The sequence below is a fragment of the Nonomuraea longicatena genome, assembly GCF_039525605.1.
Lineage (GTDB): Bacteria > Actinomycetota > Actinomycetes > Streptosporangiales > Streptosporangiaceae > Nonomuraea > Nonomuraea longicatena.
The window spans coordinates 261021-312576 of record NZ_BAAAHQ010000001.1 but is presented as its reverse complement, the minus strand read 5'-3'; the positions used below and the strand labels follow the sequence as shown (position 1 = coordinate 312576).

The following is a 51556-nucleotide window of genomic DNA, read 5'->3' as shown; positions in this document are numbered from 1 at the left end:
CCCCCCCCCCTCCTCGGCGATCGGCCCGGCGGCGGCGAGGTCCCAGACGTGGACGCCGCGCTCGTAGTAGGCGTCCACCCGCCCGGCCGCGACCGAGCACAGGTCGCTCGCGCACGCGCCGCCCCGGCGGATGTCGCGCACGCGCGGCAACAGCTCCGCCACCACCCGCCCCTGTACGGCCCGGCGCTCCGGCGCGTAGCCGAACCCGGTGGCGACCAGCGCCTGCGCGAGCGGCACCCCGGTGTTGCAGCGCAGCCGTTCGCCGCCCAGCCAGGCGCCCTCGCCGAGGGCGGCGGTGAAGACCTCGCCGCGCGGGACCACGTTGACGACCCCGGCGACCACCTGGCCCGCCGACTCGACGGCGATGGAGACGGCCCAGTCGGGCAGGCCGTACAGGAAGTTGACGGTGCCGTCTACGGGGTCGACGATCCAGCGCACGCCGCTGGTGCCGGGGGTGTCGCCGCCCTCCTCGCCGAGGATGCGGTCGTCGGGGCGGGCGGCGAGGATGCGGGAGCGGATCAGCTCCTCCGAGGCCCGGTCGAGGGCGGTGACGACATCGGTCGGACTGGACTTGGTCTCGACGCCGGAGGGCGTCAGGCTGGGGCGTTTGGCCAGCAGCATCTCACCGGCCTCGCGGGCGATGTCCTCGGCCAGGCTCAGGAGCGCGTTCATGCGACGGAGTCCGGGCGCTTCCACTCCCGGCCGAGCACGTGGTGGCCGAGGAAGGCGAGGACGGTCTCGTACCAGGCGACGATGTTGCCCGGTTTGAGGATCCAGTGGTTCTCGTCGGGGAAGTAGAGGAACTTCGACTCGACGTCGGTGCGCCGCAGGTCCCACCACAGGCGCAGGGCCTCGCCGATGGGCACGCGGTAGTCCTTGTCGCCGTGGATGACCAGCATCGGGGTGTCGATCCGCTCCAGCGACAGGTGCGGCGACAGGCGCGTGTAGCTCTCGGAGCCGGGGGCGCCGAACTCGCGCTGCCAGTACGCCGCCGCGTCGGTGGTGCCGGCGAACTGGTCGAGGTGCCACAGCGAGGCGTGGGTGACGATGGCCAGGTAGCGGTCGCTGTGCCCGGCCAGCCAGTTGGCCATGTAGCCGCCGAAGGAACCGCCCATGGCGGCGATCCGCTCACGGTCGACGTCGGGCCGGTCGAGGGTGGCGTCGACGATCGCGTCGAGGTCGGCCTGCGTGCGGGGACCCCAGTCGCCCCAGCCTCTGTCGATCATCGCCTGGCCGTAGCCGGTGGACATGGCCGGGTCCGGCAGCAGGACCGCGTAGCCCGCCTGGGTCATGATCCACGGGTTCCACCGCCACTGCCAGTCGTTCCACGAGCCGAGGGGCCCGCCGTGGATCCACAGCAGGAGCGGGGCCGGGTCGTCGGCGCTCGCGCCCTCGGGCAGCGCCAGCCAGCCGCGTACGGTGACCCCGTCGTCGGCGGTGGCCGACACCTCGGTGAGCGTGCCGGGCAGTTCGGGCCGGGCGGCGGGCGAGGGCAGGCCGGTGACGGCGCCCGTGGCGGCGTCGACGCGGGCCGGGCCCATCGGGTGGGTGAGCGAGCTGTGCAGCACGTAGAGGCCGTCGGCACCGGCGTTGAGGCCGAGGTAGGCGGCGTCGTCGTGGGTGAGGCGGGTGCTCTCGCCGTCGAGGGGGACGTGGAAGATCGGCCTTCTGCCCTGGTGGTCGGCGGCGATGTAGACGGCGGCCGAGTCCGGCGCCCAGGCCAGGTCGAGGGGGAACAGGTCGGGCGCGTACGTGCGGCCCGCACCGGTGGCCAGGTCGCCGATCCACAGCTCGGTACGGGCCGAGACCTCCTGCGAGGTGTGGCGCTGCCGGGTGGCGGCGATCCTCGTGCCGTCGGGGGAGATCCGCAGCGGCCCGGCGTGGTCGGCGCCGTCGTCGGTGAGGAGGGTGCGGCGCTCGCCGGTGGCGACGTCGACGGCGACCAGGTCGTACCGTTCCTGCCCGCCGGGCAGGGCGGTGCGCCAGGTGGTGACGACGGTGGCGGCGTCGGGGGTGAGCGCGAAGTCGAGGTTGCGCAGTGCGTCGCCCGCGTCCGGTGTCAGGTCGCGCACGTCCGCCAGGCGGTCGCCGGTGAGCCGCCCGGCGAACAGGCGGGTACGGCCGGGGCCGAGGTCGTGGTCCCAGTAGCGCACGGGGTAGCCCTCGTGCAGGATCGCGCTGGTCCCGGCGTCCTTTCTGGCCTTTCGGCGCTCGGCCTCCGCGGACTCCTCGCCGTCGAGGACGTCGGCGGCGAAGACGACGGTGTCGCCGGCGGTCCTGAAGGCGGCGACACCGCCCGGCCGCTCGGCGATCCTGCGGGCCTCGCCGCCGGCGCGCGGCAGCAGCCACAGGGCGGCGCCGTTCTCGCCGTCGTCCCCGGCGGTCGGGTCGGGGCGGGCGGAGGTGAACAGCACGTCGCCGGCGGAGGTGAAGTCCGCGGCGCTCTCGCCCTTGGCCGACCTGGTCAGCCGGTACGGCTCACCGCCCTCGGTGACGGCCCACAGGGCGGTGCCGTAGGACTTGCCGTCGGGATTCAACGACTGGACGACGCAGACGAGGCGGGAGCCGTCAGGAGCGAGCTTGAGGGACAGGATCCGGGGAATGGCCACATAGTCGCGGATGTCGTTGAATGCGCTCACCCGATCGAACCTACCGCAGGTGCCCGGAAGCCGACCTCCCCCTGACACCCCTACGCTTGCGGGTGTGGGACACTACGACGCTCTGCTGATCCTGTCGTTCGGCGGCCCCGAAGGGCCCGACGACGTGATGCCCTTCCTCGAGAACGTGGTGCGCGGCCGGGGCGTGCCGCGCAAGCGTCTTGAGGAGGTCGCCGAGCACTACCTGGGCTTCGGCGGGATCAGCCCGATCAATCAGCAGAACCGCGACCTCGTCGAGGCGCTCGCGCCGACGCTGGACGTGCCGGTCTACTGGGGCAACCGCAACTGGCACCCGTACGGCGAGGACACCGTGCGGCGGATGCGCGAGGACGGCGTGCGCAGGGCGGCGGTCTTCGCCACCTCCGCCTTCGCCGGATACTCCTCCTGCCGCCAGTATTACGAGGACATCGCCCGCATCTCCCTGCCCGACGGGCCCGAACTGGTCAAACTCCCCCATTACGGCGACCGGCCCGGCTTCGTCGAGGCGATGGCCGACCGGGTGCGCGAGGCGCTGGCGCGGCTCGGCCGCGACGACGCGCGGCTGGTCTTCACCGCCCACAGCATCCCGCTCGCCCACGCGCGCGGCGCGTACGAGAGCGAGCTGCTGCGCAGCGCCGAGCTGGTCAACAGGGCGCTGGGGCGCGGTGGGGAATGGGATCTCGTGTGGCAGTCGCGCAGCGGGCCGCCGCAGGTGCCGTGGCTGGAGCCGGACGTCTGCGACCATCTGCGCGAGGTGAAGGCCGACTCGGTGGTGCTGGTGCCGATCGGGTTCGTCTCCGACCACATGGAGGTCGTCTACGACCTCGACACCGAGGCCAGGCAGGTCGCGGCGGACATCGGGCTGCCGATGGAGCGGGCGGGCACGGTGGGCACGCATCCGGCGTTCGTCCGCATGGTGGGCGAGCTGATGGCGGGGCCGGAGCCGGTGCCGTGCTCGGTCGAGACCTGCCCTCAGGTGTAGTCGCGGGCGTACGCCTGCGCGTACCCCATCACCTTGTCCACGTACGACCAGGAGTGGTTGTAGAACCAGATCGCCTTGCGTAGCTTCTGGCCGCCCTTGCCCGCGCCGTTGGCACACAGGTAGTTGGCGGCGCCGGGCACCGCGTCGTACGGGCTCCAGATGTCCTTCTTGCCGTCGGCGTCGCCGTCCACGCCGTAGGCCCGCCAGGTGGCGGGCATGAACTGCATCGGGCCGAGCGCGCCCGCGCTGGAGGGCCCGTTGTTGCGGCCGTGTCTGCTCTCCACGAAGCCGATCGCGGCGAGAACGGTCCACGACAGGCCCGGACAGCGGGTCGCGGCCTGCTTGTAGAGGTCGAGGTAGTTGCCCGGCCTGCCGGGCGTCCCGGCGGCGGGCGGCCCGGGTGTGTCGGGCGTGTCGGGCGTGTCGGGTGTCACGGCGGCGGGCGGCTCCGGCGCTTTGCCGCCGTCGAGGGCGATGACCTGGGCGCCCTCGCCGAGCAGGCCGGCGACGCCGCCGGTGCCGACGCGGCCCTCCTTGCCGTGCAGGAGCACGGCGACCTCGGGGGCGAGTCCGAGTTCGCGGCCGCGCGCGACGCTGACGAGGCCGTCGATGCCCTTCAGCCCGAGTGCCGCCGAGGCGGCCAGGCGCAACCGGGGGCCGCCGTCGACCTGGTACTCCGCGCCCAGGACCATGCCCAGCCTGCTCGCCGCCGAGGTCTCGGCGACGAGTTCGCCGCGTTCGAGCGCGCTCCACACGGCGGGCTCGCCCGCCACGGCCTCCGGCGTCCAGGAACGGAACTCGGCCGGGTCGACGGCCAGCAGGTTGAGGCCGGTTCCCGCGATCTTGACGACGCCCGCGTCGGCGACGGCGACCTTCTGCACGTGCTGGAGCCTGCCGAGGGCGAATCGGGTCTGCTTGGGCACGGCGTCGCGCGCGATGGCCAGCACCCTGGGCGGGGTGGGCGTGATGCCCGGCCCGCCCTTGCCGAACTGCTGCACCTGCTGGGGCTGTTGGGCCTGCTGGGGCGTGAGTTGCTCCAGCCGTTCGGGCTCCCCTGACGGCTGAGCGGACGGCTGGGCGTCGGTGACCCGCTGGGGCGTGTCCTGGCCGGCGGGCAGGTCGTCGCGCGAGAGGACGAGCACGACCGCGGTGGTCGCCGCGACGACGCCGACGGCGCTCAGCAGCGACAGCACCGGACGGCGCGCGGGAAGAGCGGACACCCGGGACACGTTACCGAAAACCGGTTGCTGTTCCATGGTTCCTTACAAGAAGGTTTAACAGCGATAAAGGGGGAAATCGTGGTCGGGTCCTATCGAGGTCTGTTCAGCCAACCAGGTGTGAAGGGCTTCGTCCTCGCAGGATTCATCGCCCGTTTCCCCATCTCGATGCTCGGTATCGGCATCGTTCTGCTGATCTCCGAGCTCACCGACTCCTATGCCACGGCCGGCGCCGTCGCCGCCCTGGTCAACGCCAGTTACGCGCTCGCCGCGCCGTTCTCCGGGCGGCTGGCCGACCGGTTGGGGCAGGCCCGGGTGATCGTCCCCGTGGTGCTGTTCAACGCGCTGGCGATGGTGGCGCTGATGCTGAGCGTGGGTTTCCGGCTGCCCCAGTGGACCTTGTACGTCACCGCCTTGCTCGTGGGCATGACGATGCTGTCGATCGGGTCGATGGTGCGCGCCCGCTGGTCCACCCTGCACGGCGGGTCACCCCGGCTGCACACCGCCTTCGCCTTCGAGTCCGTCGCCGACGAGGTCATCTTCGTGACCGGCCCGGCCGCCGTGACACTGCTGGCCACCTATGTCAATCCGTTCGCGGGACTGATCGTCGCCATGGTGGCGATGGTCGGCGGGTCGCTGGCGCTGGCCGGCCAGCGGCGCACGCAGCCGCCGATCGTGGCGACCCGGGCCGGCGGCCGCAGCCCCATCCTCATCCCCGGCGTCGCACTGCTGGCCGTGGTCTACCTGGGGGTGGGCGCGGTGTTCGGCTCGGTGGACCTGATCACGGTGGCCTTCGCCGAGGAGAACGACGCCAAGAGCGCGGCGGGCTTCCTGCTGGCGGCCTTCGCGGGCGGCTCGATGGTGTCCGGGCTGTGGTTCGGCTCGCGCACCTGGCGGATCTCGCTGCGCGGCCGGTTCGTGCGCGCGCTCGGCATCTTCGCGGTCGGCCTGCTGCCGATCGCGTTCGTCCAGGAGACGTGGGTGATGGCGATCGCGCTGTTCGTCGCGGGCCTGGCCATCTCGCCGACGCTCATCACGGGGTTCTCGCTCACCGAGCGCATGGTGCCGCAGGCGCTGCTCACCGAGGGCATGGCGTGGATCTCGACCTCGATCGGGTTCGGCGTGGCCCTCGGCGCGTGGGCGGGCGGCAGGCTGGCGGAGTCGTTCGGCGCCTCCAACGCCTACGGCTTCTCCCTCGGCGCCGCGCTGCTGGCGGTCGTGCTCGGCGTCGTGGGCTCGGGTCTGCTGCGGACCTCCGAGGTCTCCTCCCCCGCTCAGAGCTGATCCCTCCAGGTTTGCTGAGGATTGCCGGGGCTTCTTCTCCCGTCCGGAATGATCCGCTACGGTCGAAAGATCCCTCAAGCAACTCCCTCAACAATGGAAGCTTCGTTATGTCCCGACAATTTTTCTCACTCCTGGCCATCGCGGCTGTCACCGTCACCCTGGCGCAGTCACCCGCAGCGGCGGCGCCGGCCGAGGTCGACTGCGCCGAGGCCAAGTGCATCGCGCTGACCTTCGACGACGGACCGGGCCAGCACGCCGGCAAGCTCCTCGACACGCTGAAGCGGCACAACGCCAAGGCGACGTTCTTCCTCCAGGGGCAGTACGTCAAGAGCCGCCCGGCCTTCGCCAAGCGCATGGCCAAGGAGGGCCACGAGCTCGGCAACCACAGCTACACCCACAAGGACTTCACCAAGATCAGTGCGTCGGCCATGCGCACCGAGATCCAGAAGACCCAGGACATCGTCGCCAAGACGACGGGGGTGACGCCCAAGCTGCTGCGTCCGCCGTACGGGATGACCGACCTGCAGACCTCGGACGTGGCGGGCGAGCTCGGCATGCCGCAGATCCTGTGGACGGGCGGCTCGCGTGACTGGGAGAGCAAGAACGAGGAGGCGATCAAGAAGCAGGTCCTCTCGGTGGCCCAGCCCGACGGCATCATCCTCATGCACGACTGGGTCGAGCAGACCGTGACCTCGATGTCGGCGATCGTCAAGACGCTCCAGAACAAGGGGTACACGCTGGTGACGGTGTCCACCCTGATCAAGGACAAGGGCGTGAAGGCGGGCGACGCGTACCCGCTTCCTGCGGGCTGGCAGAACTGAGTATCGTTCACGTTTGACGGAACGCCGCTCCAGCTCCCCCAGGGGGTGCGCATGGTCTTCACGAACTGGGCCCGCAACCAGGCAGGCACCCCCGCCGAAGTGCGAGCGCCCGCGTCGGCCGCCGACGTGGTGCGCGCCGTCGAGGACGCCGCCGCCTCCGGGCGGCGGGTCCGCATGATCGGGACGGGCCACTCCTTCACCGGGGTGGCCCTCACCGACGGCATCATGCTCACCCCCGCTGCGCTGACCGGCGTGCGCTCCTGGGGCGCGGACCGGGTCACCGTCCTCGCCGGGACCCCGCTCAACGAGCTCAACGCGCTCCTGCACGCGCGCGGGCTGGCCCTGGCCAACATGGGCGACATCACCGAGCAGACCGTCGCCGGAGCCATCCAGACCGGTACCCACGGCACCGGCCGCGACTCCGGCGGCCTCGCCGACCAGGTGCTCGAACTTGAGATGGTGCTCGCGGACGGCACCCTCGCCACCGTCACGCCCGGCGAGGACCTGTTCGACGCCGCCCGCGTCGCGCTCGGCGCGCTCGGCGTGATCACCGCCGTCACCCTCGCCGTGGAGCCCGCCTTCCTCCTGCGCAACCGGCGCCGCCGCATGGGCCTCAGCCGGATCCTCGACTCGCTCGACGCGCTCACCTCGGAGAACGAGCACCTCGACTTCTTCTGGCTGCCGCACACCGACACCTGCCTGGTCAAGACCAACAACCGCGATCAGGGCCCGGCGCGGCCACCCGGCGCCGCCAGGCAGTGGCTCGACACGGTCTTCCTGGAGAACACCCTGTTCGGGGCGGCGTGCGCGCTCGGCGCCCGCGCGCCGGGGCTGATCCCGCGCATCAACGCGGTCAGCGCGGCGGCGCTCGGCGAGTCCGAGTCCGTGGACGCCTCCTACCGGGTGTTCACGGCGCGGCGGGACGTGCGGTTCCTGGAGATGGAGTACGCGGTGCCGCGCGAGCACCTGGCGCAGGCGCTGCGGGAGACGCGGGACCTGGTGGAGCGGATGGACTGGCGGATCACGTTCCCGGTGGAGGTGCGGGTGACGCCGCCGTCGTCGGCGTGGCTGTCGACGGCCTACGGGCGGGCGACCGCGTACATCGCCTGCCATGTGTACCGGCGGACGCCGAATCCCGAGTACTTCGCGGGGGTGGAGGACATCATGACCCGGCTGTCGGGACGGCCGCACTGGGGCAAACTCCACACGATGCGGGCGGAGTACCTGGCGGGGGTGTATCCACGCTTCACCGACTTCACCGCCCTGCGCGCGGCCCTCGACCCGCACCGCCTGTTCACCAACCCATACCTGGATACCGTCCTGGGCTGATCCCGCCCGAGTGTGCGGCGGGCCACGGGTAAGAGCGGAGTCGTCGCGGCGGGACGGAGCGCGGGGAGGAGCGTGTTCCTGGAGGCCGCCGGGCGGAGTGCGGTGGGTGGCGTGAGGGTGGCGGGAGCCGTGACGGATGCGTCTGTCTGTTGCCCCAAGGGAGAGATGACCGCTCAGGGGGCGGTCGTCGGCGTCTCGTCCGGAGGGACGGAGTCAGCCGGAGGCTCCGGCCCTGTCGGCTCCGACGACGGCTCCGACGACGGCTCGGGGGGCGCCGACGGCGTCACCGGAGGTTCGGGAGTCTTCGTGGGCGGGTTCGTGGGGGCCTTCGTGGGGGTCCGGGATGGAGTCGGGGTGGGAGTTGGCGTCGGCGTCCGGGCGGGCGGCTCCGAGGACGGCGGTGCGGGCGGGTGCGGGTCCTCGGTGGGTTTGCCGGGCTTCTCCTGCACCGGCGCGCGCTGCGGCTCGGACGCCGGCGGCCTGCGTCCCGGCAACTGGTCGGCCACCAGCGCCCCGCTGGCCATCTGGTACGCCACGATCGTCCCCATGCTGATCGCGAACACCAGCGCCGCCGCCACCCCCAGCTTCAGCCACGGCAGCGGGCGCCGCCGTACCGGCGCCGGCTCCTCCCCGTCGTCATGCCGGTGGACGTGCTCCTTGACCTTCTCCCCTGTCCGCTTCAGGTAGTGCGTGTAGATCGCGCCCCCGACGGTGGTGCCGACGCTGGCGACCGCGGCGCCGATCACCGTGCCCGCCACGCCCAGATACGACGCGGCCACCGCGGCCGTCACCGCCGCCAGGGCGCCACCGAGGACCTGCGGCACGCTCAGCTCGAACTTCCGCCGCGGCTCGCCGCTCATCCCCCTGATCAGTCCCCTCTTGTCATACGCTCGGTAAAGAGCTGTCTCGTGAATAGACGCGGTCGCGTGTCCCGTTGTTCCTGTGACGTGTACGACAGGAAGGCTCGACGGCCGTGCCCCGCCGATACGCCTTGACCTCTGTCTATGCCGCCGCGGCCGTGGCCACGGCCGTCACGACCGTCGCCCCGCTCGCCGCCACGCCTCCCGCTTCGGGCCTCGCGGCGCGGCCGGACGCCAGAGAGCCCACGCACGCCTACATCGTCACCGCGCGTGATCGCCCCGCCGCCCGTGAACTGGTCCGTGAGGCCCGCTGGCGGGTGCGCCGCTACTACACGGCCGTGCTGCCGGGCTTCGCCGCGCTCCTCACGGACGCCCAGGCCGCCGAACTGCGCTCCGACGCCCGCGTCCGCTCGCTCGAACCCGACGGCCGCGTCCTGCCCATGACCGGCTGGGGGCTCGACCGCCTCGACGAGCGCCTGCTGCCGCTCGACGGCCGCTTCCGCAGGAGCGCCACCGGGCGCGGCGTCACCGTGTACGTCCTCGACGGCGGCGTCGACGTCTCCCACCGCGAGTTCGGCGACCGGGCCTGGCGGGCCTTCGACGCCACCGGCGGGCGCGGCGAGGACTGCGGCGGGCACGGCACCCACGTCGCGGGCCTGGCCGCCGGACGCACCCACGGCGTCGCGCCCCAGGCGAAGGTCGCGTCGGTGAAGGTGCTGGGCTGCGAGTCCGGCTCGGTCTCCGACGTCATCGCCGGCATCGACTGGGTACGGCGCCACGCCAGAGGACCCGCCGTCGCCAGCCTCGCCTTCGCCGGGGCGCCGTCCGCCGCGCTCGACACCGCTGTGACCAGACTCACCCGCTCCGGCGTCCTCGCCGTCGCCGCTGCCGGCAACGGCGACGCCTCGGCCTGCGGCTTCTCGCCCGCGCGCAAGGCGTTCGCGGTGGCCGCCTCCGGCGCGGACGACACGCGCGCGCCGTTCTCCAACCACGGCTCCTGCGTCGACCTGTACGCCCCCGGCGTCGGAGTCCGCTCCGCCTGGCCCGGCGACGACGCGAGGACCCTCAGCGGTACCTCCGCCTCGGCGGCTCACGTGGCGGGCGCCGCCGCTCTCTACCTGGAGTCCCATCGCGGTTCCGGCGCCGCCGCGCTCGCGTCCTGGCTGAAGTTCTCGGCGACTCGGGACGCGATTCACGACAATCCCTCACAGACGCCCAACCTCCTGTTGCACTCGGGTGGACTGTAGAGAGGATGGAAACCCTAAATGTGACCGGCGTCACATCGTTTGGGGAGGATCCCAGGAAGGCGATGTTCGGACATGCCGGGTACGGTGCTGGCAGGCAACCGGCACACGCGAGAGACTCAAGGGTCCGGGGGAAGAATGAGCACGCTGACGAAGGGACTCGCATGCAGGAGCTCCGACTCGTCGCGGTGAGTGAGGACGGCACCTATCTCGTCCTGGCGACAGCCGGGCGGGGTACGCGGTTCACACTTCCCGTGGACGACCGGCTCCGCGCTGCCGTCCGCGGAAACTTCTCCCGTCTCGGCCAGTACGAGATCGAAGTGGAGAGTCCGTTGCGCCCCAAGGAGATCCAGGCCCGTATCCGGGCCGGAGAGACCGCGGAGGAGATCGCCGCGACCGCCGGTATCCCGGTCGAGCGCGTCCGCTGGTTCGAGGGCCCCGTGCTCCAGGAGCGGGAGTACGTCGCCCAGCAGGCGCAACGCGTCGCCGTCCGCATGCCGGGAGAGTCCTCTCCGGGCCCGACGCTCGGCGAACTCGTCGCCGAGCGGCTCACCAGGCGCGGCGTCCCCACCGACGAGATCGACTGGGACTCCGCCAAGCGCGACGACGGCCTGTGGCGCGTCAAGCTCGGCTACGTCTGGAACGGTCACACCCGCCACGCCGAATGGCTCTTCGACCCGCGCAAGCGGCACGTGACCCCGCACGACGACGAGTCCATGCGGCTGTCGTCGGCCGACTTCGACCCGAACCCGCCCGCCGAGGACACCACCGTCACCCCGTTCGCGCCGCGCCCCGGGAAGCTGCAGCCGGTCCCGCCGCTGCCGTCGTTCCCGTCCGTCGTGCGCCACGACCCGTCCGGACCTCGGCAGGAGCCGCCGTCCGTCATCCGCCACGAGCCGCCCGCGGTGGCCCGTCCCACCGCATCGCACGACTCCATGGGACGGCACGACGAGCCGTACTCGCCGGGCGCGAGGGCATACCCGTCCGACGCGCGGGACTTCTCTCGCCATGAGGGCGGGTACGGCGAGCCTCGGGCGTTCACCCGCGAAGGGGACTACTCGCGTGGGAACGCGATGCCGGGGCACGAGGCGCCCGCCGGTCCGGCCCGGCACCCGTCCCAGAACCCGATCATGACAGGGGAGCTCCGCCCGGGGGACGTTCGCTCCGGGAACGCGCGTTCCGCCGAGTTCCGCCCCGGCGGCCCGCGCGTGGGCGACGCCCGCCTGGGTGACGCCCGGCCCGGTGACCTTCTGCCCGGTGACGCCCGCGATCCCCGGCCCGGTGACCTTCTGCCCGGCGACCTGGGCCAGGACTCCCGTGCCGACGGTGTGTGGGGTGACGACGTCCGCGCCGGGGAGGCTCGGCGGTCGGCGCCGTCCGCCTGGCACCCGGACTTGTCCTCGGACGGCAGGCCCGGGCGGGCGGCGCCGCAGGAGCCTGAGTCCATCTACGCTCCCGCCCCGCCGCAGCAGGAGACCTCGCCGTCCCCGGCGCCTTCACAGCCGCCCCTGCCCACCGCACCCGTCCAACCTGCGGCGTCCGTCCAGCCGGTGGGACCCGTTTCGCCGGTGGCACCGCTCCAGGTTGCGCCCGCCCAGCCAGCGCCCGTCCAGGTTGCGCCCGTCCAGCCGGCGCCGGTCCAGGTTGCGGCACCGGCCCAGCAGGAGGCACCTGAGCGGCAGGTGAGCGAGGCCGCCGAGAGCACGCACGTCGGAGCGCCTGTGGCCGCCGAGCAGTCGCCCGCCGAGGTGGCGGCCGAGGCGCCTGTTTCCGCGCCCGCCGAAACCAAGGCCGAGGCAGAGACACCCACGGCCGCACCGGTGCAGGACAAGCCGGCGACCGTGACGACCGAGTCCAAGGCAACCGAGGCCGGGGCTGTCGAGGCCGGGGCTGTCGAGGCTGAGGCAGCGCGGCCCGAGGTCGTCAGTGGAGCGCCCGTTGAGGCTGCGGCTGAGACGCCCGCCTCTGCACCGGCGGAGGCACCTGCCTCCGCCGAGGTCGCCGCTGAGACACCCGCCTCCGCCGAGGTCGCGGTCGCGGTCGCCACCTCCGCTGAGGTCGCGGTCGAGGAGCCCACCTCCGCTGAAGGTGGGGCGCAGGCCCCCGACTCCGTGCACACCGAGGTCACGGCCCAGGCACCGGCTTCCGTCAACGCTGAGGTCCCCGCCGAGACCTCAGCCTCCGTACACATCGAGGTCGCGGCTGAGGCACCTGCCTCCACGCCCGCCGACACCGAAGCCGAGGCAGGGACACACACGGCCGCGCCTGCGGAGGACGCGGCTGCGGCTCGGAAGCCCGAGACCGAGCCTGCCGAAACGGCCAAGCCTGCCGTCGCAGAGCAGGCCCCTGCCGGAGCGCGGCCCGAGGCCGAGGCTGCTGTGACGGCCGAGCGGCCTGGGGCAGTCACCGATGGACAGCCTGGCGCCGAGCCTGGTGACAGTACTGCGGAACAGACTGTGGTGGCCGAGGCCGCAAAGGTCGAGACTGCGACGGTCGAGACTGCGATGGTCGAGGCCCCGACGGTCGAGGCCCCGACGGTCCATGCGGCCGAGGCCGAGGCCGCCGAGGTTGGGGCCGCCGAGGTTGGGGCCGCCGAGGTTGGGACCTCGACGGTCAAGGCGCCGGTTGAGGCGCCGGTTGAGCAGGGCACGGAGACCGTGGCGGCAGCGGCCGCAGCCGTACCGCAGGAGGCATCGCCCGAGGCGTCCGTCGAGGCGGTCGCCGAGGAGAAGCCTGCGGTTCCCGCAGCGCGGGCCGCCGAAGAGGACGTGAAGAGCGAGCCCACGTCCAAGGACAAGCGCGACGGCAAAGACGCCAAGCAGGGGGCCAGGGAAGACATGGAAAAGCGTCCGAAGCCCAAGGACACGCCTCCGGTTCCGGTGCCGTCACCGCCTCCCGCGCCCGCCGCGCGCCAGACGCGCAAGGGTTCGAGGGGTCGCCGCGCCTCGGTCCCCACGTGGGACGAGATCATGTTCGGCGCCCGCAAGCAGGACTGACCGCACCGCCCGGCATGACCGGGAACCCGGCCATGATGCCGAGACTGGACGCCCCTGGCCGGTCCTGACCGGGATCCCCGGACGGCACCCGGCCGGGACTCGCCCCTCATGGTGCCGGACCGGAGTCTCCACGCGGCGCCCGGCTCGGAGTCACGGGCACGGCACCGGGCTCGGAGTCACGGACCCGGGTCATCGCACGAGGCCGGACCGGGGCCACCGGAGGAGGCCGGATCTGGAGTCCTCCGGAGGTCGCGGGGTCAGGGGTTCTGTCGGGGTTCGGGGTGAACCACGAACGGGGCCAGCCAGTCCGGGGTGACCTCGGACGGGAACGACACCGCCTGGTCCCAGGAGACGTCGATGGCCGAGTAGCCGCCCTGGCCCGCGCCGACCCCGGCCGTCAGTGTGAGTACTCCGGCGCGGCGCTGGAACCAGGTCTGCCGCATCCGCCAGCCGACGACCGCACGCCGTTCCACCACCGCCTGGGCCCGGCGCAGCGAGCCTGAGCGGACGCTCAGCCGTACCCCGTCGTAGCCGTGTCCGAGGGAGTGATACCTGTCCAGCCCCAGCGGGACGCCGACGGCGGCGAGGAGCAGGGCGAGGGCCACCAGCGCCCACCAGCCGCCGACCTGGGTGAGGACGGCGACGAGTGCGGCCGAGGCGGCCAGCGCCAGCCACGGGGCGACCGCCCGGAACAGGCGCCGGTCGCGGGCCACCGGCGGGTGCGGGCGCAGCGGGGCCGTGTATGGGCCGATGGCGGTAGAGGTGACCTGCTCGGCGACCGCACGCGGTACGTCGGGCAGAAGCTGGCCCCTGGCCCGGGAGTCGCCGAGGCCGGTGACGATGGCCCAGGCACGGACGACTCCGGCCCAGCGTTCGGCGAGCCCGTCGGCGAGTTCGTAACCGCGCACTCTGCGCGATTCCAGAGAGACGCTGCGCCGGTTGACCAGGCCGCGCTCGGCGACGAGGTAGCCGTCTCTGTGCTTGAGGGTGAAGTCCCAGTTGAACACGGCGTACATGACGCCGCCGACGAACGGCATCGCGACGACGAGCAGGACGACGGCTGCCAGCAGCAGGTACGGCCGCTGCCACAGCCACTCTCCCAGGCTCCAGGCGGCGTCTCGGCCGAATCCCAGTTCGTCCCCCCACTGGAAGGCCAGGCCGATGGCGCCGCCTGCCAGGGCGAAGGGGGTGAGCAGGTACGCACCGGACAGCGGGCCGTACACGAGCCAGGCGCGCGGAACCCGAATGATCACGCGCTCGCCCTGTTCACGACTGTGCTCGGGATATCCGGGGCGCCCAGAGTGTCCTGCGCGTTCAGAATGCGCAGGGTGCCCGGGATGCGCAAGATATCCGGAGTGTCCGGGGAACACGGCGCCCCCGGGATGCTCGGGGTTTCCGGGATGATGCCCGGGATGCTCGGGGTATCCGGCGTGCGCGGGGTTCGCGGGCGTCTCGGCGGGCGCGACCGCCGGGGAGGGCGCGCGGCGGAGCAGGACGGACTTCAGTCGTTCGGCCTCTTCGACGGTGAGGCCGTCCAGTTCGCCTTCCTCCTCGCCGCCGCCCGCTCCGGTGTCCAGCTTGAGTACGGCGAGGCCGAGCAGCCGGTGCATCGGCGGAGTGGAGACGTCGACGCCCCTGATCCGCTCGATCGGGATCGTCCGGACAGACCTGCTGATCAGCGACCGTTTGATCTCCAGGCGGTCACCGATGATCCGATAACTGAAGGTGGCCCAGCGGACGACGGCGTACACAACGGTGCCGAGGACGCCCAGCGCCGCCCATACGAACGACCGCGTCGAGAATCCGCCGACGAACAGCACACCCACCAGCGGCAGGAGCAGCGAGGGCAGCATCCGCACCGGATCGATGAGCAGCACCTTGGGACTGAGCCGCATCGGCCCGCCCGTCGCGGGCGCCACGCCCGCCCCGCCCTCATGACCCGGCGCCCCTTCAGGCCCCTGCCCACCCTCAGACCCGGACCCGGACCCGGAGTCTGACGCCGCCCCAGGATCGGCCGCACTCTCGGGACCACGCGACGCATCAGCGCCCGGCGTGGGGGTGGGGCCGGGTGCGGGGTTCGGTGGGGAGGGTGGGGTGTGCGGAGGGTCCGAGGCAGGGTCTGGGGTGTTCATGTGGCGTCGTCCCTGAGCTGCTCCGCGCGGTGGGCGAGTCGGTCGGCCAGTCCGGCGGCGACCCGGTAGTCGAGGCCCTTGATGCTCGACGACCCTGCGTGCGAGGCGGTCCTGATCTCCAGTGTGGCGAGCCCCAGCAGCCGCTCCAGCCAGCCCTGCGCCTTGTCCACGGTCTGGATTCGGCTGACCGGCACGAACACCCACTCCCTGGTGAGGAATCCGGAACGCGCGTACACGACGTCGTCCGACAGCTCCCACCGGTGCACCGCGTACCGGACGAACGGCTCGGCCACCAGGAACGGCGCCATCACGACCGCCACCCCCGCGGGCAGCAGCCACGACTGACCGGACAGCCAGTCGGGCACCCATGCCCACCCGCTGCCACCGACCCACCGTGACACCAGCACCGCACCGCCGACGAACAGCACGAAGCCGATCAGCGACTCCAGCAGCCAAAGCTGCCTGGCCTTGGGCGAGACCCGGTGCTCAGGATCGCGCAGCGCCCCTGGCGAGGGCTCGATTTCACTCACAGTGCCCAGCTTAGGTGGGTGTCGCACCGTCCTGTCGCCGTCCGTGCCGCAGTCGGAACAGGTCGTCGCACAGGACCCCGGGTCGGCACCCTCTCGCGCAACCGTCCGATCCGCCACTCGAAACCCGTTCGGCCACCCGCTCTGGGGCGCCGGGCGAAGACCGCTTCGAAGATCGACGCGTTCTTTCTGAGCACGGCTCATAACCGGCACCACGGGATTCGGCGTGCGGTCTCCTTCCCAGGCGAGGCCACCGTCAGGCGTCCAGTCACCGGACGGGGGCCGGGAATGCCGAGATGAGAGAACGGGCAGATCAGAGAAGGTGCGCGGGGCGGGTGCGCCCGATCATCAGGGCCGGGACACCGCCGTCGACCAGGGGGTGGCACTGGCCGGGCGTGTGGCCAAGCTCACTCCCTTGTTGCCCTGATTCTCATTGGTTTACAACTGTTTCTCCCCCACCGACCCGCGTGAAACGGTCGGCGCACCGCCGAGACCCGCGTAGCATCATCCGGCATGGGGCTGCGTTACACGGCATCGCGTGCGCGACGGGCCGCCGCCATGACGGCGGTCGCCGGTCTCGCGGTAGCGATGTCCGGGTGCGCGCTGCTTCCCAGCCGGTCCCACGCCGACATCGGCCAGCTCAACGTCACGAGCCCGGAGCTGCGCGAAGGCGAGCCGTTGCCCGCCGAGTACTCCTGCGAGGGCGACCAGGGCAGTCCGCCGCTGCGCTGGTCGGGCGAGCCGCTGCCCGGCGCCAAGTCGATCGCGATCGTGGTCGACTCGCACACCGAGCCGAAACCCTCCGTACAGTGGGTGATCTACAACATCCCGCCCGACTGGACCGAGCTGGGCACGGGCGCCGCCGAGGACCTGCCTGACGCCAACACCGCGCAGGCGGCCGCCAGTAGTGGCAAGGTGGGTTACGAACCGCCGTGCGACAGAGGCGGCACCTACCGGTTCAGCGTCTACGCGCTGAACGCGCGGATCGACGCCGACGGGAGCAAGGAGCTTCCGGTCATTCTGAAGAAGATCGCGGATCGGACCATCGCCAGAGGCCGCCTCACGGCGGTCAACATCGAGTGAGAGCCCGAACACCGCAGGTAGTAGTGGTTACCAATTCTTCACTTTGGGTGTGACAACGCTCATAGTGGTCCGACAGAATCAGATCCAATTGTTAGACGTCGGTGATCAAAGGGGGCAGATCGTGTCGATGGCCGCGCGATCTCACCGGCGCCGCTGGGAGGCCATGGCTTTGAGGGTGGTGCAATGGGCGCAGTCATAGCGAGTCTTGTCGCCGTCGTGCTCCTCGTGCTCGTCGTCGTGGCACTGGGCAAGCGTTCGATGAGCCGTCGAGAGAGTTTCCTTCCTCCGGAACGGCTGAAGGAGATGGCCGAGCGGGAGGAGATGACACAAACCCGTTCCACCGACGAGTTCGCCGCACACGAACCCCGGATGTCCAACTTCAGCCCGGACTTCAGCCCCATAGACGAGGTCAAGCAGCCCCGGCCGGTACGCACCGGCCAGCGCGGCAAGCGCGGCGTCGACGAGTGGGGCAACCCGTCCAGCGACGTCGAGGACGAGGAGTTCTGGGCCAACATCCGCAGCGACGCCGACGAGGGCGGATTCGGTGCCGACGGCACGGTCGCGGCCCGCAAGGGAGCCGCACGTCCCGTCGAGGGGGCGCCGCAGGCCCAGTCCCAGCCGCAGGCCCAGCAGGCACGGCAACCGGCCCGTCGGCAGGCCGAGGCCGCCGACCCCAACGCCAAGACCGTCCAGGCGCCGCTGCCGCCGCGACCGGTGCCCGCCGCCAAGTCCGGCCTGGCCGACCTGGTGGGCGAGTCCACGCAGGCGATGGACGCGGTCGAGCTGGAGCCCGAGCCCAAGCGCTCGTCGCGGCGGGCGAAACCCGCCGCCGCCTCCGCTCCCGTTCCCCCTCGCGCCCCGTCCGCCTCCGATCTCGCGGACCAGCGGACGGTGACCTTCTCGACCATGACCGGTTCGAGCACGGCCGGCGCCGCCGACCAGACACAGCCCACCGGGCAGGACACCGCGCAGGTGCGGAACTCCGGCCGGAGCGGCAGGCGTGGCTCGCGCAGCGCGGCCCGCCAGTCCGCCGCCCAGCCCGCCCCCGCCGTCTTCCCCGCCTCGCCCCCTCTCGGCAGCGACCCCGCATCGGCCCCTCTGGGCGGCGGCCCCTCGGCTCCTCTGGGCAACCCCGTGTCGGCTCCCTTCGGCGGTTCCCCGTCCGCGCCGCTCGGCGGTTCCCCGTCCGCGCCGCTCGGCGGCAACGCGCCCGCGCCCTTCGGCGGCCCCTCCGCGCCACTCGGTGGCGGCGCCGGTTCGACGTCCCTGGGCACCGGTGCTTTCCCCGCCGTCCCGAATGGGTCCATGCACGGGGCGCCGACGAGCGACCCGTTCCCCGCCACCCCCAACGCCGCCGACCCGCTCGACCCGAAGTGGCCCGCCCCCGCCTCCTCCGGCTCGTGGCCCGCCACCCCGCAGCGCGACGTCCTCGACGAGTCCGCCACCGCCGGCTCCTCCTGGCCCGCCTTCGAGGGCGCCTACGGCCGCGACACCGACTATCCCGCCTCGTACGAGGTGCGCTCCGGCTGGGCCGTGGCCGACGACTCGGACCCGCTCACCACCGCACCCACTCCCGCCTCCGGCACCCCGACGGTGCCCGCGCGGACGGTGTCCTACGACGACGTGCTCGCGGCCCCGGTGCCGCCCTCGGCCGCACCGGTCGCCGTACCCGCCTCCGCAGCCCCCGTCACCGGGCCGGTCGCGCCGCTGCCCTCCGGTCCGGTGCCGGTGCCGCCGGCGCCTGGGGTCTACCCGGCGTACGAGACCGGAGATTACGCCGCCCCTGCGGGCGGCGCGTGGCCGGAGACGCCCGCGAGCAACGCGAGCTGGCCGGCTTATGGGGAGATGTCCGGTGATGACCAGCAGCAGACCCCTCGTCGCGGCGGTCGCCGCCGGGCTCCCGAGCAGCAGGACTACCCCGACTACTACCGGTGATCCTGAAATCGCACCGCTAACCCGTTAACCCCTGTCGTTAGCGGGCTATAGAGTCTGCGGTATGATCAGGGACACACAGAGTAACGCGCTGCGTACGCTCCGATACGACGTGCCCGCCTCGCTGGTGGTCTTCCTCGTCGCGGTGCCCCTGTCACTGGGCATCGCGATGGCCTCGGGAGCACCGCTGGCCGCAGGACTGATCGCCGCCGTGGTCGGCGGCATCGTGGCCGGGGCGCTGGGCGGCTCGGCCGTACAGGTGAGCGGTCCCGCCGCCGGACTGGCGCTGATCGTCGCGGACCTGGTGCAGACCTACGGCTGGCGCGCGACCTGCATGATCACCTTGTTCGCGGGTGCCGTGCAGCTGCTGCTCGGGATCTTCCGGGTGGCCAGGGCGGCGCTGGCCGTCTCCCCCGCCGTCGTCCACGGCATGCTCGCCGGGGTCGGTGTGGTGATCGCGCTGTCGCAGCTGCACGTCGTCCTCGGCGGCAAGCCCCAGCACGGCGCGATCGCCAACCTCATCGAACTGCCCGCGCAGATCGCCGACAAGCACAGCCACGGCGTCGCCGTCGGCATGATCACGATCGCCGTGCTGGCGGTCTGGTCGCGGATGCCGCGCCACGTCAAAGCCGTCCCCGCGCCGCTCGCGGCGCTGGTGGCCGCCGCGCTCGCCGCCTGGGTCTTCGACTGGGACGTCACCCGCGTCGATCTGTCCGGCAGCTTCACCGAACTCACCTTCCCCGTGCTGCCGCAGGGCGACTGGCACATGGTCGTCGGCGCGGTGCTGCTGGTGGCGCTGCTCGCGGGCGTGGAGTCGCTGCTGTGCTGCGTCGCCATCGACAGCCTGCACAAGGGCCCGCGCTGCGACCTCGACACCGAGCTGACCGGCCAGGGCGTCGCCAACATGGTGAGCGGTGCGCTGTGCGGGCTGCCGGTCGCGGGCGTGATCGTGCGCAGCACCGCCAACGTCAAGGCGGGCGGACGCTCGCGGGCCTCGACGATCCTGCACGGCGTGTGGGTGCTGCTGTTCGCGGTGGGGCTCGGCTGGTCGATCAAGCTGATCCCGATGGAGGCGCTGGCGGCGCTGCTGGTCTTCATCGGCGTGCAGATGGTCAACCTGGGGCACGTCAGGAAGGTCCACGGGCACGGCGAGGTGCCCGTGTACATCCTGACGATGCTGGGCGTGATCGTCCTCGGCCTGGCCGAGGGGGTGCTCGCCGGACTGGCGCTGGCCGCCGTCCTGGCGCTGCGCCGCCTCACCTGGGTCACGGTCAACGTACGTCCCGAGGACGACGGCCACTACCACGCGACGATCTCCGGCTCGCTGACGTTCCTCGGCGTTCCCCGGCTGACGCACGAACTGCGCGCGATCCCCGCCGGTGCCAGCGTCGACCTCGACCTCAACATCGACTTCATGGACAACGCCGCGTTCGAGGCCATCCACAACTGGCGGGTCGACCACGAGCGGCTCGGCGGCACCGTCGACATCGACGACGTCCACGACGAGTGGTATGCGATGGCGGCCAGCGGCGCGCGCATGTTCCCGGCCAAGACGCCGCCGCGTGCGCCCGACCGGTGGTGGCTGCCGTGGGCGCACCGCAGGCGCCGCTCGCAGCCGCCGTCCGCGCTGGTGCCGGAGCAGAGCGGGCCGACCGAGGAGGAGTGCAGGCTGACGGCGGGCGCGCGCGAGTTCCACCGGCGTACGGCGCCGCTGGTGCGGCCCATCTTCGAGGGACTGGCGCGCAGGCAGCAGCCGTCACACCTGTTCATCACCTGCGCCGACTCCCGCATCGTGCCGAGCCTGATCACCGCGAGCGGCCCCGGCGACCTGTTCACCGTGCGCAACATCGGCAACCTGGTGCCCAGGCGGGGGGCCGAGCCGCACGACGACTCGGTGGTGGCGGCGATCGAGTACGCGACGCAGGTACTGGGCGTCCGGACGATCACGGTGTGCGGCCACTCCGGCTGCGGCGCCATGGCCGGGCTGCTCAGCGGCGGGGTGCAGGCGGGCAGCATGCCGGGGCTGCGGCGCTGGCTGCGGCACGGCAACCACAGCCTGGCGCGCTTCATCGACAACGAGGGAGACGGCCAGGACACCGGGCCGCTCGACCGGCTGTGCCGGTTGAACGTGCAGCAGCAACTCGCCAACCTGCGCACGTACCGGCGGGTGGACGAGCAGGTGCGGGCCGGGGAGCTGGAGCTGGTCGGGCTGTACTTCGACATCGGCACGGCGCGGGTGCACATGCTGCCGCCGCTGCCGGCCTCGTACTCGGTGAAGACCTGACCGACAATCACAGTCATGAGAATTCTGGTGATCGGAGGGTCGGCGTTCGTCGGCCGGGCCCTCGTGGAGGAGTCGCTCGGCCGTGGGCACCGGGTGACCACGTTCAACCGGGGCAGGAGCGGCGGCGACGTGCCCGGGGTCGAGGCGGTGCGCGGCGACCGGGAGGTCCGCGCCGACCTCGAACGGCTGGTCGCGGGCCGTACCTGGGACCTCGTGCTCGACAGCTCCGGCTATGTGCCGGGGGTCGTGGGCGAATCGGCGCGGCTGCTGTCCGGGCACGCGGGCGCGTACGCGTTCGTGTCGACGATCTCGGCGGTGGACGGCTTCCCCGGCGCTCCGGCGTGCGACGAGTCCGGGACGTGGGCGTGCGCGCCGGACGCGGGGCCCGGCGACGGCGACTACGGGGTGCTGAAGGCCGGGTGCGAGCGGGCGGTCGAGGCGGGTTTCGACGGCAGCGTGCTGATCGTGCGGCCCGGACTGATCCTCGGGCCGCACGAGAACGTGGCCAGGCTGCCGTGGTGGCTGACCCGGGTCTCCCACGGCGGCGCCGTGCTCGCGCCGGGCGAGCCGGAGCAGCCGCTCCAGCTGATCGACGTCCGCGACCTCGCGGTCTTCACCCTCGACCAGGCCGAGCGGCGGGTCGCCGACCGGTTCCTCGTGACCGGGCCGGCGGGCAACGCCACGTTCGGCGGGTTGCTCGGCATGTGCAAGGAGGTCACCGGCTCCGACGCCGAGTTCGTGTGGGCGCCGGACGAGGTGCTCCAGCGGCATGAGGTCGGGGTCTTCGTCGAGCTGCCGCTGTGGGCGCCGCTCACGCCCGAACTGTCGTACTTCTGGCGGGCGGAGACGGCCAAGGCGGAGGCCGCCGGGCTGCGGTGCCGCGCGGTGGCGGAGACCGTACGGGACACCTGGGCCTGGCTGCGCGAGATCCCCGAGGATCAGCGGGTGTACGGCACCGGGCGGCCGCACGGCATCTCGCCCGCGCGCGAGCGCGAGATCCTGGCCGCCTGGCGAGGCTGAGCGGTCAGCTTCCGCCGAGGCGGGCGAGCGGTTCGTCGGTGAGCCTGAAGTTCGTCCACTCATCCAGCGACACCGCGCCGAGCGAGCGGTAGAAGCCGATGGACGGCTCGTTCCAGTCGAGCACCGACCACTCCAGGCGGTGGTAGCCGCGTTCGACGCAGATCGCGGCCAGCGCCGCCAGGAGCGCCCGGCCATGGCCGCCGCCCCGGCGGTCCGGGCGGACGTAGAGGTCCTCCAGCCAGATGCCGTGGACGCCGCGCCAGGTCGAGAAGTTCACGAACCAGGCGGCGAAGCCCGCCAGACCGCTCTCGTCCTCCGCCACGTGCACGAAGACGGCCGGGTGCGGGCCGAACAGGGCGGCGTGGAACTGCTCCTCGGTGGCGCGCGCCTCCTGGGGCTCCTTCTCGTATTCGGCCAGCTCACGCACCATGGCCACGATCTCGGGGACATCTTCGGGGACGGCGGGACGAATCATACGAATCAGGCTAGACCATCCCGGAATCCGGCTTCACGATGGACTCGGCCGCGAACGCCTCCTGTCCGAGCGCGATCCGGAGCGCCGACGCGATACGGTCCACGTCGCCGCGTTCGGCGAGCGGCAGCGGGGCGCCCACCGACTCGCGGGCGGCTGCGGCCGTACCGAGGAGACGGGCCGCGCGCCGGTGCTCGCCCGCCAGCGCGTGCGCGCCGGCGAGCCCTTCGAGGGCGAGCGCCACCGCCCTCGGATCGCCCGTGGCCGCTGCCGCCGCGTGCCCCTCCTGGTGCAGGGCCAGCGCGGCATCGGCGTCCCCGCGTAGTTCGGCGATGAAGCCCAGCTCGGCCAGGATCAGCGCGGTGCCCGTGTCGGGCGCGATCCGGCGGTTCCAGTCGAGCCAGTGCCGCAGGAACGCCTCGGCCGCGTCCAGGTCGCCCCGGCGGCGGGCGGCGAGCGCGAGACCGAGTTCGGCGAGCTCGTGAGCGAGGGTGTTCGACTGCTCCAGCGCCCGTTCGCGGGCACGCCGGTGGAAATCGTCGGCCGCGTCGTGGTCGCCCATGAGCAGCGCGGTACGACCCAGCGCCGACAGCCGGTAGGCGACCTCGTTCCACAGCCCGAGCTCTTCGGCCATCCGGAGGCCGTCGCCGCGCAACCGCATGGCCTGCTCGTAGTCGCCCCTGATCTCGGCCAGCGTCCCGAGGAGGTTGGCCGCCTGGATCTGTCCCCACCGTTCGCCCAGTTCCTGGAAACGGGCCAGGCTGCTGGTGCCGTCACGTTCCAGGGCGGCCAGGTCGCCGCGTACCAGGGCCTGCTTCGCACGGGTCATCAGCGCGGCGGCGACGCCCCAGTCGTCGCCCGAGGACAGGAAGCGGTCGAGCACCTGCCCGGTCAGCCGCTCGCTGGCCGTCAGGTCGCCGAAGTCGACCGCGGCGAAGGCCGCGAACCAGGTGGCCAGGTCGTCCGCCCCGGCCTCCGGCGGCACGGGGTGGTCGGCTCCGGCGAACATCGTCAGGCCCGCCAGCCAGCCTCGCGCTGTGGCGTGCGGATCCACCTCCAGGACGGCCGCCAGCGCCCGGCAGCCCTCGCCGAGCCGTCCGCGCAGGACCCAGTACCAGGCCAGCGCCCCGACCAGCCGGGCCGCATCGCCGCTCGGCGGGGTGTCGTCTTTGATCGCGCAGTCGAGGGCCGCCCGCAGATTGGGGCCTTCGCCGTCCAGGCGCCGCAGCCACCGACGCTGGTCGTGGCCGCGCAGGTGCCGGTCGCCGCGCTCGGCCAGGGCGGTGTAGTGCGCGCGGTGGCGCCGTTTGAACACCTCGTGCTCGCCCGCCTCGCGCAGGCGTTCCAGGCTGTAGGCGGCGATGGACTCCAGGAGCCGGTAGCGTGGCCGGCCGCCGTCGTTCGCCATGACGACGAGCGAGCGGTCCACCAGGCGGCCCAGGACGTCTGCCACGTCGGCCGCCGCCATGGCCTCCCCCGCGCAGACCTGCTCGGCGGACTCCAGCGTGCACCCTCCGTGGTGGACGGCCAGGCGGCGCAGCAGTACGCGTTCGGGTTCGGTGAGCAGGCTCCAGCTCCAGTCGATGACCGCGCGCAGGGTCTGCTGCCTGGCGGGCGCGTCGCGCCGCCGTCCGACGAGCAGCCGGAAGCGGTCGTCCAACCGGCGGGACACCTCGTGGACGCCGAGCGTGTGGACCTTCGCGGCGGCCAGTTCCAGCGCGAGCGGGATGCCGTCGAGCCGTCTGCAGACCTCCCGCACCGCCTCGGCGTTGCCCGCGTCCAGCGCGAACCCCGGAGCGGCGGCGGCGGCCCGCGCGACGAACAGCCGCACCGCCCCCGAGGCGGTGAGCGCGGCGAGATCCACGGAGGCCGGGGCGGCGGACACCGCAGGTGCGGTGGGCGCAGGGTGGGCTCTGGGTGGTGCGGGGGCAGCGGGGTCCGGCAGGTCCAGCGGGGGTACATGCAGGACCACCTCGCCCGACAGGTCGAGCGGCTCGCGGCCGGTGGCAAGGACGAGCAGGCCGGGCGCGGCCTTGAGGAGCCGGTCGGTCAGTGCCGCGACCGGTTCGACGACGTGCTCGACGTTGTCCAGGACGATCAGCGCCCGCTGGGTGCGCAGCGCGGCGAGGAGCCGGGTGGCCGGGTCCCCCGGGCTGTCGGCGTCGTCGCGCAGGCCGACGGCGTCCGAGATCGCCTCCGCCGCCTCGCGCTCGTGCGCGGAGTGTTCCAGCAGCCCCAGTTCGACCAGCCACACGCCGTCGAGTCCCGCGTCGGTGAGCAGCCGGGTGGCGATCTCCAGCGCCAGCCGGGTCTTGCCCACGCCACCCGGCCCGGTCAGCGTGACCAGGCGGCTCGGGATGGCCGGGGTGTCACTCGGCGCGGCTGGGCGGTTCAGGGGGGAAGGGGCGGTCTGTGCCGTCAGCAGGGCGCTGGCGTGGGCGAGGGCCCACTCGCGGCCGACGAGGTCCGTACGGGCCGCCGGCAGGTTCGTGCGCGGCCGGTGGCCGGGCGCCGCCTCCAGCGACGGGTCCTGGCGGAGGACCGCCTGGTGCAGGGCCGCGAGTTCCGGGCCCGGGGTCACGCCGAGTTCCTCGTCCAGCCGCTCGCGCAGCCGCTCGTAGCCGGCCAGCGCCTCGGCCTGGCGGCCCGCGCCGTACAGGGCCCGGATGTGGGCCGCCCGCAGCCGCTCCCGCAGCGGATGGCGCTCGACCAGATCGCCGAGTTCGGCCACCAGCAGGCGGTGCTCGCCGAGGTCCAGCCGGGCCTCGGCCAGGCGCTCGGTGGCGGCCAGCCGCTCCTCCTCCAGGCGTACGGCGAAGGCTCGGGCGAAGTCACGGTCGGCGAGGTCGCCGAACGCGGGCCCGCGCCACAGGGCGAGGGCGTCGGCCAGCGACGCCGCCACACCCGCACTGTCGCCGGCCGCGTAGGCGCGGGCGACCAGTGCGGAGAACCGGTCGGCGTCGACGGACCCCGGCTCGGCGCGCAGCGCGAACCCCGCAGGCTCGGACACCACCAGGGCACGTCCGCCGGGCTCGGCGTCCTGGAGGGCCTTGCGCAGCTGCGACACCTTGGTCTGCAGCACGGCGGCGGGCCGGGCGGGCAGCCGCTCGCCCCACAGGTCGTCGATCAGCCGGTCGGCGGGCACCGGCCGGCCGCCGTGGGCGAGCAGGACGGCGAGCACGGTCCTGACCTTGGCCTCCGGGACGTGGACCGGCCTGCCGTCGGCCGTCCAGACCGCGAGCGGACCGAGGATCCCGAAGCGCATGCCGCCACAGTAGCCGAGCGAAACACCGCCGGAATTCCGCCGAAAGTCCGCTCCCGCACAGTGGAAGCGCGAACACCACTGACAAGGGACATTGATCATGACTCGATACGCAGGGAAGAAGGCCGTCGTCACGGGCGGGTCGCACGGCATGGGGCTGGCCATCGCCAAGGCCCTCGTGGACGGCGGCGCCGAGGTGCTGGTGACCGGCCGCAAGGAGGAGGCACTGGCCTCGGCGCGCGCCGAGCTGGGCGCGCGGGGCCTGGCCGTACGCTCTGACGCGGCCAGCCTGGCCGACATCGACGCCCTGGCCGCGCAGGTGAAGGACAGGCTCGGCCGGATCGACGCGTTGTTCGTCAACCACGGCATCGCCGAGTTGGAGCCGCTGGAGCAGGTGACGGAAGCGTCCTATGACCGACATTTCAACATCAACGCCAAGGGCGCGTTCTTCACCGTGCAGCGGCTGGCGCCGTTCATCGAGGACGGCGGCGCGATCGTGCTCACGACGGTGGCCAACGACCGCGTCTTCGGCGGGATGAGCACCTATTCGGGCTCCAAGGAGGCGTTGCGGGCCTTCGGCCAGGTGTGGGCGGCCGAGTTCCTGCCGAGGCGGATCCGCGTCAACGCCGTGGCGCCGGGGTTCATCAAGACGCCGACCATGGGTGTCGCGGGGCTGAACGACGAGGAGCGGGCCGCCTTCGAGAAGCAGGGCGACTCGATGACGCCGCTGCGCCGCAACGGCACCGTGTCGGAGATCGCCGCCGCCGCCCTGTTCATGGCCTTCGAGGCGACGTTCACCACGAACGTCGAACTGGCCGTGGACGGCGGATTCGCCCAGGGGATCTCCGGCGATGAACACTGACGCGAGCGTGTGGGACGAGGCCGAGGACAGCCCGGACCCGTCGGTGGCCGAGCACGTGCGCCGCTATCTCGCCACGGACGGGCGCGACGGCTACCGGGAGGGCGGGGCGACGAACCTGGTGCTGGTCGTCAAGGGCAGGAAGTCGGGCCGGTGGCGGCGCACCGGGCTGTTCTTCGGCGAGGACGACGGTCGCTATGTCCTGGTGGCGTCGGGTTCGGCCATCACGCACACCCATCCCGCGTGGTATCTCAACGTGGTGGCCCATCCCGACGTGCTCGTGCAGGTACGGGGCGAGCGGTTCACCGCGCGGGCGCGTACCGCCGTGGGAGCCGAGCGGGAGCGGCTGTGGCGGAAGATGACCGAGATGGCGCCCGTCTACCACAGCTACGAGGCCAGGACCCGGCGGGAGATCCCCGTGGTGGTCCTGGAACCGAGTGACGGACGAGCCGGCCTGTAGGCCGGGTTCTGTCCCTCCGGAGAGGGGGCGGCCATCCATCTAGGGTCGCCGTTGCCGGCGACCTCAAGCGGTCTACCCGCGCGACTCGGGCGGGCAGCCCTCGAACGTCGCGCGCGAGGAGCGATGCCGGAGCACCGCACCCCAATCTTGACCTTGCTCCGGGTGGGGTTTACCTAGCCGCCCACGTCACCGTGGGCGCTGGTGGTCTCTTACACCACCCTTTCACCCTTACCTCCCGGTGAGGGGAGGCGGTCTGCTCTCTGTGGCACTGTCCCGCGGGTCACCCCGGGTCGGTGTTGCCGACCACCCTGCCCTGTGGAGCCCGGACCTTCCTCGGCGGGCCCGTGAGGGCCCGACGCGGCCGCCCGGCCGGCTCGTCCACCGCCGACATTACCAAACCCTCACCCCAGGTGCGCCGTGTCGTTGAACGACTTCACGACCGCGTTGCCGTCGGCGTAGTACTCGATCAGGGACAGGCAGGCCAGGTCGAGGTGCATGCGGTAGAGGGCGGCGGGCGGGGCCGTGAGGGCGAGACGCAGGAGCGTCTTGATGGGCGTCACGTGGGTGACGGCGAGGACGGTCCTGCCGAGATGCCGCTCGGTCAGCCGGTCGCGGGCGCGCTGGACGCGGCGGGCCGCCTCGGCGAAGCTCTCGCCGCCGGGCGGGGCGACGGCCGGGTCGGCCAGCCACGCGGTCAGCTCGTCGGGCCAGCGGCGCTGGATCTCGGTGAACGTGTGGCCCTCCCAGTCACCGAAATCGGTCTCTCTGAGGTCTGCGTCCACCTCGACACCGAGCCCGGTGCGGCGGGCCACCGCCTCGGCCGTCTGCCTGGCCCGCTTGAGGGGCGAGGAGACGATCAGGTCGATCCGGTACGGCGGCCGCGCCAGCCGCGTGGCCGCCGCCTCGGCCTGGGCCAGGCCGGTGGCGGTGAGGTCGGGGTCGCCGAGTCCGGAGAAGCGGCGTTCCGCCGACAGGGGCGTCTCGCCGTGCCGGAGCAGCAGCAGCGAGGTCGCCACCCGGGTGGGGGCCGCCCACCCGGTGCCCGCCTGCCGCAACTGGTCCGAGGCCACTGAGGCGGACGGCGCGGAGGCGCGCGTCGCCGCGGGTTCTGAAGGCGCCGCAGTGGGTCTTGCGGTGCCCTCGTCGAACAACGACTGCTGGGGGCGCCAGGGCTCGCCGCTCGCGGCGGCGTCCATGGCCTCGTTGGCCAGGCGGTCGGCGCGGGTGTTGCGCGCTCTCGGGATCCACGTCCACTCGGTCACCCGCAGCCGCCTGGCGAGTTGGGCGGCTTCGAGGGCGAGCGGGCGCAGACCCTCGTTCTTGATCTTCCAGCGGCCCGCCATCTGCTCGATGACCAGCTTGGAGTCCATCCGGACGGCCACGGCCGACCCGTCGCCGCCCAGCCGCAGCACCTCGCGCAGCCCGGCGATGAGCCCTTGGTACTCGGCCACGTTGTTGGTGGCGATCCCGATGGCCTCGGCGGTCTCGGCGAGCACGGAGCCGTCCTCGGACAGCACGACCGCGCCGTAGCCCGCCGGGCCGGGGTTGCCGCGCGAGCCGCCGTCGGCCTCGATGGTGTAGACGGTCACAGGCCCGACTCTGGGGTACGCACCAGGATCCGGCGGCACTCCTCGCAACGCAGCACCTCGTCGTGGGGCGCCGCCTTGAGCCGGTTCATCTCGGCGATGGACAGCGACACCTTGCAGCCCTGGCACTGGCCCCGGTAGAGCTTGGCGGCGGCGACGCCGTACTGCTGCCTGAGCTTGTCGTAGAGGGCGCCCAGGTCGGCGGGCAGGTCGGCGGCGACGCCGGTGCGGCGGCCGGCGACGTCGGCGGCCTCCTTGTCGAGTTCGGCGAGGGCGGTGTCGCGGCGCTCCTCGGCGGCCGAGCGGCTGGCGGCGATCTCGTCGCGGCGGGCGACGAGGTCGCGGACCTTGGTGTCGGCGGCCTCGCGGCGCTCCATGATCTCCAGGACGACCTCCTCCAGGTCGCCCTGCCGCCGCTGGAGGGAGACGATCTCGGACTGGAGGCTGGCGAGGTCCTTGGGCGAGGTGACGGCGCCGGAGTCGAGCCGCTTCTGGTCGCGGTCGGCACGGGTGCGGACGGTGTCGACGTCGGACTCGGCCTTGCCCTGCTCGCGGGCCAGGTCACTGGCCTCGGTCTCGGCCTCGATCGCCTCGGTCGCGAACCGGGCGAACTGCTTGGTCTGCTCGTCGATCTCGGCGAGTTCCGGCAGGGTGCGGCGGCGGTGGGCCAGCCGGTCGGCGATGGAGTCGAGCTCAGCCAGGTCGAGCAGGCGCTTTTGGGCCTCAGGGGCTGCTTTCATGATCAGTATCCTCTTGTCCAAGCATCGGTGACCGTGGCGGAGACGCGCGTCTCAACGGTAACGCCACTGGCGGCCAGGATGGACGCCGCGCTGTCGAGCCAGGGCCATTCGGTGGCCCAGTGGGCGGCGTCGATGAGCGCGGGCCCGCCCGCCTCCATGAACTCGCTGGCCGGGTGGTGGCGCAGGTCGGCCGTGAGGAAGACGTCGACGCCGGCCGCGCGGGCCGCGGAGAGCAGGGAGTCTCCGGAGCCGCCGCTGACGGCGACGCGGCGGACCGGGCGCGACAGCTCGCCCGCGACGCGGATGCCCCAGGCGGTCGCGGGCAGTCCGGCGGCGGCCTGCTCGGCGAACTCGCCGAGGGTCGGCGACCGGTCGAATTCGCCGATACGGCCGAGGCCGCGCCACGGGTCGTCGGGCAGCGGCCGGAGCGGCACGAGGTCGCCGGTGAGCCCGACGGCCCTGGCGAGGGCGTCGGAGACGCCGGGGTTGGCGACGTCGGCGTTGGTGTGGGCGGTGTAGAGCGCGATGCCGTGCCGGATCAGGGTGTGGATCAGGCGGCCCTTGGGGGTGGTGGCCGCCACGCTGGTGGTGCCGCGCAGGTAGAGGGGGTGGTGGGTGACGATCAGGTCGGCGCCCCACTCGATCGCCTCCTCGGCCACGACGGCGACCGGATCGACGGCGAACAGCACCTTGCGCACCCGCTGGTCCGGGTCTCCGGCGACCAGGCCGACGGCGTCCCAGGATTCGGCGCGTTCCGTGGGGTAGGCCGCCTCAAGCTTCTCGATCACATCTGCCAGCGTCACGCTGCGCAGACTATCGGGCGGGCCCTCACACACGAGAACGGATCTGGCGCGCGCTCCGATGTACGGCGACGCTGGAGGAAAGCGGGCAACCACGGGAGGCCGTACATGACACCCAGGGTCGCGATCATCGGTTCCGGATTCGGCGGGCTGTGCATGGCGATTCAGCTCGAACGCGCGGGGATCACGTCGTACACCGTCTTCGAGAAGGCGTCCGGGCTGGGCGGCACGTGGCGCGACAACGCCTATCCGGGGGCGGGCTGCGACATACCATCGCACCTGTACTCGTACTCGTTCGAGAAGTACGCCTCGTGGTCGCGCCGCTACCCCGGCCAACCCGAAATTCTCAGCTATCTAGACCGTTGCGCCGATAAATACGGTGTCAGGCGAAAAATCAGGTTCGGGGTGGAGGTGGTCGCGGCCGACTTCACCGGCCGGAGCTGGACCCTCACCACCGCCTCCGGCGAGGAGGCGGACTTCGACGCGGTGGTGTGCGCCGTCGGCCAGCTCAGCCTCCCCCGCCTGCCCGACATCCCCGGCAGGGACGACTTCGCCGGGGTCTCCTTCCACTCCGCCCGCTGGGACCACGGCCACGATCTCACCGGCCGCCACGTCGCGGTCGTCGGCAACGGCTCGTCGGCCGCGCAGCTCATCCCCGACGTCGCCGCCCGCGCCGCCCGCCTCGACCTCTACCAGCGCACCCCGAGCTGGGTGATCGGCAAGGCCGACGCGGCCTTCGGCCCGCTCACCCGGATGGCGCTGCACCACGTGCCCGGCCTCCAGAGCGCCTACCGCTCCTGGATCTACCAGTACTTCGAGGCCGCCCTCTGGCCCGCGTTCGCCCAGGGCTGGAGCGCCGGGATCCTCCGGGCGCGGGCCCGCCACCACCTGCGCGGCAGCGTCGCCGACCCCGTCCTGCGGCGCAAGCTCACCCCCGAATACCCTCCGGGCTGCAAGCGGATCCTCGTGGACAGCGGCTTCTACCCCGCCCTCACCCGGCCGAACGTGGAGGTCGTGACCGACCCGATCGTCCGCATCACCCCGGACGGCCTGCAGACCACGGCGGGTACCCGCCGGGCGGACACCATCGTCTACGCCACCGGTTTCCGGACCACCGAGTTCCTGGCACCGATCGCGGTGACCGGCCGCGACGGGAGCGACCTGCGGGAGCGCTGGCGCGAGGGCGCCGAAGCCTACCTGGGGATCTCGGTGCCGCGCTTCCCCAACCTGTTCCTGCTGTACGGGCCCAACACCAACCTGGGCCACAACTCGATCGTCTTCATGATCGAGTGCCAGGTGCGGCACATCCTGAACTGCCTGCCGCTCCTCGGCTCGCACGGCCCCATGGAGGTGCGCGAGGAGGTGATGGCCGCCTACAGGCGGCGGCTCGAACGGGCGATGGCCGGCATGGTGTGGGGCCGGGAGTGCGGGAGCTGGTACAAGAACGCCCAGGGCCGGATCACCAACAACTGGCCCGCCCGCACCGCCCTCTACCGGCGGCTCACCGCGAGCCCGCCGCTGCCCGCCTACCGCTTCGTGGCCCGTTCGTCGCACTGACCCAGAAAGCGGGCGGGATTCGTGCGCGCGGACAAATGATCACTGTCCGTGCATTGGGTAACGTCGGCGGTATGACGACACCCCTCCACCAGCGTGCTGTCGTGGCCGACACCCACAACGACCTGCTGATGGCGGTCTCCGCCCGCCCGCCGGGCCAGTGGGCCGGGTTCTTCCGCGCCCGCTGGCTGCCCCAGCTCCAGGCGGGCGGCGTGAACCTCCAGGTCCTGCCGGTCTTCATCGACGACGGCTTCCGCCCGGAGGGCGCGCTGCGGCAGACGCTGCGGATGATCGAGTGCGCGCACGTGATCGCCGAGGGCAACCCGGACGCGGTGGCGCTGTGCCGTACCGGGGAGGAGATCGACCGCGCGCTGGCGCGCGGCGTGATCGCGCTGGTGCTGGCGATGGAGAGCATGCCCGGACTCGACGCGAGCGTGGAGCTGATCCCGACGCTGCACCGGCTGGGCGTGCGGATCGCCTCGATCGCCCACTGGGGGCGCACGCCGCTGGCCGACGGCAGCGGCGAGGACGCCACCGGCAGCGGCCTGACCTCGCACGGCGTGGCGGCGCTGGCCGAGTTCGAACGGCTCGGCATCGTCTTCGACGTCTCGCACCTGGGCGCCTCCGGGGTCGCGCACGTGCTGGAGCTGGCGACGCGGCCGGTGATGGCGACGCACTCCAGCGCCCGCGCGCTGCGCGAGCACCACCGCAACCTGACCGACGAGCAGGTGCGCGGCGTGGCCGCGACCGGCGGCGTGGTGTGTGTGAACTTCTTCGCCCCGTTCCTGACCGACGACCCCGCGAAGGCGGAGCTGGACCACCTGCTCGACCACATCGAGCACCTGGTGGGGGTGGCGGGCCTCGACCATGTGGGGCTGGGGCCGGACTTCGTGTACGAGGTGCTCAAGGAGCTGACGCCGCCGTGCTGCGAGAACGACGACGTCTTCGGCCTCGACCCGCTGGCCGCGATCCCGGGCCTGGAGGGGCCCTCGGGGCTGCCCATGGTGACGGAGGGGCTGCTCGGGCGCGGCCTGCCGGAGGCGGACACGGCCAAGATCATCGGTGGGAACGTCCACCGATTCCTGAGGGAGCGACTGGCATGATCGACGATCTCGGTGAGCTGGTGACCTGCGAGTCGTTCTCCGGCGACCTCCCGGCGGTGGCGCGCAGCGCGAAGGTCGTGGGCGCGCTCGGCACCCGGCTGCTGGGGGCCGAACCCGAGTATCTCGTCCTGGACGGGGTCACGCATCTGCGCTGGCGGTTCGGCACCCCGAGGGTGCTGCTGCTCGGCCACCACGACACGGTGTGGCCGACGGGCACGCTGCGCACGCACCCGTGGTCGGTGGTGGACGGCATCGCGAGGGGGCCCGGCGTCTTCGACATGAAGGCGGGCCTGGTGCAGTTGTTCCACGCGCTGTCCGGCCTCGCCGACCTGGACGGGGTCACCGTCCTGGTGACGGGTGACGAGGAGGTCGGCTCGAAGACGTCCTCCGCGCTGATCGAGGACGCCGCGCGCGGCCTCGACGCCGCGTTCGTGCTGGAGGCCAGCGCCGACGGCGGCGCGCTGAAGACCGCGCGCAAGGGCACCTCCGACTACCGTGTCGAGGTGCGCGGCCGGGCCGCGCACGCCGGGCTGGAGCCGTGGAACGGCGTCAACGCCGGGATCGAGCTGGCCCACCAGATCCTGGCCGTCGCGGGCCTCGCCGAGCTGGTGGACGAGCCGGGACTGCCGAGGGAACTGGCCACGACGGTGACGCCGACGGTTTTGTCGGGCGGCTCGACGGTCAACACCGTGCCCGCCGGCGCCCGGCTGGGCGTGGACGTGCGCGTGGCGACGGTCGCCGCCCAGGAGCGGGTGGACACGCTGATGCGCGGGCTCACCGCGCGGCTGCCGGGGGCGCGGGTCGAGGTGAGCGGCGGGCCGAACCGCAGGCCGCTGGAGGCGGCGAGCTCGGCCGGGCTGTTCGCGCTGGCCCAGCGGCTCAGCCCGGTGCCGCTGACGCAGGCGCACGTGGGCGGGGCCTCCGACGGGAACTTCACCGCCGGGGTCGGCTGCCCGACGCTGGACGGCCTCGGCGCGGTGGGCGGCGGCGCCCATGCCGACCACGAGCACGTGGTCGTGGCCGAGATGCCGCGCCGGGCCGAACTGCTGCGCGACCTGGTCGGCGCCGTCCTCGGCGGGGCGTCGTGACGGCGGGCGTGCGGATCCGCGAACTGCACGAGATGCGGGAGTTCGCCGACCTGTACCGGCTCTTCGACGGCATCTGGCACCCGGAACCGGGCAATCCGCCGGTGACGCTGGAGCTCATGAAGGTCTTCTCCCACGCGGGCGGCTACGTGGCGGGCGCGTACGCGGGCGAGGAACTGGTCGGCGGCTCGGTGGGCATCCTGGCGAAGGACCGCACGCTCCACTCGCACGTGACCGGCGCGGTGATCGGCAAGGGAGTCGGGCCGGCGCTCAAGGCGCACCAGCGCGAGTGGGCGCTGGCGCGCGGGCTGACCCGCATCACCTGGACCTTCGACCCGCTGGTACGGCGCAACGCCCGGTTCAACCTGGTGAAGCTGGGGGCGCGGCCGGAGGAGTACCTGTGCTCCTTCTACGGCGTCATGGCCGACGCGATCAACGCGGGCGACGAGTCCGACCGGCTGCTCGCGGTGTGGCGGCTGACGGAGGCGGCCGGGCCGTACTCGCTGGAGGGGGCCGTGACGGGGCTGGCCGAGCGGGACGGGCTGCCGGTGACACAGCGGGCCGAGGGCCCGGTCGTGCTGGTGGCGACGCCCGGCGACATCGAGACGCTGCGGCGCGCGGACCCGGGCGCGGGCCGGGCGTGGCGCATGGCCACGCGGGAGGTCCTGGGCGGGCTCATGGCGAACGGCGCGCAGGTAACCGGATTTACGGACCGTGGAGAATATGTTCTAAAGGTTTCCGAATCCTGACTGCGGGAGTAGCGTCGCGTCATGACGGACTTCACCCCCACCGTCCCGGACCGCGTGCTTCCCCGCGTCACCGTGCACGACCTGCCCGAACCGCCCCGCTCCACCTGGCGGGTCGTCGGCCCCGGCCTGGTCGGCGCCGGGGTGGGCCTGGCCTCCGGCGAGTTCATCCTGTGGCCGTACATCGCCTCCCAGGTGGGCCTGGTGTTCATCTGGGGCGCCCTCGTCGGCATCGTCACCCAGTGGTTCCTCAACATGGAGATCGAGAGGTACACGCTGGCCACCGGTGAGACCGCGCTCACCGGTTTCAGCCGGTTGTGGCGGCACTGGGGCCTGGTCTTCGTCGTCATGACGCTGTGCTCCAACCTGTGGCCCGGCTGGGTCACGACGTCGGCGACGATGGTCACCTACCTCACCGGCTCCGGCGCGGGCGGCGTCCGCTACATCGCGATCGGCATGCTGGTGGTGATCGCGCTGGCGCTGACGCTCGCGCCGGTCATCTACACGGTCCTGGAGCGGGTGATCTTCGTCAAGATCGCCCTGGTGCTCGTCCTGGTGGTCGTGGCGATCGTCTTCGCCATCAACGCCGACGCCTGGGTGGCGCTCGGCCAGGGGCTGACGACCGGCGCGAGCTTCCCGGTGCCGCCGCTGGAGTTCGCCGTGCTCATGGGTGCCATCGCCTACGCGGGCGCGGGCGGCGGGCAGAACCTGTGCCAGAGCAACTGGATCCGCGACAAGGGCTACGGCATGGGCGCCTACGTGCCGCGCCTGGTCAGCCCGGTCACCGGCCACGAGGAGGCGGCCGCCTCGACGGGCTTCCAGTTCGCGCCGACGAAGGAGAACCTGGCCCGCTGGCGCCGCTGGTGGCGCTTCGCCAACGTCGAGCAGGGCACCACGTTCGCGCTGGTGTCGTTCGTGACGATCGCGCTGATGTCGATGCTCGCCTACTCGACCGTGTTCGGGAAGGACGGCCTGGCCAACAGCATCGCCTTCCTCAAGGTGGAGGGCGAGACGCTGCAGAGCGTGGTCGGGCCGTGGTTCGGGGTGCTGTTCTGGGTGATCGGCGCGCTGTCGCTGTTCGCCTCGGCGATGGGCATCGTCGACTACACCTCGCGCCTGGCCTCGGACGTGATCAAGACCGTGTACCTCCGCGAGCGCGGCATCTCGGTGAACCGGGTCTACTTCCTCACCGTGTGGGCGATGACGCTGGTGGGCACCGCGATCCTGTTGCTGGGCCTGGACCAGCCGCTGGTGCTGCTGGTGTTCTCCGCCAGCTTCGCGGCGGTGATGATGTTCGTGTACTCGATCCTGCTGATCGTGCTCAACCGGCGGGCGCTGCCGGCGCCGATCAGGGTGCGCTCGTACCGGCTGGCGGCGCTGTTCTGGTCGGTGGCCTTCTTCGGGGCGCTCACCGTGCTCACGCTGGTGCAGCAGGCCGGCAAACTCTTCTGACGTCACGGCCCGGCCACCCCACCGCCTCCCGCCGCCGCCCGGACCGGCCTCGCGGGCGCCCGGCACCGGTGGGGGCGGGTCGCCGTGACGACGCCAGGTCACGCCCTATCGAGGAAGAAACCCTTCCCCGTTTCAGGGCAGACTGGCAGGCATGTTGGAGACCTCGGCCCGGCTGCTCAAACTGCTGTCCCTGCTCCAGGCGCACCGCGACTGGCCAGGACCCGAACTCGCCACCCGCCTCGGCGTCTCGACCAGGACCATCAGGAACGACGTCGAACGGCTGCGCACCCTCGGCTACCCCGTCCACGCCACCCCCGGCGTCGCGGGCGGCTACCGGCTGGGCGCCGGGGCCGCGCTGCCGCCGCTGCTGCTCGACGACGAGGAGGCGGTCGCCGTGGCCGTCGGGCTGGGCCGCGCGGCCGGGGGCGGGGTGGCGGGCATCGAGGAGACCTCGGTGCGCGCACTGGCCAAGCTGGAGCAGGTTATGCCGTCGCGGCTGCGGCGGCGGGTCAACGCGCTCAACACCTACACGGTGCAGGTCCCGGGGGCGGCCCCGGTGGTCCAGCCGGAGGTGCTGACCGCGATCGCCAACGCGGCGCGCGACCACGAGCGGCTGCGCTTCGACTACACCGGGCACGACGGGTCCGTGACGGTCAGGGACGTGGAGCCGTACCGGCTGGTCCATATGCGGGGCCGCTGGTACCTGATGGCGTGGGACGTCGGGCGCGACGACTGGCGCACCTTCCGGGTGGACCGGGTCGCGCCGAGGGTTCCGACGGGGCCGAGGTTCGTGCCGCGCGAGCTGCCCGGCGACGTGGGCGCGTTCGTGGAGAAGGGCGTGAACACCGCGATGTGGCGCTACCGGGCGACGGTGCGGCTGTTCGCCCCGGCCGAGCGGATCTCCCGCATCTCGCCGGATCTGGAGGTCGAGCCGGTGGACGAGAACACCTGCCTGCTGCGCCTCGGCGGCGACGACCTGGCCGGCGTCGCGGTGTGGCTCGGGTTCTACGACACGGACTTCGAGGTGGTCGAGCCGCCCGAGCTGGCCGAGGCCGTCGCCGCGATGGCGGCGCGCTTCCGGCGGGCGGCGGCCCGGCTCAGGCCCGGGGCCTGACCAGCCCGGACTCGTAGGCGAAGACCACGAGCTGAGCGCGGTCGCGGGCGCCGAGCTTGGTCATCGCCCGGCTGACGTGGGTCTTGGCGGTGAACGGGCTGACCACCATGCTGGCGGCGATCTCGGCGTTGGTCATGCCGCGCGCCACCAGCGCCACGGCCTCCCGCTCGCGGGCGGTCAGCAGTTCGGCCTCGCCCGGCGGCAGCGTCAGCGGCGGCCGGGTGACGAACTCGCTGATCAGCCTGCGGGTGATGCCGGGCGACAGCAGCGCGTCGCCCCGGTGCACCACGCCGACGGCCTGGACCAGGTCGGCCGGGTCGGTGTCCTTGAGCAGGAAGCCGGCCGCACCGGCGCGCAGCGCGGAGAACACGTACTCGTCGAGCCCGTAGTTGGTGAGGATGACCACCCGCACGCCGGACAGGCGGGGGTCGGCGGCGATGCGCTCGGTGGCCTCGATCCCGTTCATCTCGGGCATCTGGATGTCGAGCAGCACCACGTCGGGCAGCAGTTCACGGACCAGTTCGACGGCCTGCGCGCCGTTGGCGGCCTCGCCGACCACCTCGACGGTGTCCTCGGCCTCCAGCAGCGCGCGAAAGCCGGCCCTGATCAGCCGCTGGTCGTCGGCCAGCAGGACCCGGATCATGCGGGCAGCTCCGCGCGCACGCTGAAGCCGCCCTCCGGGCGGGGTCCGGCCGACAACGAGCCGCCGAGCGCGCTCACCCGCTCGCGCATCCCGGTCAGGCCCACGCCCGGCTGCGAGGCGGAGCCGGGGGCGCGGCCGTTGTCGTCCACCTTCAGGGTGACGCCGGCCGTGCCGTAGCCGACCACGACGTCGGCGGCGGCGCCGTCGCCCGCGTGCTTGGAGACGTTCGTCAGCGCCTCCTGGACGATGCGGTAGGCGGCTTGCTCGACCGGCTCGGGCAGCGGTCTCGGCCGCCCCTCGACGGTCAGCCGGACGTCCTGCCCGGCGGCCTTGGTGCGCTCGACCAGTCCTGGCAGACGGGCCAGCGCCACGGTGTCGTCGCGCAGCGCCTCCAGCGTGGCGCGCAGCTCGCGCATCGCCTGCCCGCTGGCCTCCTGGATGGCCTCCAGCGCGGCCGGGACCGCATCGCCGCGCTTCCTCGCCAGGTGGACGGCCACCCCGGCCTGCACCTTGATGATGGAGATCTCGTGGGTGAGGGTGTCGTGCAGTTCGCGGGCGATCCGCAGCCGCTCCTGCTCGGCCCGCCGCAGGGCGGCCTCCTCGCGGGTGCGCTCGGCCTCGGCCGCGCGCTCGTCGGCGCCGAGCAGGGCGACGCCCATCGCCATGGCGGCGACGAACCAGCCCATGACGAGGCCGCCGCCCTTGACCGCCTCGACGACGGGCTGGCCGGCGAGCAGATATGCGGCCACCATGCCGGAGGTCAGCGTCAGCGCGGCGGTGACCGCGAACGAGCGCTGCCCCGCCCGCACCACGCTGGCCAGCGCGATCATCGCGGGCAGTCCGGCGACGATTTCGGCCTCGACCGACAGCATGTAGGCGACGGCGCAGGCGGTGGCGAGGGCGAGGACCGGCCTCGGGCTGGTGCGGTGGAAGTACAGCAGCGCGGCCGAGCCCAGCAGGAGGGCGTAGCCGATCGGACCTGCCGTCCCGGTGAGGGCGGCGTTCAGCACCAGCGCGCCCGCGACGACGGGCGGCACCGCCCGATCTGACCTGGTCATACGCGGCAATCTATGACATAGACCCGAGGGTGCGCCTCATCCGGTGGTGCTACTCCCCCGGGAGTAGCCAAGTGGGTCCGCCCGGACGACGACCTGGGCGCCCTGCCCCGGGATCGTCGTGGCATGAGAATCCATGACTTCACCGGCCCGATCCACCGGCAGGGCGAGACCAGGTACGCCGACGGCCGCGTCGCCTGGAACACCGACATCGACCAGTACCCCGCCGTCGTGGCCGAGGCGACGGGCGCGGGCGACGTCCGGGCGGCCCTCCTGACCGCGCGTGAGCACGGCGTGCCGCTGGCCGTGCAGTCCACCGGGCACGGGACGCTGGTCCCGTGCGACGGCGGGGTGCTGGTCAAGACCTCGCGGATGGCGGGCGTCGAGATCGATCCGGCCCGCAGGATCGCGGTGGCCGAGCCCGGCGCGCTGTGGGGCGAGGTCGTGGCGGCGGCCGCGCCGTACGGGCTGGCGCCGTTGTCCGGCTCGATGTCCCTGGGGGTCGCGGGCTACACGCTCGGGGGCGGCGCGGGCTGGCTGTCGCGCCGGTACGGCCTGGCCGCCGACAGCCTGACCGCCGCCGAGGTGGTGACGGCCGACGGCCGCATCCTGGAGACCGACGAGGAGCGCCATCCGGACCTGTTCTGGGCGCTGCGCGGCGGCAGCGGCAACTTCGGCGTGGCGACCCGGCTGGAGTTCCGCCTGTACCCGGTCGAGCGGGTGCTGGCCGGCATCACCATGCACTCCTTCGAGCGGGCGGCGGACACTCTGGCCTTCTTCGCCGAATGGGAGCAGCCGGACACGGTCAACGTCGCGCTGTTCCTGATGCGGCCGGAGGACGGCCCGCCGATGCTGGGGGTGCGCGTCTTCGCCTTGGACGGGGCGGGGCCCGACCTCGAACCGCTGCTGAAGCGCGCCGGTGACCCGGTGCACGGCGAGCTGGCCGAGACGGACTTCCCCGAGGCGTCCGCACGGCTGGCGCCGGAGCACGGGCCCGCCCCGTTGCGCATGGGGTTCGCCTTCTTCGAGACGATGCCGGAGGACCTGCGCGCGGTGCTGCTGGAGGTGCCGACGGGCGGCGTGGAGATCAGGCACTGGGGCGGCGCGATGGCGGCGCCCGGCGGGCCCGCCGGGCATCGCGAGGCGCGCTTCTCCGTGCTGAGCGGCGAGCCGCTCGACCTGCCCCACGCCACCGGCGGCACGTTCCTGAACTTCCTGTCCGACCCGGCGCGGGTCGCGACCGCCTACACGCCTTCGGCGTTCGCCCGGCTGCGGGAGCTGAAGAAGGTCTGGGACCCGGACGGCGTGCTGCGCCCGAGCCTCTACATCGCCCCGGCGTGAGGTGCCCGGCCCGCCCGGCGGGCCGGGCGGACGTCACCGTCCGGCCAGGTACTCCTCCCTGACCCGGGACCTCGACAGCTTGCCCGTCGGGGTGCGGGGCAGCTCGTCGCGGAACTCGATCACCCGGGGGTACTTGAACCGGGCCAGGCGCGGCTCCAGGTGGGTGAGCAGTTCGAAGGCCGTGACCTCGGCGGCGGGCTGGACGATCGCGACCACGGTGTGCCCCCACTCCTCGTCCGGCACGCCGATGACCGCCGCGTCGGCGACGGCCGGGTGCTCCAGCAGCGCCGCCTCGATCTCGGCCGGGTAGATGTTGACGCCGCCCGAGACGATCAGGTCCGTACGCCGGTCGCACAGGAACAGGTAGCCGTCGGCGTCGAGGTAGCCGACGTCGCCCGGGGCGTACCAGTCTCCGCGTTTGCTGGCCTCGGTCTTGGCCACGTCCTTGAGGTACTCGAAGGTGCTGAGCGCGCTCCTGACGTAGACGAGGCCGGGTTCGCCCGGTGGCAGCTCGGCGCCCCGCTCGTCGAGGATCCGGGCCTCGAAGGTGGGCGCGGGCCGCCCGACCGTGCCCGGCCGTTCCAGCCACTCGCGGGGCTTGACGGCGAAGGCGATGCTGGACTCGGTGGAGCCGTAGTACTCGTAGAGCACCGGCCCCCACCAGTCCATGATCGCCTGTTTGACGGCGACCGGGCAGGCGGCGCCGGTGTGGATCACCTGGCGCAGCGACGACAGGTCGTACTTGTCCCGCACGACGCGCGGAAGCTGGACCATCCGGTGGAACATGGTCGGCACCATCATCGCGTTGGTGACCCGGTGCTCCTCGACGAGCGCGAGGATCGGCTCGGGCTCGAACCTCGGCGTGATGACCAGGGTGTGCCCGAGGTGCAGCGCGAACTGGGCGTGGGCGCAGGGCGCCGAGTGGTACATCGGCGAGGTGACCAGGTGCACGCCGTCGCCCGGCCGCAGGTCGCAGACCTGGCCGAGGAACCAGACGAAGGTCGGCAGCGATGCCTCGGGGTCGGTGTCCGACAGGGGCCGCTGCACGCCCTTGGGGACGCCGGTGGTGCCGGAGGTGTACCACATGACCGCGCCGGAGGTGCGGACCTGCGGCGTGGTGTCCGGCTGGCCCTCCCCCAGTGCCCAGACGTCGTCCGGCTGGGTCACGACCACGCGGGCGTCGCAGTCGTCGAGGATGTAGTGCACCTCGGCGGGGGTCAGGTGCCAGTTGACCGGCACGTAGTACATCCCGGCCTGACCGGTCGCCATGATCATGACGAGCGGGTCCACGCCGTTGCGCAGCACTCCGGCGACCACGTCGCCCCGGCCGACGCCCCTGGCGCGCAGGCCGTGGGTCACCTGGTTGACGCGGGTGAGCAGCTCGCCGTACGTGACGACGGTGCCGTCCACGTCGACGATCGCGCGGCGGCCCGGGTCGGCGGCGGCGATCGCGTAGAAGCCGGGCAGCGAGCCGATGTCCATCACAGCTCCAGCAGGGTCGCGAGGCGGGCACGGTGGAGGCGGGGCGGGCCGAGCAGCACCTCGTCGGCCTTGGCCCGCTTGTAGTAGAGGTGGGCGTCGTGCTCCCAGGTGAAGCCGATGCCGCCGTGGAGCACCAGGTGGTCGCGGGCCACCTCGAAGCAGGCCCGCCCGACGTACGCCTGGGCGAGCGCGGCCGCCTCGGGCAGCCGCTCGGGCGCCTCGTCGGCGGCCCAGGCGGCGTAGCGGACGATCGACTCGGCCTGCTCCAGCTTGGTGTGCATGTCGGCGAGCTTGTGCTTGACGGCCTGGTAGGAGCCGATGAATCTGCCGAAGGCCACCCGGATCCGGGCGTAGCCGACGATCGCCTCCAGCGCGGCCCGCATGACGCCCAGTTGCTCGGCGGCGAGCGCGACGGCGCACAGGTCGCCGACGCGGGCGAGCGTGGCGGGGTCCTCCGTGAGCGTCCTGCCGGTTCCCGAGAAGGTGACGCGGCCCTGGCGGCGGGTGGGGTCGAGGCTGTCGAGCGGGGTGACGGCGGCCTCCGCCGCAGGGTGGGCACGCAGGGCGGTGCCGTCGTCGACAAAGATCACGTCGGCGTCCTGCGCGTTGATCACCTGCGGGGAGGTGGCGAGGGTGGCGGTCAGGCGGCCGTCGGCGAGGGCGGGCAGGAGCTCCTCGTCCTTCGCCTCGGTCGCGGCGATGGCGGCGAAGACGGTGGCCAGGAAGGGGCCGGGCAACAGGGCGGCACCGGTCTCCTCCAGGACGACGGCGAGGTCGGCGTGGCCCGCTCCGGCGCCGCCGTACTCCTCGGGGACGATCAGGCCGGGCAGGCCGAGTTCGCCGCTCAGGCGGGCGTAGACCGCGGGCGAGTAGCCGGGGCCCGACTCCGCGTCGGCGCGCGCCTTCGGCAGCGGCGAGGCCGCCGCGAGGAAGGCCCGTACGGCGGCGCGCAGGTCGAGCTGCTCCTGGCTGAGTACGAGCTTCACTCCTGCGTCCCCACCTTCAGCTCCTTGAACGGCACGGTCTTGTCGAGGCGGGGTTCCGGCGGGAGACCGAGCACCCGGTCGCCGATGATGTTGCGCATGATCTCGTTGGTGCCGCCGCCGAGCGCCATGGCGGGCGCCAGCGCGAGCGCGTCGGACAGGGCGGGGTCCACGACGGCGGCGGGGCCGACCAGTGAGGTGGCGAGGTCGGCGCGGAACAGGGCTAGTTCGGCCAGCAGCAGTTTGGCGGCGCTGCCTCGGGCGCCGGGGAAGATCCCGGCCTTGGTCTCCTGCGCCAGGCGCTGGTTGAACAGGTCGAGCGCGCGGGATCTGAGGTGGAGTTCGACGAGGCCGTCGCGCACGTGCGGGTCGGAGGTGTCGGTGGCGGCGCGCAGCGCCTCGAACCCGTCGGCGCTGTCCTTGCCGCCGCTCATGCCGACTCCGGCGGAGATCGACAGCCGCTCGTGCAGCAGCGTGGTGACCGCGACGCTCCAGCCGTCGCCGGCCGCGCCGACGCGATGGGCGTCGGGGATCGGCACCCGGTCGATGAAGACCTCGTTGAAGTGGGCGCGGCCGGTCATGTCACGCAACGGCCGTACGGTCACCCCGGGATGGCGCATGTCGATGACGAACATGCTCAGCCCCTTGTGCTTCGGCACGTCCGGGTCGGTGCGCGCGAGCAGCAGGCCCCAGTCGGCGCGCTCGGCCACGGAGGTCCACACCTTCTGGCCGTCGGCGATCCAGGTGTCGCCGTCGCGTTCGGCCCGGGTCTGGACGGCGGCCACGTCGCTGCCCGCACCGGGTTCCGAGAACAACTGGCACCAGACCTCCTGCCCGCGCAGCAGGGGCCGGACGAAGCGGGCGCGCTGCTCGTCGGTGCCCCGGTCGAGCAGGGTCGGCCCGCACATGCCGAGGCCGATCGAGAACATGAAGGTGGGCAGGGTGCAGGAGGCGGCCTCCTCGGCGAAGACGCGTTCCTCGGCCTGGGTCAGGCCCTGTCCGCCCCACTGGAGCGGCCAGGTGATGCCGGAGTATCCGGCGTCGTGGAGCCTGGCCATGAACACTCGGGGGTCTTCTCCGTCGCGGACGTTGTCCGCCAGCCACTCACGGGCCGCGCGCCGATACTCAGCGAGGTTCACATCGGTCTCCTTCGCATCAGTGCCCACTTACTCTAATCAGCGGCCGTCCGCAGGTACAGAGCAATGCTCTGCCCTGCGTTTTGTCTGGATTTATCGCTGAATCTCCGTTAATTAGAGCTGCGGGCACTTAGTGTGATCATCTGATTACCAGGGGGACGGATGGCGTGATCACACGGCGTTGGACCTACATTCCCGGGCTGCTCGGAGTCCGGGACCGTCAGGACGACCCTGACGAGGGCCTCACCAAGGGCTCGGTACGTGGCAGGTTGACGCTCATCGCGACCGTCACGATGGCCGCGCTCTGCCTTGTCGTGAACGCGTTCGTGCTGCTGGCGGTACGGGCGACGGCCGAGGAGTACCGCTCGCACGAGGTCATGAGCGCCGCGCTGCGAGTGGTGCACCTGATCAAACGGGGGACGCTGCCGGAGACCGTACCGACCGAGGTGGACGGGGTGCAGGTCCTCGACAGCGCCGGGCGCGTGGTCTCGGCCTCCCCCAGCCTGAGCGGACGCCCGCGTGTCACCGACATCATCCCGAGCTTCGACAACTCCGGCGGCACCGGCGTCGTCTGCGACATCGGCGGCTTCGCCGGCGACTGCATGCTCGTGGCCACCTTCCGCGTCTACCAGACCGACGGCGACTGGATCGTCTACGCACTCGGCCACGAGGTCCCCTGGTACGTCCATCCCGCCGTGCTGGTGTTCGTGATCACCGTCTCCGTCGCCCTGGTGTCGATCACCTGGTACGGCACCTCCCGCACGGTCGCGAGCGCCCTCGCCCCCGTCGACGCCATCCGCGCCAAGCTCGCCGCCATCACCGAGAGCGACCTCGGCCAGCGGGTGCCGGTACCGCCCACCAACGACGAGATCCACGCCCTGGCGCTGACCGCGAACCAGACCCTCGACCGACTGGAGGGCGTGGTCGAGCAGCAGCGCCGGTTCGCCTCGGACGCCTCCCACGACCTGCGCAGCCCCATCACCGCCATGCGCGCGCAGATCGAGGAGGCGATGCTCTACCCCGACGAGGTCCACTGGCCGCAGACCGCCGACGCGATCCTGTCCAGCCTCGACCGGCTGCAGGCCATCGTCACCGACCTGCTCGCCCTGGCCCGGCTGGACGCCGGGGCGGCCGGGGCGCAGGAGCCGGTCGACCTCGGCGAACTCGTCATAGCCGAGACCGCCCGCCCGCGCGGCAAGACGGTGGTCACCACCCTGGAGTCCGGGGTCGAGGTGACCGGCGACCGGCTGCGGCTGGCCCGCCTGCTGACGAACCTGCTCGACAACGCCGAGCGCCACGCCGAGACCAGTGTCGCCGTCACCGTCGTCGAGCAGGACGGCCGGGCCCGCCTGGAGGTCCACGACGACGGGGCGGGCATCGAGCCGCACCAGCGGGAGGTCGTCTTCCGCAGGTTCACCCGCCTGGACGCCTCCCGCAGCCGCGACGCCGGAGGCACCGGCCTCGGGCTGCCCATCGCCCGCGAGATCGCCAACAGCCACCGGGGCAGCCTCACCATCGAGGACTCCGACCGGGGCGCCCGGTTCGTGCTCGACCTGCCGCTCAGAGAGCGGTGAGCGATGTTCAAGACCTGGTCGGTACGCCGGCGGATGACCGCGGTCGCGGCGCTCAACGCGCTCGCCCTGAACCTGCTGGTCGTCATGCTGGTGACGCCGCTGGTGCACACGCTGCTCAGCAGCTACGTGACCGACCAGACCGCGCGGGCGGCCGGCCGGTTCGCCTACTCCGCCGAGCGCTACGCTCCGACGGGCAACCTCAAGGCCGTCGCGGCAGTGGAGGAGATCGAGTACATCCAGGTCGTCGACGAGCACGGCCGGGTCAGGCAGGCCAGCCCGTCGCTCATCGGCTCCCCGCCGCTGACGGACGTCAAGCCCCGGGGCAACGCGCTGCGGGTGGACACCGACGTGTGCACGCAACTGCTGGCGGGGCACCCATGCTTCAACACCGTGGGCGTACGCGCCGACGTGGGCGGCCAGCGGTGGATGTCGTACGCCTACGGGCCCGACATCCCGTGGTACATCCACCCGCTGTACGCGCTCGGCATGCTGGGCGGAGCCGTGCTGCTCACGGTGCCGACGGCGGTGGTGGCCTCGGCGGCCATCGCGAACCTGCTGCGTCCGATCACCCACATCAAGTCGGAGCTCGCCGAGATCACCGCCACCGACCTGGGCCGCCGGGTGCCGCGCTCGACGCAGAAGGACGAACTCGACGACCTCGCCCGCACGGTCAACGAAACACTGGACCGGCTGGAGGCGGTGGTCGAGCAGCAGCGCAGGTTCGCCTCCGACGCCTCCCACGACCTGCGCAGCCCCATCACCGCCATGCGCGCACAGGTCGAGGAGGCGATGCTGTACCCGGAGGACACCGACTGGCAGGCCACCTGCGAGGCGATCCTGTCCAGCCTGAACCGGCTGCAGGCCATCGTGACCGATCTGCTGACCCTGGCCCGCCTGGAGGCGAGGGCGCCGGGGCACCGGGACCCGGTGGATCTGTCCGAGCTGGTGACCGCCGAGGTGGCGCGGCCGCGCGACAAGCGCGTCGTCACCCACCTGGAGCCGGGGGTGACGGTCAGCGGCGACCGGCTGCGCCTGGCCCGGCTGCTGACGAACCTGCTCGACAACGCCGAGCGCCACGCGGAGACCACGATCACCGTCACGGTGGCCAGGCGCGAGGGCCGGGCGGTCCTGGAGGTCCAGGACGACGGCGCCGGGATCGCACCCGACCAGCGCGAGGTCGTGTTCCGGCGTTTCACCAGGCTGGACGCCTCACGCAGCCGGGACGCCGGAGGCACCGGGCTCGGCCTGCCGATCGCCAGGGAGATCGCCGCGAGCCACCACGGCACCCTTACCATCGAGGACTCCGACAAGGGTGCGCGATTCGTCCTCGGTATCCCGCTGCGACAATAGGCCCGGCGCGGCATAGAGTTCTCCGCTGTGACGAGGGGTTTCAGCCGATTACGACGTGAGGATCTTCTCAAGACCGCCTGCGAGGTCATCTCCAGCCTCGGCTTCGGCCACACGAGGACACTCGACATCGCGCGGGCGGCGGGAGTCAGCCAGCCGCTGCTCTTCTACCACTTCGAGACGAAGGAACAGTTGTTCGCCGAGGCGTTCTCCTATGCGGCCGAGCAGCATCTGACCTCGATCATGGCGATCGAGCGGGCCCAGAAACCGCCCGTGGAGCGGCTGCGCGCACTGGTACGGCTGTGCGCCCCCGGGACCAACCTCGGCGGTTGGAAGCTGTGGATCGACGCGTGGGCCGAGTCGATGCGCAACGACCAACTGGAGTCGACCAGCCGCAAGCTGGACCTGTACGGCAGGCGGGTGCTGCGGGAGATCATCGAGGAGGGTGTCCTCTCCGGCGAGATGACCTGCCCGGACGCCGACGCCGCCGCCTGGCGGATCTTCGGGCTGATCGACGGGCTGGCGGTGCAGTACGTGGTGCACCGCAAGACGGTGACGCGCAAGCGGGTCACGGAGATGGTGATGGCGGCCGCCGCGATGGAGGTGGGCCTCGGGCCGGGCGAGCTGTGAGACCTTCCCGGGTTATTGGATGCCGCGTACAATTGCGGGCATCGCCCAGGGGAGGAGCGCCAGGATGACCGCCGCACCCGACTCGACCGCAGACACGGAACGCGACGAGACCGTCGCGGGACGCGGCGCCTACGAGGCGGTCATCCGGCGCCTGTCCAAGGCGTCGGTGGACAAGCACTGGGAGCCGTACCGCGACATCCCCTGGGACGACCCGGCCTTCCTGATCGACCCCGACGACCCGCGCTGGGAGTTGCCCGAGGTCGACCGGCTGGGCGCCCACCCCTGGTACCGCTCGCGCCCGCCCGGGACGCGGGCGCGGATCGGCCTGTGGCGGGTGGCGACCGCGATGAAGATCGGGCTGCAGTTCGAGAACCTGCTCAAGCGGGGCCTGCTCAGCTACGCCTACCGGCTGCCGAACGGCGCCCCCGAGTTCCGGTACGTCTACCACGAGACCATCGAGGAGGGGCACCACGGGATGATGTTCCAGGAGTTCGTGAACCGGACGGGGATGCCCGTCCAGGGCATGCCCCGGCCGCTGGCGTTCCTGGCGCAGATCGTGCCGTGGGTCCCGCTGATCTCCACCGAGTTGTTCTTCGTCTTCGTCCTGGGCGGCGAGGACCCGATCGACCATGTGCAGCGCAGGATTCTCAAGGACGGCCGCGAGCACCACCCGCTGGAGGAGGTGATCATGCGCATCCACGTCGCGGAGGAGGCGCGGCACATCTCCTTCGCCCGCCACTACCTGCGCAACCGGGTGCCGCTGATGCCCCGCCACCGGCGGCTGCTGCTGGGCCTGATCTCGCCGGTCGTCCTCGGGATCATGGCGCGGATCATGCTGACCCCGCCCGGCGCGATGGTCAGGCACTTCCGCATCCCCGAGCAGGTGGTGCGGGAGGCGCACCACCGCGACGCGAGGGCCAGGCAGGAGATCGGCGACTCGGTGGGGCGCACCCGCGAGCTGTGCGCCGACCTCGGCCTGATCACGCCGCTGAGCAGGCGGATCTGGCGGGCGATGGGCATCTGGGCGCCGGTTTCACCCACCTAAAAACGGACATATACCCATAGTTGCGACAGTTGACCGGCGCCGGGCCACGGGGGCGTGCCCGTGCCCCGGCGCAGCCCCCGAGTCGTCCCCCGCGGCGTGTGGGTGAATCCGCAGACGCCGGTCCCGGGGTCCGGCCCGGGACCGGCACACCGGTCTGTCAGCGGGTGGCGGCCAGCGAGTACATGAGCGGAACCCTCGGCCGTCCCTCGGGCATCCGGTAGCGGCCGTCCTCGGCCTCCAGCGCGGCGAACCTGCGGAAGATCGTGTGGTCGTGCTCATGGAGGAACGACAGGCGCAGCCCCGCCTGCGCGAGGGCGGTGACGACCGCGCCGAGACCGTGCTGCCACTCCACCTTGGCGCCGTGGGCCAGCCGCTCGGGGCCGGTGTAGGTGTGGGGCTCGTCCAGGACGATCGGCTCGTCGGCGAAGTAGTCGTAGACGACCCGCTCACCGCGCTCGTCGTCCAGGACGTCCGAGAACGGGTGGAACTCCGCCAGGTACAGGAAACCGCCGGGACGCAGCAGCGCGGCGACCGTCCGCGCCCACCGGGTCACGTCGGGCAGCCAGACCAGCGCGCCGAGCCCGGTGTAGACGATGTCGTAGGTCTCGCCGAGCGCCTGCGGCGCGCTGTAGACGTCGGCGGCGACGAAGCGCGCGGGCAGGCCGGTCTCGGCCGCGAGCGCGCGGGCGGCCTCGATCGCGGGCTCGGAGAAGTCGAGGCCGGTGACCTCGGCGCCGAGCCGGGCCCACGACAGCGTGTCGAGCCCGAAGTGGCACTGCAGGTGCGCGAGCCTCTTCCCGGCGACGTCGCCGACCTCGGCGACCTCGAACGGCCGGAGCGTGGAGCGACCCGACCTGAAGGCGGCCACGTCGTAGAATTCGCTGCCGACGTGGACCGGTACCCGATCATCCCAGTTAGCGCGATTTATCGTGAGATAGTCGATATCGCTCATGCTCAGAGCCTATGCCAGCTGCGATCTCATCGATCTCTCAGGTAGTCCCAGTACCCTCCACCGCATGAGAAGAGTGGCCGCGCTGGTCGCGGCACTGACCTTGCTGGGAGCGGTGGTGTGGCTGGTGTGGCCCGCCTCGCCGGAGGTACGCGGCGTCGACGGCCGCATCGACGTGGTCGACGGCCCCGGCGACGACCAGAAGGTCACCCTCGACACGACGTTCTACCCTCCCGCCGGCGGCGGGAAGGCTCCGGCCGTCCTGCTCGCCCACGGGTTCGGCGGCAGCAAACGGAGCATGCGCGACCAGGCACTGCGCCTGGCGCAGGAGGGCTACGCGGTGCTGACCTGGTCGGCGCGCGGGTTCGGCGCCTCCACCGGGCAGATCGCGCTGAACTCCCCCGACTACGAGGTCAAGGACGTCCAGCAGCTGATCAGCTGGCTGGCCCGCCAGCCGCAGGTGCGGCTCGACCGCGACGGCGACCCGCGCGTCGCCATCGTCGGCGGCTCCTACGGCGGCTCGATCGCGCTGATGACCGCCGCCCACGACAACCGCGTCGACACCATCGTCCCCCAGATCACCTGGTACGACCTGTCCGAGTCGCTCTTCCCGCACAGCGCGGGCGGCGGCCCGGAGGACGGCGTGTTCAAGCGCATGTGGGCGGGGATCTTCTTCGGCCGGGGCGTCCCGTCCTCGCGCGAGGACCTGATGGCGTTCGCGCAGGCGCAGCCGCCCTCCACCCCGCAGGACGTCCGGTGCGGCCGGTTCCTGCCGCGGATCTGCGACATCTACCAGCAGGTCGCGGAGACCGGCCGGGCCACGCCGGAGGCGGTCGCGCTGCTGCGCGCCTCCAGCCCGGTGTCGCTGCCGGGGCGGATCAAGATCCCGACGCTGCTGATCCAGGGTCAGCGCGACTCGCTGTTCCCGCTGGAGCAGGCCGACCGCAACGCGAAGGCCATCGCGGCGACCGGCGCCCCGGTGAGCGTGCTGTGGTACGACGGCGGCCATGACGGCGGCAACGGCGAGGCCGACTGGCTCCACGACCGCACCAGCGCCTGGCTCGCCCAGCACCTGAAGCAGACCTCGGGCCCGCCGGTCGGGGTGTTCACCAGCACCCGCGACGGCGGCCGCGACCCAGGCACCAGGCAGCGGATCCGGCTGCACCCGGAGACCGGGGCGTACCCAGGGCTGTCCGGCACCTCCAGCACCCGGATCGAGCTGTCCGGCCCGCCGCAGCCGGTCGTCAACCCGCCCGGCGGCGCGCCCGCCTCGATCTCCGTCGTCCCCGGCGTGAGCGGCCTGCTCGGCGGCAGTGGCGTGGGCGGCGCGGCCAACCTGAGCGTCTCGCTGGACATGCCCGGCCAGACCGCGACCTTCCAGTCCGCCCCGCTCACGGCTCCGCTGCAGCTCACCGGCTCCTCGTCGGTGACCCTGCGGGTGCAGGGCAAGGGCGAGGCGACGCTGTTCGCCAAACTGTGGGACGTCGCCGACACCATCCAGCCGCCGCTCCTGCCCGCCGGGCTCGCCGCGCCGATCCGCGTGAAGATCCCCGAGGGGCAGGACGGCACCGACGTCACGGTGACGCTCCCGGCGGTGGACCACCGCTTCGCCGTCGGCCACCGGCTGCGGCTGAGCGTCACCACGACCGACATGGGCTACGCGACCCCGGCCGCGCCCGGCACCTTCCAGGTCGCGCTGGCCGCGCCCGCCCTCACGGTGCCGACCGTCACCGCGCTCAGCGCGCCGGTGACCGGCATCGCGTGGTGGGTGTGGGCGATGCCGCTGGCCGG

40 protein-coding genes, 1 other RNA gene and 1 pseudogene are annotated in these 51556 nt (G+C 72.4%); 24 read left to right on the top strand and 18 right to left on the bottom strand.

Features of this window, described 5'->3' with window-relative positions; genetic code table 11:
* Together ABD120_RS01385 and ABD120_RS01380 are read right to left on the bottom strand one after the other, a co-directional pair.
* A partial coding sequence (locus tag ABD120_RS01385; RefSeq protein WP_343947783.1) for an inositol monophosphatase family protein occupies positions 1-672 on the bottom strand: 672 nt, incomplete at its 3' end.
* Positions 669-2639 carry a S9 family peptidase gene (locus ABD120_RS01380; RefSeq protein WP_343947782.1) on the bottom strand — a complete coding sequence of 657 codons (1971 nt, stop codon included), beginning with the start codon at positions 2637-2639 and terminating at the stop codon, positions 669-671. The genes ABD120_RS01385 and ABD120_RS01380, both read right to left, overlap by 4 nt.
* A 64-nt stretch (positions 2640-2703) precedes the next feature.
* Between ABD120_RS01380 and ABD120_RS01375 the strand changes: the two genes are divergently transcribed.
* A complete protein-coding gene (locus ABD120_RS01375) occupies positions 2704-3618 on the top strand; it encodes a ferrochelatase (RefSeq protein ID WP_343947781.1) in 915 nt (304 codons plus the stop codon).
* Here the strand turns inward: ABD120_RS01375 and ABD120_RS01370 are convergent.
* Positions 3609-4838, bottom strand: a complete 1230-nt coding sequence (locus ABD120_RS01370) for a lytic transglycosylase domain-containing protein (RefSeq protein WP_343947780.1) — start codon at positions 4836-4838, stop codon at positions 3609-3611. The two genes, ABD120_RS01375 and ABD120_RS01370, sit on opposite strands and share 10 nt — an antisense overlap.
* A 117-nt stretch (positions 4839-4955) precedes the next feature.
* Between ABD120_RS01370 and ABD120_RS01365 the strand changes: the two genes are divergently transcribed.
* The 3 genes from ABD120_RS01365 to ABD120_RS01355 all read left to right on the top strand — a co-directional run bounded on the left by ABD120_RS01365 (position 4956) and on the right by ABD120_RS01355 (position 8269).
* Positions 4956-6119 (top strand): MFS transporter, encoded by a 1164-nt coding sequence (locus tag ABD120_RS01365; protein ID WP_343947779.1) that lies wholly within the window; start codon positions 4956-4958, stop codon positions 6117-6119.
* A 107-nt stretch (positions 6120-6226) separates the two neighbouring features.
* Positions 6227-6940, top strand: coding sequence for a polysaccharide deacetylase family protein (locus tag ABD120_RS01360; RefSeq protein ID WP_343947778.1), 714 nt, complete (start codon positions 6227-6229; stop codon positions 6938-6940).
* A gap of 51 nt (positions 6941-6991) precedes the next feature.
* Positions 6992-8269 carry a D-arabinono-1,4-lactone oxidase gene (locus tag ABD120_RS01355; RefSeq protein WP_343947777.1) on the top strand — a complete coding sequence of 426 codons (1278 nt, stop codon included), beginning with the start codon at positions 6992-6994 and terminating at the stop codon, positions 8267-8269.
* A 173-nt stretch (positions 8270-8442) separates the two neighbouring features.
* On the opposite strand, the gene ABD120_RS01350 is transcribed toward ABD120_RS01355, so the two are convergent.
* A complete protein-coding gene (locus ABD120_RS01350) occupies positions 8443-9129 on the bottom strand; it encodes a hypothetical protein (RefSeq protein WP_343947776.1) in 687 nt (228 codons plus the stop codon).
* Between the two features lie 131 nt (positions 9130-9260).
* Here ABD120_RS01350 and ABD120_RS01345 point away from each other — a divergent pair, with 131 nt between their 5' ends.
* Entirely contained in the window at positions 9261-10376 is a 1116-nt protein-coding gene (locus ABD120_RS01345; protein ID WP_343947775.1) for a S8 family peptidase, read from the top strand.
* 161 nt (positions 10377-10537) lie between these two features.
* Positions 10538-13369 carry a septation protein SepH gene (gene sepH, locus ABD120_RS01340; protein WP_343947774.1) on the top strand — a complete coding sequence of 944 codons (2832 nt, stop codon included), beginning with the start codon at positions 10538-10540 and terminating at the stop codon, positions 13367-13369.
* Positions 13370-13626: 257 nt separating this feature from the next.
* Here the strand turns inward: sepH and ABD120_RS01335 are convergent, their stop codons facing one another.
* Positions 13627-15288 carry a PH domain-containing protein gene (locus ABD120_RS01335; protein WP_343947773.1) on the bottom strand — a complete coding sequence of 554 codons (1662 nt, stop codon included), beginning with the start codon at positions 15286-15288 and terminating at the stop codon, positions 13627-13629.
* 209 nt (positions 15289-15497) lie between these two features.
* Entirely contained in the window at positions 15498-16031 is a 534-nt protein-coding gene (locus tag ABD120_RS01330) for a PH domain-containing protein (RefSeq protein ID WP_343947772.1), read from the bottom strand.
* A 510-nt stretch (positions 16032-16541) separates the two neighbouring features.
* Here ABD120_RS01330 and ABD120_RS01325 point away from each other — a divergent pair.
* The 4 genes from ABD120_RS01325 (at position 16542) to ABD120_RS01310 (ending at position 22347) form a co-directional block, all read left to right on the top strand.
* The gene (locus ABD120_RS01325) at positions 16542-17111 is read left to right on the top strand and encodes a YbhB/YbcL family Raf kinase inhibitor-like protein (protein ID WP_343947771.1); all 570 of its coding nucleotides are present in this window, start codon (positions 16542-16544) and stop codon (positions 17109-17111) included.
* Between the two features lie 183 nt (positions 17112-17294).
* A complete protein-coding gene (locus ABD120_RS01320; protein WP_343947770.1) occupies positions 17295-19046 on the top strand; it encodes a hypothetical protein in 1752 nt (583 codons plus the stop codon).
* 61 nt (positions 19047-19107) lie between these two features.
* The gene (locus ABD120_RS01315) at positions 19108-21327 is read left to right on the top strand and encodes a SulP family inorganic anion transporter (protein WP_343947769.1); all 2220 of its coding nucleotides are present in this window, start codon (positions 19108-19110) and stop codon (positions 21325-21327) included.
* A gap of 15 nt (positions 21328-21342) precedes the next feature.
* The gene (locus tag ABD120_RS01310; protein WP_343947768.1) at positions 21343-22347 is read left to right on the top strand and encodes an NAD-dependent epimerase/dehydratase family protein; all 1005 of its coding nucleotides are present in this window, start codon (positions 21343-21345) and stop codon (positions 22345-22347) included.
* A gap of 4 nt (positions 22348-22351) precedes the next feature.
* On the opposite strand, the gene ABD120_RS01305 is transcribed toward ABD120_RS01310, so the two are convergent.
* On the bottom strand, positions 22352-22822 hold the full coding sequence (locus tag ABD120_RS01305; RefSeq protein ID WP_343947767.1) for a GNAT family N-acetyltransferase: 471 nt from the start codon (positions 22820-22822) through the stop codon (positions 22352-22354).
* A 10-nt stretch (positions 22823-22832) separates the two neighbouring features.
* Positions 22833-26084 (bottom strand): ATP-binding protein, encoded by a 3252-nt coding sequence (locus tag ABD120_RS01300; RefSeq protein ID WP_343947766.1) that lies wholly within the window; start codon positions 26082-26084, stop codon positions 22833-22835.
* Positions 26085-26181: 97 nt separating this feature from the next.
* On the opposite strand from ABD120_RS01300, the gene ABD120_RS01295 reads away from it, so the two are divergent.
* Together ABD120_RS01295 and ABD120_RS01290 are read left to right on the top strand one after the other, a co-directional pair.
* Positions 26182-26943 carry an SDR family oxidoreductase gene (locus ABD120_RS01295; protein WP_343947765.1) on the top strand — a complete coding sequence of 254 codons (762 nt, stop codon included), beginning with the start codon at positions 26182-26184 and terminating at the stop codon, positions 26941-26943.
* Positions 26933-27364: pseudogene (locus tag ABD120_RS01290) on the top strand (nitroreductase/quinone reductase family protein); the annotation flags it as partial. The gene ABD120_RS01295 and the pseudogene ABD120_RS01290, both read left to right, overlap by 11 nt.
* A gap of 17 nt (positions 27365-27381) precedes the next feature.
* Here the strand turns inward: ABD120_RS01290 and rnpB are convergent.
* The 4 genes from rnpB to ABD120_RS01270 all read right to left on the bottom strand — a co-directional run bounded on the left by rnpB (position 27382) and on the right by ABD120_RS01270 (position 30529).
* Positions 27382-27777, bottom strand: an RNA gene (rnpB, locus tag ABD120_RS01285) — RNase P RNA component class A.
* 24 nt (positions 27778-27801) lie between these two features.
* Positions 27802-28989 (bottom strand): bifunctional RNase H/acid phosphatase, encoded by a 1188-nt coding sequence (locus ABD120_RS01280; protein WP_343947764.1) that lies wholly within the window; start codon positions 28987-28989, stop codon positions 27802-27804.
* The gene (locus ABD120_RS01275; RefSeq protein ID WP_343947763.1) at positions 28986-29726 is read right to left on the bottom strand and encodes a zinc ribbon domain-containing protein; all 741 of its coding nucleotides are present in this window, start codon (positions 29724-29726) and stop codon (positions 28986-28988) included. Before ABD120_RS01275 ends, ABD120_RS01280 begins: the two co-directional genes overlap by 4 nt.
* 2 nt (positions 29727-29728) lie before the next feature.
* A complete protein-coding gene (locus ABD120_RS01270) occupies positions 29729-30529 on the bottom strand; it encodes a Nif3-like dinuclear metal center hexameric protein (RefSeq protein ID WP_343947762.1) in 801 nt (266 codons plus the stop codon).
* A 105-nt stretch (positions 30530-30634) separates the two neighbouring features.
* Here ABD120_RS01270 and ABD120_RS01265 point away from each other — a divergent pair, with 105 nt between their 5' ends.
* From ABD120_RS01265 to ABD120_RS01240, 6 genes are all read left to right on the top strand, one after another.
* Positions 30635-32083: a flavin-containing monooxygenase gene (locus tag ABD120_RS01265; protein ID WP_343947761.1), complete on the top strand. Its 1449-nt coding sequence runs from the start codon at positions 30635-30637 to the stop codon at positions 32081-32083.
* Positions 32084-32154: 71 nt separating this feature from the next.
* Positions 32155-33183 carry a dipeptidase gene (locus ABD120_RS01260; RefSeq protein WP_343947760.1) on the top strand — a complete coding sequence of 343 codons (1029 nt, stop codon included), beginning with the start codon at positions 32155-32157 and terminating at the stop codon, positions 33181-33183.
* Positions 33180-34271 carry a M20 family metallopeptidase gene (locus ABD120_RS01255; RefSeq protein ID WP_343947759.1) on the top strand — a complete coding sequence of 364 codons (1092 nt, stop codon included), beginning with the start codon at positions 33180-33182 and terminating at the stop codon, positions 34269-34271. The genes ABD120_RS01260 and ABD120_RS01255 overlap by 4 nt, the downstream gene beginning before the upstream one ends.
* On the top strand, positions 34268-35017 hold the full coding sequence (locus tag ABD120_RS01250) for a GNAT family N-acetyltransferase (protein ID WP_343947758.1): 750 nt from the start codon (positions 34268-34270) through the stop codon (positions 35015-35017). The genes ABD120_RS01255 and ABD120_RS01250 overlap by 4 nt, the downstream gene beginning before the upstream one ends.
* Positions 35018-35038: 21 nt before the next feature.
* Entirely contained in the window at positions 35039-36466 is a 1428-nt protein-coding gene (locus ABD120_RS01245; RefSeq protein WP_343947757.1) for an Nramp family divalent metal transporter, read from the top strand.
* A 151-nt stretch (positions 36467-36617) separates the two neighbouring features.
* Entirely contained in the window at positions 36618-37580 is a 963-nt protein-coding gene (locus tag ABD120_RS01240; protein WP_343947756.1) for a helix-turn-helix transcriptional regulator, read from the top strand.
* Here the strand turns inward: ABD120_RS01240 and ABD120_RS01235 are convergent.
* Together ABD120_RS01235 and ABD120_RS01230 are read right to left on the bottom strand one after the other, a co-directional pair.
* Positions 37564-38223: a response regulator transcription factor gene (locus ABD120_RS01235; protein WP_343947755.1), complete on the bottom strand. Its 660-nt coding sequence runs from the start codon at positions 38221-38223 to the stop codon at positions 37564-37566. The genes ABD120_RS01240 and ABD120_RS01235 overlap by 17 nt on opposite strands.
* Positions 38220-39281: a sensor histidine kinase gene (locus ABD120_RS01230; protein WP_343947754.1), complete on the bottom strand. Its 1062-nt coding sequence runs from the start codon at positions 39279-39281 to the stop codon at positions 38220-38222. The genes ABD120_RS01235 and ABD120_RS01230 overlap by 4 nt, the downstream gene beginning before the upstream one ends.
* A gap of 123 nt (positions 39282-39404) precedes the next feature.
* On the opposite strand from ABD120_RS01230, the gene ABD120_RS01225 reads away from it, so the two are divergent.
* Positions 39405-40619: an FAD-binding oxidoreductase gene (locus ABD120_RS01225; protein WP_343947753.1), complete on the top strand. Its 1215-nt coding sequence runs from the start codon at positions 39405-39407 to the stop codon at positions 40617-40619.
* A 33-nt stretch (positions 40620-40652) separates the two neighbouring features.
* On the opposite strand, the gene ABD120_RS01220 is transcribed toward ABD120_RS01225, so the two are convergent.
* The 3 genes from ABD120_RS01220 to ABD120_RS01210 are packed head-to-tail and all read right to left on the bottom strand — an operon-like array spanning position 40653 to position 44223.
* The gene (locus tag ABD120_RS01220; protein WP_343947752.1) at positions 40653-42101 is read right to left on the bottom strand and encodes an AMP-binding protein; all 1449 of its coding nucleotides are present in this window, start codon (positions 42099-42101) and stop codon (positions 40653-40655) included.
* Positions 42101-43087 (bottom strand): acyl-CoA dehydrogenase family protein, encoded by a 987-nt coding sequence (locus ABD120_RS01215; RefSeq protein ID WP_343947751.1) that lies wholly within the window; start codon positions 43085-43087, stop codon positions 42101-42103. The genes ABD120_RS01220 and ABD120_RS01215 overlap by 1 nt, the downstream gene beginning before the upstream one ends.
* The gene (locus ABD120_RS01210) at positions 43084-44223 is read right to left on the bottom strand and encodes an acyl-CoA dehydrogenase family protein (RefSeq protein ID WP_343947750.1); all 1140 of its coding nucleotides are present in this window, start codon (positions 44221-44223) and stop codon (positions 43084-43086) included. Before ABD120_RS01210 ends, ABD120_RS01215 begins: the two co-directional genes overlap by 4 nt.
* Positions 44224-44387: 164 nt before the next feature.
* Here ABD120_RS01210 and ABD120_RS01205 point away from each other — a divergent pair, with 164 nt between their 5' ends.
* The 4 genes from ABD120_RS01205 to ABD120_RS01190 all read left to right on the top strand — a co-directional run bounded on the left by ABD120_RS01205 (position 44388) and on the right by ABD120_RS01190 (position 48816).
* Positions 44388-45794 (top strand): sensor histidine kinase, encoded by a 1407-nt coding sequence (locus ABD120_RS01205; protein ID WP_343947749.1) that lies wholly within the window; start codon positions 44388-44390, stop codon positions 45792-45794.
* 3 nt (positions 45795-45797) lie between these two features.
* On the top strand, positions 45798-47144 hold the full coding sequence (locus ABD120_RS01200; RefSeq protein WP_343947748.1) for a sensor histidine kinase: 1347 nt from the start codon (positions 45798-45800) through the stop codon (positions 47142-47144).
* A 27-nt stretch (positions 47145-47171) separates the two neighbouring features.
* A complete protein-coding gene (locus ABD120_RS01195) occupies positions 47172-47771 on the top strand; it encodes a TetR/AcrR family transcriptional regulator (RefSeq protein ID WP_343947747.1) in 600 nt (199 codons plus the stop codon).
* 64 nt (positions 47772-47835) lie between these two features.
* Positions 47836-48816 (top strand): AurF N-oxygenase family protein, encoded by a 981-nt coding sequence (locus ABD120_RS01190; protein ID WP_343947746.1) that lies wholly within the window; start codon positions 47836-47838, stop codon positions 48814-48816.
* 157 nt (positions 48817-48973) lie between these two features.
* Here the strand turns inward: ABD120_RS01190 and ABD120_RS01185 are convergent, their stop codons facing one another.
* On the bottom strand, positions 48974-49768 hold the full coding sequence (locus tag ABD120_RS01185; RefSeq protein WP_343947745.1) for a class I SAM-dependent methyltransferase: 795 nt from the start codon (positions 49766-49768) through the stop codon (positions 48974-48976).
* Between the two features lie 64 nt (positions 49769-49832).
* On the opposite strand from ABD120_RS01185, the gene ABD120_RS01180 reads away from it, so the two are divergent.
* Positions 49833-51556: S15 peptidase family protein (locus ABD120_RS01180; protein WP_343947744.1), on the top strand; the 1724-nt coding region annotated here is incomplete at its 3' end.

Coding starts and splice junctions, on each gene's coding strand:
- ABD120_RS01360 (WP_343947778.1), top strand. CDS start 6,227: ATGTCCCGACAATTTTTCTCACTCCTGGCCATCGCGGCTGTCACCGTC.
- ABD120_RS01355 (WP_343947777.1), top strand. CDS start 6,992: ATGGTCTTCACGAACTGGGCCCGCAACCAGGCAGGCACCCCCGCCGAA.
- ABD120_RS01350 (WP_343947776.1), bottom strand. CDS start 9,129: ATGAGCGGCGAGCCGCGGCGGAAGTTCGAGCTGAGCGTGCCGCAGGTC.
- sepH (WP_343947774.1), top strand. CDS start 10,538: ATGCAGGAGCTCCGACTCGTCGCGGTGAGTGAGGACGGCACCTATCTC.
- ABD120_RS01325 (WP_343947771.1), top strand. CDS start 16,542: ATGGGGCTGCGTTACACGGCATCGCGTGCGCGACGGGCCGCCGCCATG.
- ABD120_RS01320 (WP_343947770.1), top strand. CDS start 17,295: ATGGGCGCAGTCATAGCGAGTCTTGTCGCCGTCGTGCTCCTCGTGCTC.
- ABD120_RS01315 (WP_343947769.1), top strand. CDS start 19,108: ATGATCAGGGACACACAGAGTAACGCGCTGCGTACGCTCCGATACGAC.
- ABD120_RS01310 (WP_343947768.1), top strand. CDS start 21,343: ATGAGAATTCTGGTGATCGGAGGGTCGGCGTTCGTCGGCCGGGCCCTC.
- ABD120_RS01305 (WP_343947767.1), bottom strand. CDS start 22,822: ATGATTCGTCCCGCCGTCCCCGAAGATGTCCCCGAGATCGTGGCCATG.
- ABD120_RS01300 (WP_343947766.1), bottom strand. CDS start 26,084: ATGCGCTTCGGGATCCTCGGTCCGCTCGCGGTCTGGACGGCCGACGGC.
- ABD120_RS01295 (WP_343947765.1), top strand. CDS start 26,182: ATGACTCGATACGCAGGGAAGAAGGCCGTCGTCACGGGCGGGTCGCAC.
- ABD120_RS01275 (WP_343947763.1), bottom strand. CDS start 29,726: ATGAAAGCAGCCCCTGAGGCCCAAAAGCGCCTGCTCGACCTGGCTGAG.
- ABD120_RS01265 (WP_343947761.1), top strand. CDS start 30,635: ATGACACCCAGGGTCGCGATCATCGGTTCCGGATTCGGCGGGCTGTGC.
- ABD120_RS01260 (WP_343947760.1), top strand. CDS start 32,155: ATGACGACACCCCTCCACCAGCGTGCTGTCGTGGCCGACACCCACAAC.
- ABD120_RS01255 (WP_343947759.1), top strand. CDS start 33,180: ATGATCGACGATCTCGGTGAGCTGGTGACCTGCGAGTCGTTCTCCGGC.
- ABD120_RS01245 (WP_343947757.1), top strand. CDS start 35,039: ATGACGGACTTCACCCCCACCGTCCCGGACCGCGTGCTTCCCCGCGTC.
- ABD120_RS01240 (WP_343947756.1), top strand. CDS start 36,618: ATGTTGGAGACCTCGGCCCGGCTGCTCAAACTGCTGTCCCTGCTCCAG.
- ABD120_RS01235 (WP_343947755.1), bottom strand. CDS start 38,223: ATGATCCGGGTCCTGCTGGCCGACGACCAGCGGCTGATCAGGGCCGGC.
- ABD120_RS01230 (WP_343947754.1), bottom strand. CDS start 39,281: ATGACCAGGTCAGATCGGGCGGTGCCGCCCGTCGTCGCGGGCGCGCTG.
- ABD120_RS01225 (WP_343947753.1), top strand. CDS start 39,405: ATGAGAATCCATGACTTCACCGGCCCGATCCACCGGCAGGGCGAGACC.
- ABD120_RS01220 (WP_343947752.1), bottom strand. CDS start 42,101: ATGGACATCGGCTCGCTGCCCGGCTTCTACGCGATCGCCGCCGCCGAC.
- ABD120_RS01200 (WP_343947748.1), top strand. CDS start 45,798: ATGTTCAAGACCTGGTCGGTACGCCGGCGGATGACCGCGGTCGCGGCG.
- ABD120_RS01190 (WP_343947746.1), top strand. CDS start 47,836: ATGACCGCCGCACCCGACTCGACCGCAGACACGGAACGCGACGAGACC.
- ABD120_RS01185 (WP_343947745.1), bottom strand. CDS start 49,768: ATGAGCGATATCGACTATCTCACGATAAATCGCGCTAACTGGGATGAT.